The 57,671-nt window shown below is 69.3% G+C and carries 45 protein-coding genes (2 of these 45 only partly in view); 33 read left to right on the top strand and 12 right to left on the bottom strand.

Features of this window, described 5'->3' with window-relative positions; all coding sequences use genetic code 11:
- A protein-coding gene (locus QF035_RS02700; protein ID WP_307517879.1) for a winged helix-turn-helix transcriptional regulator crosses the window boundary here: on the bottom strand, positions 1–55 show its 5' portion. Its footprint begins 365 nt before the window's first position; only the first 55 of its 420 coding nucleotides appear in the window; the start codon lies at positions 53–55; its stop codon lies off the left edge, out of view.
- A gap of 360 nt (positions 56–415) precedes the next feature.
- Here QF035_RS02700 and QF035_RS02695 point away from each other — a divergent pair, with 360 nt between their 5' ends.
- From QF035_RS02695 to QF035_RS02685, 3 genes are all read left to right on the top strand, one after another.
- On the top strand, positions 416–1,939 hold the full coding sequence (locus QF035_RS02695; protein WP_307517878.1) for an ABC transporter substrate-binding protein: 1,524 nt from the start codon (positions 416–418) through the stop codon (positions 1,937–1,939).
- 5 nt (positions 1,940–1,944) lie between these two features.
- Positions 1,945–3,798, top strand: coding sequence for an ABC transporter permease subunit (locus QF035_RS02690; protein WP_307517877.1), 1,854 nt, complete (start codon positions 1,945–1,947; stop codon positions 3,796–3,798).
- Positions 3,799–3,868: 70 nt separating this feature from the next.
- Entirely contained in the window at positions 3,869–4,336 is a 468-nt protein-coding gene (locus QF035_RS02685; protein ID WP_307517876.1) for a hypothetical protein, read from the top strand.
- Between the two features lie 229 nt (positions 4,337–4,565).
- On the opposite strand, the gene QF035_RS02680 is transcribed toward QF035_RS02685, so the two are convergent.
- Positions 4,566–5,309 (bottom strand): IclR family transcriptional regulator, encoded by a 744-nt coding sequence (locus tag QF035_RS02680; protein WP_307530855.1) that lies wholly within the window; start codon positions 5,307–5,309, stop codon positions 4,566–4,568.
- Between the two features lie 342 nt (positions 5,310–5,651).
- Positions 5,652–6,398, bottom strand: a complete 747-nt coding sequence (locus QF035_RS02675; RefSeq protein WP_143642252.1) for an IclR family transcriptional regulator — start codon at positions 6,396–6,398, stop codon at positions 5,652–5,654.
- Positions 6,399–6,685: 287 nt separating this feature from the next.
- Here QF035_RS02675 and solA point away from each other — a divergent pair, with 287 nt between their 5' ends.
- The 12 genes from solA (at position 6,686) to QF035_RS02615 (ending at position 19,808) form a co-directional block, all read left to right on the top strand.
- On the top strand, positions 6,686–7,825 hold the full coding sequence (solA, locus tag QF035_RS02670; protein WP_307517874.1) for an N-methyl-L-tryptophan oxidase: 1,140 nt from the start codon (positions 6,686–6,688) through the stop codon (positions 7,823–7,825).
- 2 nt (positions 7,826–7,827) lie between these two features.
- Positions 7,828–8,889 carry a succinylglutamate desuccinylase/aspartoacylase family protein gene (locus QF035_RS02665; RefSeq protein ID WP_307517873.1) on the top strand — a complete coding sequence of 354 codons (1,062 nt, stop codon included), beginning with the start codon at positions 7,828–7,830 and terminating at the stop codon, positions 8,887–8,889.
- A 69-nt stretch (positions 8,890–8,958) separates the two neighbouring features.
- Positions 8,959–10,065 carry an ABC transporter substrate-binding protein gene (locus QF035_RS02660; protein ID WP_307517871.1) on the top strand — a complete coding sequence of 369 codons (1,107 nt, stop codon included), beginning with the start codon at positions 8,959–8,961 and terminating at the stop codon, positions 10,063–10,065.
- Positions 10,058–11,203 carry an ABC transporter ATP-binding protein gene (locus QF035_RS02655; RefSeq protein ID WP_307517870.1) on the top strand — a complete coding sequence of 382 codons (1,146 nt, stop codon included), beginning with the start codon at positions 10,058–10,060 and terminating at the stop codon, positions 11,201–11,203. Before QF035_RS02660 ends, QF035_RS02655 begins: the two co-directional genes overlap by 8 nt.
- Position 11,204: 1 nt before the next feature.
- Entirely contained in the window at positions 11,205–12,137 is a 933-nt protein-coding gene (locus QF035_RS02650; RefSeq protein ID WP_307517869.1) for an ABC transporter permease, read from the top strand.
- On the top strand, positions 12,134–12,997 hold the full coding sequence (locus QF035_RS02645; RefSeq protein WP_307517866.1) for an ABC transporter permease: 864 nt from the start codon (positions 12,134–12,136) through the stop codon (positions 12,995–12,997). The genes QF035_RS02650 and QF035_RS02645 overlap by 4 nt, the downstream gene beginning before the upstream one ends.
- Positions 12,994–14,385, top strand: coding sequence for an aminotransferase class III-fold pyridoxal phosphate-dependent enzyme (locus QF035_RS02640; RefSeq protein WP_307517864.1), 1,392 nt, complete (start codon positions 12,994–12,996; stop codon positions 14,383–14,385). Before QF035_RS02645 ends, QF035_RS02640 begins: the two co-directional genes overlap by 4 nt.
- A 24-nt stretch (positions 14,386–14,409) precedes the next feature.
- Positions 14,410–15,363, top strand: coding sequence for a succinylglutamate desuccinylase/aspartoacylase family protein (locus QF035_RS02635; protein ID WP_143642238.1), 954 nt, complete (start codon positions 14,410–14,412; stop codon positions 15,361–15,363).
- On the top strand, positions 15,360–16,820 hold the full coding sequence (locus QF035_RS02630; protein WP_307517862.1) for an aldehyde dehydrogenase family protein: 1,461 nt from the start codon (positions 15,360–15,362) through the stop codon (positions 16,818–16,820). The genes QF035_RS02635 and QF035_RS02630 overlap by 4 nt, the downstream gene beginning before the upstream one ends.
- Positions 16,817–17,755 carry an aldo/keto reductase gene (locus QF035_RS02625; protein WP_307517859.1) on the top strand — a complete coding sequence of 313 codons (939 nt, stop codon included), beginning with the start codon at positions 16,817–16,819 and terminating at the stop codon, positions 17,753–17,755. The genes QF035_RS02630 and QF035_RS02625 overlap by 4 nt, the downstream gene beginning before the upstream one ends.
- 56 nt (positions 17,756–17,811) lie before the next feature.
- Positions 17,812–18,477, top strand: coding sequence for a haloacid dehalogenase type II (locus QF035_RS02620; RefSeq protein WP_307517857.1), 666 nt, complete (start codon positions 17,812–17,814; stop codon positions 18,475–18,477).
- A gap of 47 nt (positions 18,478–18,524) precedes the next feature.
- Positions 18,525–19,808 carry an NAD(P)/FAD-dependent oxidoreductase gene (locus tag QF035_RS02615; RefSeq protein ID WP_307517855.1) on the top strand — a complete coding sequence of 428 codons (1,284 nt, stop codon included), beginning with the start codon at positions 18,525–18,527 and terminating at the stop codon, positions 19,806–19,808.
- A gap of 487 nt (positions 19,809–20,295) precedes the next feature.
- Here the strand turns inward: QF035_RS02615 and QF035_RS02610 are convergent, their stop codons facing one another.
- On the bottom strand, positions 20,296–21,693 hold the full coding sequence (locus tag QF035_RS02610; RefSeq protein WP_307517853.1) for a glycoside hydrolase family 125 protein: 1,398 nt from the start codon (positions 21,691–21,693) through the stop codon (positions 20,296–20,298).
- A 275-nt stretch (positions 21,694–21,968) separates the two neighbouring features.
- Here QF035_RS02610 and QF035_RS02605 point away from each other — a divergent pair, with 275 nt between their 5' ends.
- From QF035_RS02605 to QF035_RS02590, 4 genes are all read left to right on the top strand, one after another.
- Positions 21,969–22,850 carry a carbohydrate ABC transporter permease gene (locus QF035_RS02605; RefSeq protein WP_307517852.1) on the top strand — a complete coding sequence of 294 codons (882 nt, stop codon included), beginning with the start codon at positions 21,969–21,971 and terminating at the stop codon, positions 22,848–22,850.
- Complete coding sequence (locus QF035_RS02600; protein WP_307517850.1) at positions 22,834–23,745, top strand: carbohydrate ABC transporter permease; 912 nt, start codon at positions 22,834–22,836, stop codon at positions 23,743–23,745. The genes QF035_RS02605 and QF035_RS02600 overlap by 17 nt, the downstream gene beginning before the upstream one ends.
- Before the next feature lie 55 nt (positions 23,746–23,800).
- The gene (locus QF035_RS02595) at positions 23,801–25,096 is read left to right on the top strand and encodes an ABC transporter substrate-binding protein (protein ID WP_307517848.1); all 1,296 of its coding nucleotides are present in this window, start codon (positions 23,801–23,803) and stop codon (positions 25,094–25,096) included.
- Between the two features lie 92 nt (positions 25,097–25,188).
- Positions 25,189–26,220 (top strand): LacI family DNA-binding transcriptional regulator, encoded by a 1,032-nt coding sequence (locus tag QF035_RS02590; RefSeq protein WP_307517846.1) that lies wholly within the window; start codon positions 25,189–25,191, stop codon positions 26,218–26,220.
- Here the strand turns inward: QF035_RS02590 and QF035_RS02585 are convergent, their stop codons facing one another.
- Positions 26,221–27,390, bottom strand: coding sequence for a glycoside hydrolase family 76 protein (locus QF035_RS02585; RefSeq protein WP_307517844.1), 1,170 nt, complete (start codon positions 27,388–27,390; stop codon positions 26,221–26,223).
- Between the two features lie 26 nt (positions 27,391–27,416).
- On the opposite strand from QF035_RS02585, the gene QF035_RS02580 reads away from it, so the two are divergent.
- On the top strand, positions 27,417–27,767 hold the full coding sequence (locus QF035_RS02580) for a PaaI family thioesterase (RefSeq protein WP_307517842.1): 351 nt from the start codon (positions 27,417–27,419) through the stop codon (positions 27,765–27,767).
- A gap of 21 nt (positions 27,768–27,788) precedes the next feature.
- On the opposite strand, the gene icmF is transcribed toward QF035_RS02580, so the two are convergent.
- Positions 27,789–31,019, bottom strand: coding sequence for a fused isobutyryl-CoA mutase/GTPase IcmF (gene icmF, locus QF035_RS02575; protein ID WP_307517841.1), 3,231 nt, complete (start codon positions 31,017–31,019; stop codon positions 27,789–27,791).
- A gap of 278 nt (positions 31,020–31,297) precedes the next feature.
- On the opposite strand from icmF, the gene QF035_RS02570 reads away from it, so the two are divergent.
- The 4 genes from QF035_RS02570 (at position 31,298) to QF035_RS02555 (ending at position 34,797) form a co-directional block, all read left to right on the top strand.
- Positions 31,298–32,140, top strand: a complete 843-nt coding sequence (locus QF035_RS02570) for a methyltransferase domain-containing protein (RefSeq protein WP_307517840.1) — start codon at positions 31,298–31,300, stop codon at positions 32,138–32,140.
- Positions 32,141–32,181: 41 nt separating this feature from the next.
- Positions 32,182–32,649 carry a ribonuclease E activity regulator RraA gene (rraA, locus tag QF035_RS02565; RefSeq protein ID WP_307517839.1) on the top strand — a complete coding sequence of 156 codons (468 nt, stop codon included), beginning with the start codon at positions 32,182–32,184 and terminating at the stop codon, positions 32,647–32,649.
- A 48-nt stretch (positions 32,650–32,697) separates the two neighbouring features.
- Entirely contained in the window at positions 32,698–33,456 is a 759-nt protein-coding gene (locus QF035_RS02560; RefSeq protein ID WP_307517838.1) for an IclR family transcriptional regulator, read from the top strand.
- A gap of 99 nt (positions 33,457–33,555) precedes the next feature.
- Positions 33,556–34,797 (top strand): PP2C family protein-serine/threonine phosphatase, encoded by a 1,242-nt coding sequence (locus QF035_RS02555; RefSeq protein ID WP_373466598.1) that lies wholly within the window; start codon positions 33,556–33,558, stop codon positions 34,795–34,797.
- Here the strand turns inward: QF035_RS02555 and QF035_RS02550 are convergent.
- Both QF035_RS02550 and QF035_RS02545 read right to left on the bottom strand, forming a co-directional pair.
- On the bottom strand, positions 34,769–36,268 hold the full coding sequence (locus QF035_RS02550; protein WP_307517837.1) for a family 43 glycosylhydrolase: 1,500 nt from the start codon (positions 36,266–36,268) through the stop codon (positions 34,769–34,771). The genes QF035_RS02555 and QF035_RS02550 overlap by 29 nt on opposite strands.
- 13 nt (positions 36,269–36,281) lie before the next feature.
- A complete protein-coding gene (locus tag QF035_RS02545; RefSeq protein WP_307517836.1) occupies positions 36,282–39,590 on the bottom strand; it encodes a discoidin domain-containing protein in 3,309 nt (1,102 codons plus the stop codon).
- Between the two features lie 315 nt (positions 39,591–39,905).
- Here QF035_RS02545 and QF035_RS02540 point away from each other — a divergent pair, with 315 nt between their 5' ends.
- Entirely contained in the window at positions 39,906–40,922 is a 1,017-nt protein-coding gene (locus QF035_RS02540) for a LacI family DNA-binding transcriptional regulator (protein ID WP_307517835.1), read from the top strand.
- 19 nt (positions 40,923–40,941) lie between these two features.
- Here the strand turns inward: QF035_RS02540 and QF035_RS02535 are convergent, their stop codons facing one another.
- The 3 genes from QF035_RS02535 to QF035_RS02525 form a co-directional block, all read right to left on the bottom strand.
- Complete coding sequence (locus QF035_RS02535) at positions 40,942–42,693, bottom strand: RICIN domain-containing protein (protein WP_307530851.1); 1,752 nt, start codon at positions 42,691–42,693, stop codon at positions 40,942–40,944.
- 102 nt (positions 42,694–42,795) lie between these two features.
- Complete coding sequence (locus QF035_RS02530; protein WP_307517834.1) at positions 42,796–42,957, bottom strand: hypothetical protein; 162 nt, start codon at positions 42,955–42,957, stop codon at positions 42,796–42,798.
- 60 nt (positions 42,958–43,017) lie between these two features.
- A complete protein-coding gene (locus QF035_RS02525) occupies positions 43,018–44,094 on the bottom strand; it encodes a LacI family DNA-binding transcriptional regulator (protein WP_307517833.1) in 1,077 nt (358 codons plus the stop codon).
- Positions 44,095–44,339: 245 nt separating this feature from the next.
- On the opposite strand from QF035_RS02525, the gene QF035_RS02520 reads away from it, so the two are divergent.
- The 3 genes from QF035_RS02520 (at position 44,340) to QF035_RS02510 (ending at position 46,308) form a co-directional block, all read left to right on the top strand.
- The gene (locus QF035_RS02520; protein WP_307517832.1) at positions 44,340–45,137 is read left to right on the top strand and encodes an SGNH/GDSL hydrolase family protein; all 798 of its coding nucleotides are present in this window, start codon (positions 44,340–44,342) and stop codon (positions 45,135–45,137) included.
- A gap of 121 nt (positions 45,138–45,258) precedes the next feature.
- Entirely contained in the window at positions 45,259–45,840 is a 582-nt protein-coding gene (locus QF035_RS02515; RefSeq protein ID WP_307517831.1) for a PadR family transcriptional regulator, read from the top strand.
- Positions 45,841–45,924: 84 nt separating this feature from the next.
- Complete coding sequence (locus QF035_RS02510; protein WP_307517829.1) at positions 45,925–46,308, top strand: VOC family protein; 384 nt, start codon at positions 45,925–45,927, stop codon at positions 46,306–46,308.
- Between the two features lie 27 nt (positions 46,309–46,335).
- On the opposite strand, the gene QF035_RS02505 is transcribed toward QF035_RS02510, so the two are convergent.
- Positions 46,336–50,415, bottom strand: a complete 4,080-nt coding sequence (locus QF035_RS02505) for a discoidin domain-containing protein (RefSeq protein ID WP_307517828.1) — start codon at positions 50,413–50,415, stop codon at positions 46,336–46,338.
- A 382-nt stretch (positions 50,416–50,797) separates the two neighbouring features.
- Between QF035_RS02505 and QF035_RS02500 the strand changes: the two genes are divergently transcribed.
- The 5 genes from QF035_RS02500 to QF035_RS02480 all read left to right on the top strand — a co-directional run.
- Positions 50,798–52,963, top strand: a complete 2,166-nt coding sequence (locus QF035_RS02500) for a glycoside hydrolase family 27 protein (protein ID WP_307517827.1) — start codon at positions 50,798–50,800, stop codon at positions 52,961–52,963.
- A 113-nt stretch (positions 52,964–53,076) separates the two neighbouring features.
- Positions 53,077–54,366, top strand: a complete 1,290-nt coding sequence (locus QF035_RS02495) for an ABC transporter substrate-binding protein (protein ID WP_307517825.1) — start codon at positions 53,077–53,079, stop codon at positions 54,364–54,366.
- 1 nt (position 54,367) lies between these two features.
- A complete protein-coding gene (locus QF035_RS02490) occupies positions 54,368–55,303 on the top strand; it encodes a carbohydrate ABC transporter permease (protein ID WP_307517823.1) in 936 nt (311 codons plus the stop codon).
- The gene (locus QF035_RS02485; protein ID WP_307517821.1) at positions 55,303–56,151 is read left to right on the top strand and encodes a carbohydrate ABC transporter permease; all 849 of its coding nucleotides are present in this window, start codon (positions 55,303–55,305) and stop codon (positions 56,149–56,151) included. The genes QF035_RS02490 and QF035_RS02485 overlap by 1 nt, the downstream gene beginning before the upstream one ends.
- Positions 56,148–57,671 carry the 5' portion of an alpha-galactosidase gene (locus tag QF035_RS02480; protein ID WP_307517820.1) on the top strand. 540 nt of this gene lie beyond the right edge of the window, so 1,524 of the gene's 2,064 nt are visible here — the first part of the coding sequence; its start codon is at positions 56,148–56,150; its stop codon lies beyond the right edge, outside the window. The genes QF035_RS02485 and QF035_RS02480 overlap by 4 nt, the downstream gene beginning before the upstream one ends.

The raw sequence follows: 57,671 nt of genomic DNA, 5'->3' as shown, positions 1-57,671 counted from the left end.
TGCTCGCGCACGGCCCGACCGAAGCCGCCATCCCGATGCCCGCACTGTCCTGCATAGTGCCCGTTCCTCTCCGTCGCGGACACCGATGTGCCTTTTGTGTCGCCTTCGACGCTGGCACATCGTGGCGTTACGAACAAACAGTAGGAATTGGAGGAGATCATCAGGCCGTCAGCACATGCATCACGACGCTGGGGAGGGCGGTCCTTGGGTGCTGACGGGCCAAATCGCTGGACAGGGCCCTGGAGGGCTCGCCGGGCCGGTGACGTGCGGCTACTCAGGGAAACGATCTCAATGGTTGAGACTTCATCCACCCGGATGAGAGTTTGGTAAGGCTTGCCTTATATGATGGTGCGGCCCTCGCTGCCGCCCCTGCGTGCCGAGGAATGCCCACCTCTTCCGCACGACAGGACCCTCCATGCGAACCACCTCCCGCGGCCTCTTCGCGGCCCTCGCTCTCACCCCGCTGCTGGCCGGCTGCTTCGTGTCCGGCGAAGGCGGCTCGGACACGGGCGGCGAAGCGGGATCGGGCGGTCGGCTGAGGGTGGCCCTCGCAGTGCCACCGGTGCGGGCACTGTCCCCGTACAGCAACGACGCCACCGTGCTCAGCAAGCTCGCCGTGACCGAAGGCCTCACGGCGCTGAGCCAGGACGGGGCCGCCACGCCCGCCCTGGCGAAGTCCTGGACCCCGAGGAATCCCACCACCTGGACCTTCGAGCTACGCAAGGCCACGTTCCAGGACGGCACCGACGTCACCGCCGAGTCCGTTGTCAACGCGCTCGAACACGCCGGCAAGGCCGGACCCAAGCCTCGCGTCCTCAGCGACGTGACCCTGACGGCAACGGCGGAGGACACCGACACCGTCACGATCAGTACGAAGACGGCCGACCCAGTGCTCCCCCTGCGGCTCGCCAGCCCCGCGCTCGGCATCCTCGCCCCGAAGGCGTACGCGAAGAACGGCACCGTCAGCCCGGTCGGCACCGGCACCGGTCCCTTCGAGATCACAAAGCTCACCGGGAAGACCAAGGTCACGCTCGACCGCTACGACGACCACTGGGGCGGCAAGGCCAAGGCGACCGGCATCGACGTCACCTGGATCGCCGACGGCACCGCCCGCGCCAACGCTCTGCGCGGCAAGGACGTCGACATCGCCGAGTGGATACCCACCGCCCAGGCGAAGCTGCTGGCCAAGGACACCCGCCACGACGTGCCCTCAGTGCGGACCGACAGCCTGGTCCTCAACACCCGCGGCGGCCTCTTCACCGACCCGGCGCTGCGCGCGGCCGCCCGCGAGGCCGTGGACGGTTCCGCCCTCGTCGACTCGGTCTTCGGCGGATACGCCGACCCCGCTCAGGGTCTGTTCGGGCCCGCCGTCCCCTGGTCCGCCGACAACCGTGTCGCGGTGACCGGCCGCGCCGAGGCCGCGACCACCGCACAGGTCACGTCGAAGACCAAGGGCAGGAGCCTGCGCCTGGCCACCTACACCAACCGCGCCGAACTCCCCGAAGCCGCGACCGTACTGCAGCAGCAGTTGGAGAAGGCCGGGTTCACGGTGAAGCAGGACGTACGCGAGTACACGCAGATGGAGGCCGATCTCCTCGCGGGCAGGTACGACGCGCTCGTCTTCTCCCGCGTGACGCTGCTCGACACCGGCGACGCGGTCGCCTATCTGGCGAGCGACTACACCAGTGACGGCGTCTACAACATCGCGGGACTCAAGGACCCCGAGGTCGACCAGGCCATCAAGTCCGCCGCCGAGGAGGCAGACACGGCCCAGCGGCAGAAGAAGGTCATGCGGGCCGAGGCGGAGATCCTGCGTACCGACGCCGTCGTGCCGCTGGTCCACGAGAAGGTCGTGCAGGGGATCAGCACGGGGGTCGAGGGCGTCCTCCTCGACCCCCGCGAGCGCTCCCTGGTCGACGTCGACACGCGTGTGAAGTAGCGGCGGTGAGCGTCACATCGGGCGGTGCGGACACCCGCCCGGTCCGGTGGCGCGCGGGGGCCTCCCGCGTCGCCGCCGGTACCGCGCTGCTGACGGCCGTGGCCCTGCTGCCCTGGCTGTCCGGGACCGACCCCGCGCTGACCGTCCTGCGGGCCCGCTCCGCCGACCAGGACCCGACCCCCGGGCAACTGGCTGCCATTCGTGAGCAACTGAGCCTCGACGAAGGACCGTTCACACATCTGGTGCACTGGCTGGGCGGACTGCCGCGCGGGGAGGCGGGCACGTCCTGGGTGTCGGGCGAACCGGTCCTGCCCCAGGTCACGTCCGCCTTCGCGGTCTCCTTCACGCTGATGCTCGGCGCACTCGTGGTTACGATCGCGGTGGCCGCGCTCGTCTGCGCCCGTACCCTGCATCTCGGATCCCGGCGACGGCTGCGACAGGCACGGGCAGGCACCGGGGCCGCGGTCCTCGCCGCTCTGCCGAAGTTCCTGCTCGCCTCACTGCTCGCCACCGTGTGCGGCGTGTGGCTGGGCTGGTTCCCCTCCAGCGGCTGGGAGGGGCCACAGGCCATGGTGCTGCCCGCGCTCGCCCTCGGCATACCGTCCGGGGCGATGATCGGCGGTCTGCTCGACCAGTCACTGCCCGCGGCCTTCAACGAGCCCTGGGCGCGGACCTGGCACGCCTTCGGCTTCTCGACCGGCCACATCGCCAGACACGCGCTGCGCCGCACACTGGCCGGTGTGCTCCCGCAGCTCCTGCCGACCGTCGTGGCCCTGGTCGGCGGTGCGGTCGCGGTGGAGAAGATCTTCAACATTCCGGGACTCGGCCGGCTCGCCCTGGACTCCGCGGTGGCCCAGGATCTCCCGCCGTTGCAGACCGCGACCCTGGTCCTCGTCCTCCTCGGCATCGCCGCCGGCCTGCTCATCCAGGCCCTGCGTCACGCACTCCTCGGCCCCGCCCTGCGGGACGGCGCCCTGCCTGCCCTGCACCCGCCGGCCCTCCCGCGACAGCGCGTCACACTCTGGGTGGCCGGGTTCTGTGCCGTCGCCCTGCTCGCTCTGGTCGTGAGCGGGTTGCTGCGTGACCCCCTCCACGTGGACACGGCGGCCCGACTGCTGCCTCCCTCGACCGCGCACCCCCTGGGCACCGACGCGCTCGGTCGCGATCTGCTGGCCCGACTGGGGCACGGGGCGGTGCGTACGGCGGGCGTGGCCCTCGCGGTGTCGGCGGCCAGCACCCTCATCGGGCTGCTGCTCGGCATGGCCGCACAGGTGGGCGCGGGCCTGACCGAAGTGGCGGCGACGCTGCCGGCCGTCCTCGCCGGACTCCTGACGACCGCCGTGACCGGGCCGTCGGTCTGGGGCGCCGCGTGCGCCGTGTGCCTGGTCGGATGGACCCCGTACGCCGCCCAGACCGCCGCACTGCTCGAACAGGAACGCGCGAGCGGTCACATGCTCGCCTCGATCTCGTTCGGCGCCGGCCGGCGCTACCTGCTGCGCCACCACCTGCTGCCCGCGGTCCTGCCCGCGGTCCTGCGCAACGCCCTGCTCCGGCTGCCCACCGCGGTCCTCGTACTGGCCTCCCTCGGCTTTCTCGGTCTGGGCGAGCAGCCGCCCACTCCAGAATGGGGCCGTCTCCTGTCGGAGAACCAGCCGTACGTGGAACTGGCCCCCTGGACCGTACTCGGCCCGGCTTGCGCCCTCGTCCTCCTCTCAGTCCTGGCCGTGTCCGGCACGGCGTTGGGACGACGCGGAACCCGACGCCACACCCCCGGGCGCGGAACCGAACGACGCCGGCTCCCCGCCGTCCGGTCTCGACCCGGTTCGCCACCTGGCCGCCCTCGGGCACCCGGGAAGTAGCCGTGGCTGTAGAGCGTCAGCGTCCCGTTCCAGCGGGCGGGCACTCGCCCGAGGGCACCTGTCCTTCCTGATGCACCCCGACCAGGCCATACAGTTCATCGCGGTACGCGACGTCGGCCGCAATTTCGCCGCGGTCTTCGGCTCATCCGATCGCTACGCCGACCGCACCATGGAGATCGCCGGTGACGCTCTCACCGGCAAGGCCGTGGCCGAGCATCCGACCCAGGCCGCCGGCCGGGCGATCAGCTGCAGCCGTCTGCCGACGACCGTGCTGGCACGGGACGGGGTCCTGAGCAAGTTGGAAGCACTCGTAGACGACGGCAGGCTGGCGGGAAACGCGTACCTCGACGCGTCGCGCGCGGAGTTTCGGCACCGGCAGACCCCTGCACCTCTACATCCCGGCCTAACAAACCACCGCTGGTTCGGGCCCTCGAAGGGGTGCCGCAGCAAGCCGCGGCAGTCGGAGCGTAACCACACGCAACAACTCGGTTCGGTTCCAAGCTCCGCAACCACCGAGGGGCGGTGGTCGGACCTCTGACTTGTTGAATCGGATCCAGACGCACGGTCTGCAGCCGTAGCGTCCAGGGTGCCGGTCAGCATGGGCTCGCGTGACCTCATGCCGCCCCAACTCGGGCTGGCTCATGGTGAGTTTGCCGCCGTTGGCCGGCACCCGCGCGGTGTGGTTCGACAGGGGGAACAGCCATGCCGGGCCCGGAGGCCAGCGGCCCTCTTGCAGGGCCGCGGAAAACATCACGGCGGAGCCGCCCTCAGCGCAGGTGGCGGGCGGTGATCTCCGTTGCTGTCTCGGTCACCAGCCGCCCCAGCTCGTCGAGCCGGCCGGGTTCGAAGCGGGAGTCGGGCAGCGAGATGGCCACGGCGGCCAGCGGGACGCCGTCACCGTCCAGGACGGGTGCCGCGATGGCGCAGATCCCCTGGAGGTACTGGTTGTGGTTGACGGCGTAGCCACGCTCCCTGACCCGCTGGAGCTCCGTGCGCAGCTCCTGGGGGTCGGTGATGGTCTCGTCGCCGTACCCCTCGAACGTGCCCGTGGCGAACTCGTCGACCTCGGGATTCGGGAGCTGGGCAAGGATCGCGTGCCCGGTGGCCGTGGCGTGCAGCGGTGAGGTGTCGCCGATCGGGTGGAAGGTCCGAACGGTGTGGTCGCAGTCGACGCGGTCGACGACGACCATGCTGTGCAGTGCGTCGGGTACCGAGAGATGGATGGTCTCGTTGACCGTGTCCCGGAGTCGGATCATGGGTTCGCGGGCGGCGGCGAACAGGCTGGAGCCCTGGAGAGCGGCGGGTCGTACGGCGAGGACGCGGGCGCCGATCTCCCAGCGTGTGGTGTCCCTGCGGTTGGCCCTGAGCCAACCCGCCTCGTTGAGGGTGACCAGGGTGCGCTGCACGGTCGACTTGGGCAGGCCGAAGAGCTTCGTCAACTCCCCGACGGTGACCGGCTGATGCCGGGCGACCGCCTCCAGGATGCGCAGTGACCTGGTGACGCTCTTCATTTCCATCCGGGGCCCCCGTCAGTCGCGTGGCTTCGTCGTGCTCACCGTGTGACTCCCTCCCCGGAGCCGCGGGCATAATTCATGCCGGATTCTAGCATGGCGTTCCACGATATGGCATGGCGTCGATGGTCGGCCGGAGCCGCCATGACCTTCGCGGCCATGGACGGCGGGGGCGGCCTCGCCCCGCCCCGCCGTGCCGGGTGGCCTCCCTGGGCCTGCGCATCCCCTGGTCGGGCCCAGGGCGATGGCTGCCCTGGCATGCGGCGAGGGCCGGCCCGCACGCTCCGACGCGCGCAAGCCGGCCCTCGCCGGTCCGGGGCCCTTTTGGGCCGCCGCCTTCCGTCAGCCGCCCAGTAGGCGTCCGCTGATCTCCTTCGCCGTGCCGGCGACGTGGCCGCCCCACTCGGACTCCCGGTCCGCGTCGTACCGGGAGTCGGGCATCGAGACCGCCACGGCGGCCAGCGGTGTCCCGCTTTCGTCGAGCACGGGTGCGGCGAGGGCGCAGACGCCCGGCCGGTACTGATTCCGGTTGACCGCGTAGCCGTGGGTGCGGATCCGGTCGAGCTCGGCGCGCAGTTCGTCGGGGTCGGCGGGGGTCGTGTCGCTGAAGCGCTCCAGGCCCTGAGCGACGAGTTCCTCGACGTCCCGATTCGGGAGCTGGGCGAGGATCGCGCGCCCCACGGCGGTGGCGTGCAGCGGTGAGGTGTCGCCGATGGTGTGGAAGGTCCGTACGGGGTGGTCGCAGTCGAGGCGGTCGACGACGACCATGCTGTGCAGTGCGTCGGGTACCGAGAGATGGATGGTCTCGTTGACCGTGTCCCGGAGTCGGATCATGGGTTCGCGGGCGGCGGCGAACAGGCTGGAGCCCTGGAGGGCCGCGGGTCGCACGGCCAGCACCCGGGCGCCGATCTCCCAGCGCGTGGTGTCCCTGCGGTTCGCGCGCAGCCAGCCCGACTCGGCCAGGGTGACCAGGGTGCGCTGCACGGTCGACTTGGGCAGGCCGAAGAGCTTCGTCAACTCCCCGACGGTGACCGGCTGATGCTGGGCGACCGCCTCCAGGATGCGCAGCGATCTGGTCACGCTCTTCATTTCCATCCGATTTCCCCCCGTTAATCCTCGGAACTTCTGATGGACACCCTCTTGACTCCCCTCCGAGCCGCTGTCATTCTCGTGCCAGATTCTAGCACAGCGTTCCACAATGTGGCACGGCCCAGCGGATGGATCCCGAAGAAGTGGCCGGCACCGCGAGACACGGCGGCTGTGAGCCGAGGGCCCGAAGAAGGAAAGGGGCCCGGCCCCCGTCCAAACCGACTCGAATCGATCAGCCTCATGTCGGGCGCTCAGCATGCGCCCCGGCGATACGAAAGGAAAGTCCTGTGTCAGCTGCCAGGAAGCGCGTCGCCGTCGTCGGCGTCGGAACGATGGGCAGCCAGGCCGCCTGGCGGCTGGCGGCCCGGGGTGCCGAGGTCGTCGGGTACGACCGGTTCGCCCCCGGCCACGACCGCAGTGCCGCCGGCGGTGAGACCCGGATCTTCCGCAGCGCGCACTTCGAGGACTCCCGCTACGTCCCGCTGCTCAAGCACGCGGACGCGCTGTGGGGGCAGCTGCAGCAGGAGACCGGCCGTGAGCTGCGACGGCTGACCGGGTGTCTGCTGATGGGGCCGATCTGGCACCACCAGATGGCCACCGTCCTGGAGTCCATCGCGGAGCACGATCTCGACCACGAGGTGCTGGATGCCGAGCTTCTGGCGAAACGATTCCCCCAGTACCGCATAGAGGAAGGCGACGCGGCCGTGCTCGACCGCCGCGCCGGTTTCATCCGCCCGGAGCTGACCATCCAGACCGCCGCCCGCCGCGCCGAGCAGCTGGGCGCGGTGATCCACCGCTACAGCACGGTCCGCGAGATCGTCCCCGTCGCGGGCGGCGTCGAGATCCGCACCGACTCCGGCAGCGAACGCTTCGAAACGGCCGTCGTCACCCCCGGACCGTGGGTCAACGACCTGCTGCCCGACCTGCCGTGGGAGGTGGACGTCCGCCGCCTCGTCAGCGCCTGGTACGTGCCCACCACGCCCGAGGCCTGGTTCGGTGAGGAGCGCCCGGCGTTCATCCGGACCGCGCCCACCCACTGCTACGGCCTGCCCTCCCCGGACGGCATCTCGGTCAAGCTCGGCCTGTCCCGCGCCCTGCACCAGCCGGCGGGCGACCCGAACCAGCTGGACCGGACGGTGCGGCCGGAAGAGCTGGAGATCTTCTCCGAGTTGATCGGGCGTCACGTGCCGGACCTGCACCCGGACCCGACCCGGCTCTCCGTCTACATGGAGGGCTACACCGAGAGCAGCCGCCCCCTGGTCGGCCCCCTGCCCGGCGCCGAGAACGTGATCCTGCTCGCCGGCTTCTCCGGCCACGGCTTCAAGCTCTCGCCCGCCTTCGGCGACATCGCCGCCGACCTGGCGCTGGACGGCTCCTCGCCCCGGCCCATCGACTTCATCTCCACCGTCGGCCGTACGGAGGCATGACCATGAACGACACCACCCTGTCCGTGAGCTCCCTTGAGGCCCAGCCCGGCACCAAGGCCCGCGGCACTCTCCAGGCCGACCTCGGCACCCTCACCGCGGACATTCCGCTGACGCTGGTCAACGGTTCCCGCCCCGGCCCGCGGGTCGTCATCACCGCGGGCGTGCACGGCGGCGAGTTCACGCCCATCGACGCCGTCGTACGACTGGCTGACGCACTGGACCCCCGCGAGGTGCACGGGCAGGTGATCATCTGCCCCGTCGCCAACCCGCCCGCCGTGTACCAGGGCCGGCTCAACATCTCCCCGGTCGACGGCGTGAACCTCAACCGCGTCTTCCCCGGCGACCTGGCCGGCGGCCCCACCGAGCGGTTGGCCGCCTGGCTCTTCGCCCATCTCGTCGACGGCGCCGACGTCTACATCGACCTGCACTGCGGCGGCATCGACCAGGTTCTGAGCGACTTCGTCGGCTACCGCCTCACCGGTGACCCGGACCTCGACAAGGCCACGGCCGAACTGGCAGGCTCCTTCGGCATCGAGGACGTCATCCTCGGACTGAAGGCCGACGGCGGCAACAGCCACGCGGCCGCCGCCCGCCGGGGCATCTCGGCGGTCCTGGTCGAGGTGGGCTCACTCGGGCAGCGGGACGAACCCACGGCCCTCCGCCGCGTCGACGGCCTCCTCACGGCACTGCGCCACCTGGGCGTCCTCGACCAGAACGGCTCCGCCCCGGCCCCGATCCGCGAGTGGGTCTGGTCTGCCGGCGTCACCGCCGAGGCCACCGGCCTGTGGTACCCGGAGTTCTCCTTCGACGCCGACGTCATCGGCGAAGTAGCCGAGGGTGACCTCCTGGGCCGCATCGTCGACCCGGCCGACGGCACGGAGCACACGGTCCACGCGCCGGCCGGTGGACGCGTCTTCTACGGCATGCACGGTCTCACCGTCGCCCCCGGCGCCGAACTCGCCGCCCTCGCCGTGCCGTGGGACCCCGCCACGGCTCCGAGCCCCGACACCCTCCGTACTCCCGGCGCGGGCCACGGATCCGACGAGGCGGCCCCCCGCCCGTAGCGCCCCCGCCCGCAGCGCCCCACACCCCCTGCCCCCCCTTCCCAGCAGCACCACCCCAGGAGGCACACCATGAGAGACGCCCGGATAGACCGTCGGCTGTTCCTGCGCGGAGTCGGTGGAGTCACGGCGGGTCTCGCCGCCGCGTCCGCCCTGAGTGCCTGTGGCACCGGAAGCAGCCGCAGCACGACCGCCGGCAGCGGCAAGAGCTCCAAGACGCTCGTCGTGCGCAACAGCGGTGGCACGTACGGCGAGGCCAACCAGAAGGCGGTCTACGACGCGTTCACCAAGGAGACCGGCATCCAGATCAAGGTGGTGAACATCGCGTACGCGCAGCTGCTCGCCCAGATCAAGCAGGGCCGCCCGCAGTTCGATGTGATCGACACCTCGATGGCCGACGTGGTGCGCTTCAAGGACGAGGACGCGACCGAGGCGCTCGACTACGACCGGCTGAAGAGCACCAGGAATGCGGGCATCGCCGAGTCCCTGATGATGTCCCACGGCGTCGGCAAGAACTACTGGGCCAGCGTCATGGCGTACCGCACCGACGCGTTCGACGGCAAGAAGCCTGAAAGTTGGGCGGACTTCTGGGACACCAAGGCGTTCAAGGGGAGCCGCGCCCTCCAGGCCCGCGACGCCGATCTGCCCGAACTGGAGTTCGCCCTCCTGGCCGACGGCGTGCCCCTGGACAAGCTGTACCCCCTTGATGTGGAGCGCGCCTTCAAGTCCCTCGACAACATCAGGGGTTCCGTCCGCAAGTACTGGGACACCGGTGCCCTGCCCGGCGTCCTGCTGGGCCGCGAGGAGGTTGTCGCCACGAGCGTGTGGCACGGCCGTCTCGACGCCCTGATCAAGGGCGGCTCGCCGCTCGCCTACCAGTGGAACGGCGCCCGCCGGCAGAGCAACGGCTTCTGCATCCCCAAGGGGGCCGCGAACCTCGATGCCGCCTACCAGCTCGTCGACTTCGCACTGCGGCCCGACATCCAGGCCGCCTACGCCGAGGTCTATCCGATGGCCCCGGTGGTGCCCGCCGCCTACAAGAAGCTCTCCTCGGCCGCCACCGACAACCTGGCCAGCTCGCCCGAGCACCTGAAGTCCGGGTTCGACCTGGACGTCGAGTGGTGGATCAAGAACGAGGCGGCCGTGTCCAAGCGCTGGCAGGAGTGGGTCAATGCCTGAGCTGAACCTGAAGTCCCAGCACGCTTCGTCCCCGGCGGTCTCCCCGCCGCCGGGGACCGGTACCGGAAAACCCCTCTCCGTCACGGACCTGCGCAAGACGTACAGCGGCCTGACCGCTGTCGACACGGTCTCGATGGAGATCGCGGGCGGCGAGTTCGTCACCTTCCTGGGGTCCTCCGGCTCCGGCAAGACCACCACCCTGATGATGATCGCCGGGTTCTGCGAGCCCGACTCCGGCAGCATCGTCGTCGGCGGCCGTGACGTGACCCGCCTCGCCCCGCAGAAACGCGGCCTCGGCTTCGTCTTCCAGCAGTACCTGCTCTTCCCGCACATGACGGTCTGGGAGAACGTCGCCTTCCCGCTCCAACTGCGCGGTGTGCCCAAGGCGGAGCTGCGCCGCCGGGTCGGCGAGACCCTGGAGATCGCCGGACTCTCGGCCATGGCCCGCCGCCGGCCCCGCGAGCTGTCCGGCGGCCAGCAACAGCGTGTCGCGCTCTGCCGGGCGCTGGTCTACCGGCCGCCGGTCATCCTCATGGACGAGCCGCTCGGCGCGCTCGACAAGAAGCTGCGCGACCAGCTACAGACCGAGATCAAGCGCATCCAGCAGGAACTCGGCCTGACCGTCATCTACGTGACGCACGACCAGGAGGAGGCCTTGGTCCTGTCCGACCGTATCGCGGTGATGCGGGACGGACTGATCGACCAGTTCGACACCCCGCGCGAGCTCTTCGAGCGCCCGCGCACCCCGTTCGTCGCCGACTTCCTCGGCGCGGCCAACTTCCTCCCCGGCACCGTCCAGCAGCAGACGTCCGAGCAGACCCTCGTACGGCTGGACACGGGAGGCCTGCTCAACGCCCGCTCGCAGGGGGGAGCGGAGGGAGCCCAGATACGGGCCGCGGTGCAGCCGGGCCGGCTCCGGCTGTGTACGCCGGGCGACGGGTTCTGTACCGGGACCGTCGAGACGGTCACCTATGTGGGAACCCTCGTCCGCGTCACCGTCCGCCCGGCGGGCGACGCCGCCACCGGCCTCGTACGGCTGGAACTCCCGGCCGGACAGGCCCCGGTCATCGGCGAACAGGTCAGCCTGACCGCCGATCCCGACGACGTCAGCGTGTTCGCGGTGGAAGGAGGTGGGTGACATGGCCGGATCCGTTCTCGCCCCCGCGCCTCCTGCCCCGGGTCCCAAGGCCCCCGCGGCCTCCCAGGGACGGCTGCGCCGCGCGCTGTCCGAGCGCCGCACCCGCTTCGGGCTGCTCAACGCCGCCCCCGTGGTCGTCTATCTGCTGGTGCTGTTCGTCTACCCGATCTTCAGCACCCTGCTCCTCAGCCTCAAGAGCGAGGACGGTGGCTGGACGCTGCACTGGTACGCGAACGCCCTCCAGGGCTCCAACCTGAAGGTCCTCCTCACCACTCTGCGGATCTCCGCCGAGACCTCGCTGCTCAGCCTGGTCATCGGCTTCATGCTGGCTGCCGCCGTCTCCCGGCTCAAGCCGATGTGGGCAGGCCTGGTGATGATCATCGTCATCGTGCCGCACTTCATCAGCGCCCTGGTGCGCACCTACGGCTGGATCATCCTGCTCGGTGAACACGGCGTCATCAACAACGCTCTGACGGACCTGGACGTCCCGGGTGCTCCGTTCCAGATGCTCTACAACGAACTCGGCGTGGTCATCGGCACCACCTCGGTGATGCTGCCGTACACCGTGCTGCTGCTGTACGCGGTCATGAAGGGCATCGACCGCCGGCTGCCGGCCGCCGCAGCCAGCATGGGCGCGGGACGGCTGACGATCTTCCGCCGGGTCTACCTGCCGATGGTCGCTCCCGGCCTGATCAACGCGGGCATCCTGTGTTTCATCCTCTGCCTCGGCTACTACCTCACTCCTGCCCTGATGGGTGGCCCGAAGCAGACCATGGTCGCCTCGCTCATCAGCGAGCAGGTGATGAAACAGAGCCAGTGGAACGGCGCCGCCGCGCTCGGCATCATCCTGCTGCTCCTCACCTTCGCGGGTCTGCTCCTGCTGCGGCTGATCAAGGTCGTCGGCGAGGCAGCGAAGAACAGGGGTACGTCATGATCGCGCTGCGTTCCACACTGACGGGGCGGATCGTCCTGACGGTCCTGTCCACGCTGGTACTGCTCTTCCTCGCCCTGCCGATCGTCCTCATCGTCGTGACCTCCTTCGGCAGCGACGCGTTCGGGTCCTTCCCGCCGGACTCCTGGACGCTCGGCTGGTACGAGCAGCTGTTCGCCGACGGCAGCAAGTGGCCGGCCGCGCTCTCCCTGAGTGCCCTGGTCGCTTCGCTGACCACCGTGTTCTCGCTCGTCCTGGGCATGACCGCGGCGACCGCCCTGGTGCGCAGCAAGCTGCCGCTGCGCTCGGCCGTCTACGGCCTGGTCCTGGCGCCCCTGGTGATCCCGCAGGTCGTCATCGCCCTTGGCCTGTTTCTTCTCTTCGAGCCGGCCTCGATGCTCGGCAGTCCGATCGCCCTCGCGCTGGGCCACACCGTGCTGGCCTCGCCGATCGCCGTGATGATCCTCATGGCCACGTTGCAGGGCATCGACGAACGGCTGGAGGACGCGGCGGCCAGCATGGGCGCCGGTCGTCTCACCGTCGCCCGGCGCATCACGCTCCCGTTGGCCATGCCCGGGATGATCGCCGCCGCGATCTTCTCCTTCATCACCAGCTTCGACGAGTTCTTCATCTCCATGTTCCTGTCCTCGGTGGACACCACGACCCTGCCCGTCCAGATGTTCAACGTCCTCCAGTTCGATGTCGACCCGTCGGTGACGGCCGTCAGCGCGCTGCTCATCGCGGTCGCCGTCGTGGCGCTGGTCCTGGTCGCGGCGGTGCGCCGACTGGGCGTCGGCAAACAGGACGGTCTGCTGCCGACGGAGCCGGGGACGGGTCTGTCCGCGGGGAGCGAGGCGTCATGATCACCAGCACCCGCGCTTCGGCCGGTGAACTGTCCGCCACTGCGGCCCGGCACCTGCTGCTCCACATGACCCCCAACGGTTCGCTGGGCCCGGAGGGCGAGGACCTCTTCGTCGTCCGGTGCGGGGAGGGCCCGTACGTCGAGGACGTCGACGGCAGGCGCTACATCGACGGCCTGTCCGGGCTGTACTGCTGCCAGCTCGGCTACTCCTACGGCCCCGAGTTCGCCGAGGCGGCGGAGAAGCAACTGCGCGAGCTGTGCTACAGCCCGCTGTGGACCGGCTCCGCGCACCCGACGGCGATCGAACTCGCCGAGCGGCTGTCCCGGATCGCCCCCGTCGACATCGAGCACACCTTCTTCTGCGGCGGCGGCGCCGAAGCAGTGGAGACCGCCTGGAAGATCGCCCGCCGCCACCACGCCCTGAACGGCGAACCCGGCCGCACCAAGGCGATCGCCCGGCGGGGCGCCTACCACGGCCTGACCATCGGGGCCCTGTCCCTCACCGACGACCCCGGCCTGACGGACCCGTACGGACCGCCGGCGATCGACACCCGGTTCGTGTCGAACACCAGCCGCTTCGGTCTGGCACCGGAGTTCGCCGACGACACCGCCTTCACCGCGCACCTGCTGGCCGAGCTGGAGGCCGAGATCCTGGCCGAGGGCCCGGAGACGATCGCCATGCTCATCGCCGAGCCGGTGCAGAACCGGGGCGGCTGCATCACCCCGCCCCAGGGGTACTGGCAGGGGTTGCGGGCGCTGGCCGACCGGTACGGCTTCCTGCTCGTCGCCGACGAGGTGATCACCGCCTTCGGCCGGGTCGGGGAGTGGTTCGGCGGTGACCTCTACGGCGCCCGCCCGGACATGGTCACCGTCGCCAAGGGCATCACCGCCGGATACGCCCCGATGGGCGCCACCCTGGTGAGCACCCAGGTCGCCGAGGTCATCAACCGGCCCGGCGCGGTCCTCAACCACGGCTACACCTTCGCCGGGCACCCGCTGAGCGCGGCCATCGCCCTGCGCAACCTGGAGATCATGGAGCGGGACCGGATCCTGGACAACGTCCGCGGTCTCCAGGACAACCTGGCGAACCGCATGGCGGCCCTCACGGACCTGAGAATCGTCGGCGATGTCCGCGGCGCCGGGTTCTTCTACTCCTGCGAACTCGTCGGCGACCTCGACGGCGGCGGCTTCAGCGACCGCGCCCGGGCCGATCTGGTCGTCGGCCTGATCCCGCGCCGACTGCGTGAAGCCGGCCTGCTGGCCCGCGTCTACAACCGCTCCGCGCCGCTGGTCCAGATCGCGCCCCCGCTGATCAGCGACCGCGCTCTCCTCGACCGTATCGCCGCGATCGTCGCCGGCACCCTCGCCGAGGCATCCGCCCGCCTTTGATCCACGTTTTTGGAAAGGAACCCCATGTACTCCATCGGTTCGCTGACCGTCGCCCCCGGCGAGCGCGCCCAGGGCCTCATCCCGGTCGGCACCAGCACCTACGGCGTGGAGCTCGGCATCCCGCTCATCGTCGTCAACGGCGCGCAGGACGGCCCGGTCCTGTGTGTGGACGCGGGCGTCCACGGCGACGAGTACGACGGCCAGGAGGCCGTCCGGCGTGTGCTCGCCGAGATCGACCCGGCCACCCTGCGCGGCACCGTCGTCGGCATCCCCTGCATGAACACCCCCGCCTTCGAGGCGGCCGCCCGCGCCAGCGGCATCGACCACCTCAACCTCAACCGCATCTTCCCCGGCGACGCGGAGGGCTCGTACTCGCAGCGGCTGGCCGCCACGTTCGTCGAGCAGGTCGTGCCGGCCGTAGACGCCGTCGTCGACCTGCACACCGGCGGCGCCTACGGCGAGATCGCCCCGCTGGTCATCCTCCAGGGCGGCTACGAGGACCTGGCAACCGACCTGGCACTGGCGGCCGGTCACGAGCTGGTCTGGAAGGGCGGCAAGTGGGGCGGCACGGTCCGCCACCCCGCTCTCGCGGCGGGCAAGCCCGCCATCACCATCGAGGTCGGCGGCGGCACCTACCGCGAGGCCAACGTCGAGACGCACATGAACTCGATCCGCAACGTACTGCGCAGCCTCGGCATGACCGACGGCGAGGCGGAGCTGCGGGACACCTACACCACCGTCTCCGGCACCTTCGCCCGCTCCGCCGCCGGCGGCTTCTTCGTCGCCCGCGCCGAGCCGGGGGAGAACTGCAAGGAAGGCGACCTGATCGCCACCATCACCGACCACTACGGCAACACGCTGGAAGAGGTCACCGCCCCGCAGGACGGCATCGTGCTCTGGGTCCGCCGGATCCGCACCGTCCGCCCCGGCGACGAGGTCGTCATCTTCGGCGAGGTGCTGGGGGAGATCCGGCCATGACCGGCGAACCGCAGCTGACAGAACTGCTCATCGACGGCAAGCAGGTCCCCGCCGCCGACGGACGCTCCTTCACCGTCCTCGACCCGTCGAACGGCACGGCCGTCGCCCAGGTGGCCCTGGCCGGCGAGGCGGACGTGAACCAGGCGGTGGCCGCCGCCCGCGCGGCGCTCACCTCTCCCGAATGGGCCGCGATGCGCGCCGCCGACCGGGGCCGCATCCTCTACCGGATCGCGGAGGCCATCCGCTACCAGGGCGAACGGCTGGCCCGCCTGGAGAGCCAGGACGTCGGCAAGCCACTGCGCCAGGCAAAGGCCGACGTCGAAGCCGCCGCCCGGTACTTCGAGTTCTACGCGGGTGTCGCCGACAAGCTCGGCGGCACCACGATCCCCCTCGGGCCCGGCCTCATCGACTACACCGTCCGAGAGCCGATCGGCGTCTCCGGCCAGATCATCCCCTTCAACTACCCCCTGCAGAACACCGCGAGGGGCTCCGCCCCCGCGCTGGCGGCGGGCTGCACCGTGGTGCTCAAGCCCTCCCCGGAGGCGCCCCTCACCCCGCTGGAGATCGGCAGGATCGCCCTGGAGTGCGGCCTTCCGCCGGGCGTCCTGAACGTCGTCCCCGGTGACGGCGAGACCGGCGCGGCGCTCGCCGGGCACCCGGACATCAACCAGGTCACCTTCACCGGCTCGGTGCCCACCGGCATAAAGGTCGCCCAGGCTGCCGCCGCCAACGTGGTCCCCTCCGTCACGGAACTGGGCGGCAAGTCCCCGGTCGTCGTCTTCGCCGACGCCGACTTCGACCTGGCCCTCGGAGCAGTCGCCGCCTCGGCCTTCGGCAACGCCGGCCAGACCTGCTCGGCCGGCACCCGGCTGCTGCTCCAGCGCGGCGCCGAGGAGTTCCTCGACAAGCTCGTCGCCCACGCCGCCGCACTGCGCGTCGGCCCGGGTCTCACCGACCCGGACGTCGGCCCGCTGGTCGCCGCCCGGCAGCGCGACCGGGTGCTGGGCTACCTGGACCTGGCCCGGGAGGAGGGCGCCGTGGCACGGGCCGGTGGCCGTGCCCCGTCCGAACCGGCCCTGGCCGACGGCTACTACGTCGAACCGACCGTGCTCACCGGCCTGACCAACGACGCCCGGTGCGCCCGCGAGGAGATCTTCGGCCCCGTCATCACCGTCATCGAGTTCGACGACGCCGACGAGGCCCTGGACATCGCCAACGACAGCCCGTACGGCCTCGCGTCCTACGTCTGGACCCGTGACATCGACAAGGCGATGCGGCTCGCCGAGGGCATCCGGGCCGGCCAGGTCTACGTCAACGCCACCGGCGTCGGCACCGGCGTGGAACTGCCCTTCGGCGGCTACAAGCACAGCGGCTGGGGCCGGGAGAAGGGCCTCGCGGCACTCGACAGCTACACGCAGACCAAGAACGTCTGCATCGGCTTCGGGAGCCGGTCATGAGATACCGCGTGCTCGGTGAACGCGGCCCTGCCGTCTCCGTGGTGGGCGTCGGCGGCAACAACTTCGGCTCCCGACTCGACGAGGACGGAACGAAGGCCGTCGTCCACGCGGCTCTCGACGCGGGGATCACCCTCTTCGACATCGCCGACGTGTACGGCGGGTTCGGGGAGAGCGGCACCGGGCGCGGTGACGGCGAACGGCTCCTCGGCACCGCCCTCAAGGGGCGCCGCGACGAAGTCGTGCTGGCCACCAAGTTCGGCATGGAGATGGGCAGGGACGCGGACCTGTACGGACCGCGCGGGGCACGTGCCTACCTCCGGTACGCCGTCGAGACGTCGCTGCGGCGGCTCGGCACCGACCGCATCGACCTGTACCAGTACCACGAGCCGGACGGCGTCACTCCGCTGGAGGAGACGGTGGCCGCGCTCCGGGAACTGGTCGACGAGGGCAAGATCCGGTACATCGGCTGCTCCAACCTCCCGCCTGAGGACCTCACGGACGCCTTCGTGTCGGTCCAGGCCCGCTACCACCTGCTCGACCGCGCTGTGGAGAAGGACGTCGTCCCCGCCTGCGTCAGCCACGGTGTGGGCCTCCTGCCGTACTACCCGCTGGCCAACGGCCTGCTCAGCGGAAAGTACCGGCGCGGAGAGGAGCCCCCGCCCGGCAGCCGGCTGTCCTGGCGGCAGGGCTGGCTCACCGACGCGGCCCTCGACAAGGTCGAGGCGCTCACCGCGTACGGCGCCGAACGAGGACTCACCCTCCTTCAGGTCGCCGTGGGCGCACTGGCCGCGCTCCCCGCTGTCGGCTCCGTCATCTGCGGCGCCATGACCCCCGAACAGGTCACCGCCAACGCGGCGGCGGCCGACTGGACCCCCGACCCGGCCGATCTGGCCGCACTCGACGCGATCGTCACCCCCGGTGAACGCGTCGTCTGAAGCCCCCACCCCACCCCCTGGAAAATCCGGAATCCCGCGAGACTGAGGCGAACACCATGCGAGAGATCGTCACCTTCGACGCCTATGCGACCCTGATCAACTTCGAGCTCGCCCCCACGACCCTGAAGGTCCTCGAAGACCGGCTGGACCTGGACAACCTGGACGTCGACGAGTTCCTCGACGACTTCCGCGTCATGCGGTTCCAGGCCGTCCTGGAGGCCTACCGTCCGTACCACGAGATCCTGCACTCCAGCCTCCGCAACGCCATGCGTCTGCACGGCCTGGAGTACCGCGACTCCGACGGGGACGCCCTCGTCGAGGCCGTCCCCACCTTCGGCCCCTTCCCGGAGGTTCCGGACGCGCTGCGCGCCCTGAAGACCAAGTACGAGATCGCCATCATCTCCAACACCGACGACAACCTGATCGCGCGCAACGTGGAGAACATCGGCGTCGAGTTCGACTACGTCATCACCGCCCAGCAGGCCGGCGCCTACAAGCCGGACCGCCAGACCTTCGAGTACGCCTTCAAGACCATGGGCGTCGAGCCGTCCCAGGTCATCCACACCGCGCAGGGCTGGGAGTACGACCACATCCCGACCCGCGACCTCGGCCTGAAGCGCCGGGTGTGGATCAACCGCTACGGCCGCCCCGGCAGCGCCGACTACCAGCCGTACGACGAGCTGCGGGACCTGTCGGGCCTGCCGAAGCTGCTCGGCTGCTGACCGAAGCACAACGGCGAAACAGACCGAGAACACAGAGGACGCACGCCATGAAGCAGATCCCCTACTGGCTGGACACAGCCCCCGCCTTCCCCGACCGTTCCGGAAAGGACCTGCCCGACGAGGCGGACGTGGTGGTGATCGGCGGCGGTCTCACCGGCCTGTCCACCGCCTATCACGCCGCCCGCAAGGGCGCCCGGGTCGTCCTGGTCGAGAAGGACAAGGTGGGCTCGGGCGCCTCCGGGCGCAACGGCAGCATGTGCACCCAGGGCATCACCATCAGCCCCGCCGACGCGCGCAAGCGCTACGGGCAGGAGCGGGCCCGTGAGCTGTACGACGCCTTCCGCGAGGCGGTCGACGTCGTCGAGGAACTCACCCACACCGAGAACATCGACTGCGACTTCAACCGCTCCGGGCGCCTCGGCGCGGTCTGCAAGCCCGGGCACTTCGAGGGCCTGCGGGCCAAGCAGCGCGATCTGGCCGAGAACTTCGGCCACGAGACGGTGGTCCTGAGCAAGAGCGAACTGCGGGCCGAGCTCGGCACGGACTACTACCACGGTGCCCTGCTCGACCCGCTCAGCGCGGGCCTGCACGTGGGCAAATTCGTCGGCGGCCTGGCAGACGCCGCCGAGCGCGCCGGCGCCGAGATCCACGAGCGCAACGCCGCCACCGGCCTCACCCGCCTGTCCGGAGGAGGCTTCCTGGTGGAGACAATGAACGGCACCATCCGTGCCAAGCAGGTCATGGCGGCGACGGACGCCTACACCGACAAGTCGATGCCGTGGTTCCGCAAACGGCTGATCAACGTCGGCAGCTTCATCATCGTCACCGAGCCGCTGGGGGAGGCACGCGCCAAGGAACTCATCCCGAACGGCCGCCTGCTGGTCGCCCACAAGAACGTCGGCCACTACGTCCGCCTCACCCCGGACAACCGCCTCGCCTTCGGCGGCCGGGCCCGCTTCGCCCCCTCCAACCCGGCCTCCGACATCAAGAGTGGAGATATCCTCAAGCGGGAGATGACCGAGATCTTCCCGCAGCTCGCCACGGTGCGGATCGACTACGTGTGGGGCGGCATGGTCGGCTTCTCCTGGGACCGCATCCCGCACGCCGGTGAAGTCGACGGCCTGTACTACTCCATGGGTTACTGCGGCCACGGCGTCCAGATGGCCACGTACATGGGGCGGACGGTCGCCGAGATGATGGACGGCAAGCCCGAGGCCAACCCGCTGCGCGGATTCGGCTTCCCGAAAGTCCCCGTCCCCTTCTACAACGGCACGCCCTGGTTCCTGCCTTTCGGCGGCGCCTACTACAAGGCGAAGGACAGGCTGCTCTGAGCCGATTCCGACGGCGTTGAAGCCGCGGGGACTGCCCAAGCAGCGGCCCTGGCCCGTCCCCGCGGCCTTCCGGGCGGCGCGACCCCGACTCGTGCTCCAGCACCCGCCCCGACATCCCAGCCTTGATCCGCGCGTCTTCGGGCGCGTTGTGCCTCCAGTGCAGCACGATCCGCGACAGACCCGCCGCGCCTGCGCGGGCGCATACCCGCATACCGCCGGCCGTCCGCTCGGTGGTGACCTGGGTGCTGCGCACCGTCCGGACACCTTCGGTGCCCGAAACCGCCGTGTGTGGCCGGGTGGAGTCGGTCATGACGTGGACTGTGTCGGGCAGGCGCAGCACGGCAGGCTCCTCGGGGTGCGGGACGGTGACGGTTCAGGCGCGGCGAAGGCGCAGCGTACGGATCCGGAATGGCCGAGTCGCAGCGTCGCCGTCCTGGCGCCGCCGGACCGGCCGAGCTGTCCTCCCGACGGCCACGGCTGACTCAGGTCAGGCGGGCCTGCCGCTCGCGCTCGGAGTAGCCGGCAGAGCCCGCGGATGCACGGGAAACAGTTGCCGTACGCCTCCCGCGCACAGATCGAGGGCGAGTTCGGAGAACATGGCGTTGGCCCAGCCGAACCAGTACCGGGTGAACCGGCCGGGGTCGTCGACATGGAAGCTCTCGTGCATCAGGCCGGTACCGGCGGTCGTGGCGGCCAGCGTCCGCAGGGCCTGTGCCGCGGCGTTCTCGTCGCCGGTCAGGCCGGCCGTGGCGATGGCCAGGGGCCAGACGTGACCGCCCGGCGTGTGCGTACTGCCGACGCCGGACGCGTACCTGCCGCCGAAGAACGAAGGGTTCGCCTCGGAGAGCACAAGACGCCGGGTGGCTTGATAGAGAGGGTCCTCCGGTGCGCACCAGCCGCTCAGGGGAAGGCCCAGCAGGCTCGGGAGGTTGGCGTCGTCGCCGAGCAGTACTGGGCCGAGGCCGTTCACCTCGTAGGCGAGTACGGATGCGCCGCCTGCCTCGACCACCGCGTGCGCGAGGATTCCGGCGTCGATCTCGTCGGCCAACCTCCGGGACTCGCGGGCGAGTTCGACGTCGCGGAGAGCGGACGAGGCCAGTTCGGCCAGCCCGTGCAGGCTCGCCGACGCCAGTGCGTTGGCCGGGACGAGGTAGCCGTGCCGGCAGGGATCGTCGCTCGGCCGGAAGCCCGACCACGTCATACCGGTCCGCCGGACGCCGGCTCCGCGGCCGCCCTGGGGAAGGCTGTCACTGGCGAAGGGGCCGGACGGCCGGACGAACCAGTAGGGCGAGTGCGTGTGGGACTGCTCCGCCCGCCACAACCGTACGATCGTCCAGGCGGCGCGGTGAAAGGCGTCGTCGAGGTGGTCCTCGCGGCCCGTTGCCCGCCGGATCGCGTACGCCAACTGCAACGGCGCGCAGAGGGAGTCGAGTTCGTACTTGCGCTCCCAGACCCATGCCCCGGGCGTGGGCCGGTCGGCGGGCTCGCCGTGCGTTCCGGTGGGTCCGTCGTTGAAGGCGTTGGCGTACGGGTCCAGCAGGACGCAGCGGATCTGGCGGCGCGAGACACCGACCAGGACGTCGCCGACCTCGGGATCCTCGGCCACGGCGAGGTAGGGGCGGACCTGGGCCGTGCTGTCCCGCAGCCACATCGCCGGAATGTCTCCGGTCCTCACGAAGACTTCCGGCACTCCCGGGACTTCCGGGGCATCCGACGGCGGGGTGCCCCAACTCATCGATGTGGTCCAGGTGTTGGTCAGGCAACTCTCGACGATGTCCGCTGCCGGGCTGCCCCGCAGTTCGGTGGACAGCCGTCGGCCGAGTGTCCTCAGCGACTCCGGAACCGCCCACGCGGTTCCGGCTGTTGGCTTGGGAAACGTTACCATCGCGCCTCTTGACTCCCTCTGGGGCGTGCGCCACCGTGTGATCAACAGGGAATGGAAACGTTACCTTGAAGGAGCTGGAGACCACCAGACGGCCGGGTCCGCCCGGTCCGAGTCATCGCCAACTCCTCGGAGTCAGAAGGTGAGCGCGTGTGACAGCCACTCCGCACCAAGAGACGCGAACCACCGCACCGCCTGTGGACCGGCCGCCCGACCGGGGGAGCCCGGGGCGCTTCGGACGACCTTGGCGACGGCGACGCAAGCGGTCCTCGGACACCGTGGCCGCGTACGTGTTCCTGGCGCCGGCGGTCATCGGCTTCACGGCGTTCGTCCTCTACCCGCTGTTCCGGTCCGCCTACTTCGCGCTGACCAGCTACAACGGCCTGTCGGACCCGGAGTTCATCGGCCTCGACAACTTCCGCAGGATGTTCACCACCGACCCGTCCTTCTGGCCGTCGGTGCGCGCCACGCTGCTGCTGGTCGTCCTGTACGTGCCGCTGTCGCTGGCCATCGGGCTGGCCCTGGCGGTGTTCTGCAACCAGCGGATGCGGGGTGTCAGCCTGCTGCGGACCCTGTGCTATCTGCCGGTCGTGCTGCCCGTGGTGGCCACGATCACGCTCTGGAAGTTCGTGTTCAACCCCCAAGTCGGCCTGGCAAACCAGGTGTTGGACTGGCTCCACCTGCCCACCAGTGAGTGGCTGTCGGGTGAGAACTCCGCGATGCCCTCGATCGTGATCGTCATGCTGTGGAGCGTCGGCGCCACGATGATCATCTTCCTCGCCGCGCTCCAGGCGGTCCCCACCGAACTGTACGAAGCGGCCAGGCTCGACGGTGCCGGCCCCCGCACGGTGTTCTTCCGGATCACCCTGCCGCTGATCAGCCCGATCATGGTGCTGCAGGTGGTCCTGCAGATGGTGACGGCGCTTCAGGCGTTCAACCAGCCGAAGATCCTTTCGCCGGACGGCCTGGGCGGTCCCGGGTTCAGCACCAGGACGCTGATGCTGTCGATCTACGGCAACGGCTTCCCCAAACTCGGTCAGGTTTCCCAGTTCGGCTACGCCTCCGCCCAGGTGTGGGTGCTCTTCCTCGTCATCGTCGTCGTGATCGCCGCCACCGCCCGCTTCTCGTCGATTTGGACCTACAGTGACCACGTCTCCTGACGTCACGAGGGCGCCGACGACGGCGCCGACGACAGCCCCGCCGGCGAAGCCGCGCGGCAGGGCCGTACGCACGGCGTCCTGGTACGCCGTCGCGCTGCTGATCAGCTCGGTGATGATCCTGCCCATCCTGTGGATGCTCACGGTTGCGCTGAAGGGCCCCTCGGCGGTCTTCGAGGTCCCGCCGAGACTGCTGCCCCACGAGTTCCACTTCAAGAACTTCATCGACGGGCCGAAGGTCATCCACTTCCCGCGGCTGCTGCTGAACTCCGTCGTCATCACCGGTCTGTCGGTGATCGGCGGCGTGATGACCTCGATGATGGCCGGCTACGCCCTGGCCCGGCTGCGCTTCCCCGGCCGGAAGGTGTGGTTCTACGTCTTCGTCGGCAGCATGCTGCTGCCCCCGGTGGTCGGCATCATCCCGCTGTTCCAGCTGTTCAAGGACATCGGGTGGTACGACACCTGGCTGCCGCTGATCGTCCCGGCCTTCCTGGGCGGCAATCCGCTCTTCATCTTCCTCGCCCGCCAGTACTTCCTGTCGATCCCTCATTCCATCGACGAGGCGGCCAAGGTCGACGGCGCGGGACACGTCCGGATCTTCGTAAGCGTCATGCTCCCGATCACCAAGCCTGCCTGGATAACGATGTCAATCCTGGCCTTCCAGATGTCCTGGAACGACTACCTGAACCCGCTCATCTATCTGTACTCGTCGGAGAAGTGGCCGCTGAGCGTCGGCATGGCCTCTTTCGCCTCCCAGTTCGCAGGCCAGACCCCGGACTGGAACCTCTACATGGCCACCAACCTGCTCTACATGCTCCCGCCACTGGCCGTGTTCTTCGTCGCCCAGCGCTACTTCATCCAGGGCCTGAGCGCTCTGGGCACCGTCAACCAGCGCTGATCCACATCCCGACCCACCAACGAGCCGTGTACCAGCCAGGTATCAGGAGGCCATGATGAAACGATTGATCCGTCTCGCCGGAGCGTTGCTGACGGCGGGGGGACTGCTCGCGACGGCGGCCTGCGGCGGCTCGTCCGGAGAGCAGTCGGACGGCAAGGCGACGGTCACCCTCATGACCTGGGAGTCCGCTGCCACCAACAAGGCCATCGACCAGGCGCTGACCGGCTTTCACGACCCGAACATCACGGTCAAGCGCATCGACACCCCCAACGGCAACTACAGCGACAAACTCGCGGCCCTGACCCAGGCCAAGAAACTGCCCGACCTGTTCTGGTGCGGCAACGACACCGAGCAGCAGTACACCAACCAGGGCCTGCTCACCGACTGGTCCTCCCGGCTCTCCGGCTCCAGCGACTTCGGCGCGAGCAGCTTCGTCTCGTCCACCATGAAGAACTGGAAGACCGCCGACGGCAAGATCGGCGGTGTTCCCTCGCTGCTGAACACCTACGGCATCTGGTATGACATCGACGCCTTCAAGACCGCCGGCATCACCGTGCCCGCCACCGGGTGGACCTGGGACCAGATGTTCGACGCCGCCGCCGAACTGCACGCGAAGGGCGCCAAGTACGGCCTGGTCGCCGACGCGTTGACCTCCACGGACGGCCCCTTCTCTCTCAGCACGTACGCGCTGTCCGCGGGGGGCGCGCCGTTCGCCGACTCGGTCCACCAGCCCACGAAGACGACCATCGACGCGACGTACACCGAAGGCGTCCGCAAGGTCGTGGCGGGGATCAAGAGCGGGGCCATCGCACCGCCCGGCTACGACATCAGCAACCAGCAGGCGCTGTTCGCCTCCGGGCAGATCCCGATGCTGTGGAGCGGCCAGTGGCTTGCCGCCGGCTTCCTCACCGACAAGCCGAAGATCAAGTACGGGTTCGCGCCCCTTCCCCAGGTGACCAGGCCGGCCACCCTGTACGACGCCGTGGGCATCTGCACCCCGTCGTACACCCAGAACGCGGACGCCACCTTCAAGGTCCTCAAGTACCTCGACTCCACCGTGTGGACCAAGGTGCTGCCCGACTCCCCGGTCGCGGCCCCGGCCTACCTCTCGGCCCAGAAGTCCTACTTCGGCGCCCTCGACAAGTCCGGCCAGACGACGGTCGCGTCCACGGTCAAGGAGGGACTGAACACGCAGACCACCATCGGCGTGCGCTTCACCACCCAGTGGGCCAGCCAGTCGAACGACCTGATCACCGCGTACTGGCCGGACATCCTCAACGGCAAGAAGCCGCTCTCCGACCTCCAGACGATGACCGACAAGATCAACGATGTGATCAAGAGCAACGGTTAGCGCCGCGGACCGAGCGGCGGGCCGGGACCAGAAACGTATCCTGAGGGCGGTCCCGGCCCCGGTACGCGATGGAAGGTTGGTCTTCAACTCACGTGAGCAGTCGTCCCCCGCGCCACCAGAACGCCAGGCCCACGATGCGCGATGTCGCGGAGCGTGCCGGAGTCGCCGTCGTCACCGTCTCCCGCGTCGTCAACGGCATCGGAACGGTCCGCGAGGAGACGGCCGAGCGGGTGAACGCGGCTATCAGCGCCATCGGTTACCAGCGCAACGAGATCGCGCGCTCGCTGCGTCCCGGACAGAACTCGATGACCATCGGGCTGCTGCTCGGCGACCTGACCAACCCGTTCTACGCGTCCCTGGCCAAGGCCGCCGTCGAAGTGGCCAACAGGGCCGGCTACGCGGTCCTCCTCAGCACGGCCGACGAGGACCCGGAGGTCGAACGCCGCGCCGTGGGCGAGCTCATCGGACGACGCGTCGCCGGGCTCATCATCGTCCCCGACCAGGGCGACCACGCGTTCCTCAACGAGATCAACGGCCATGACCACGTGCCCATCGTCTTCGTGGACCGGCCGGCCACCGGCGCCGAGGCCGACGTCGTGCTCGTCGACAACGAGGACGGCGGACACAAGGCCACCCAGCACCTCATCGACCAGGGTCACCGCCGGATCGCCATTCTCGTCGCCCCCTCCTACTACAGCACCGGCCGACGGCTGCGCGGCTACCGCAAGGCCCTCCGCCGCAGTGGCATCAGCCCCGACAACGACCTGGTCGTCACCCTGAGCCGCGGCACCGCCGAGGAGGCCGAGTCCGCCACCCACACCCTGCTCACCTCCGACCGTCCACCCACCGCGGTCTTCTCCACCACGGGATTCCTCACCGAGGGCGTCCTACGCGCTTGCCGGCAGCTCCAGACCACCGTCGCGGTCGTCGGCTTCGACGACTTCAAACTGGCCGACATGCTCCCTACTCCGGTCACCGTGGTCACCTCCGACACCGAGGAACTCGGCCGCCATGCCGCCCACCTTCTGCTGGACCGCATCAACGGCGACGACGCCCCCTCCCGCCGTGTCGTCCTCCCGGTCCAGCTGATCGCGCGCGGCACGGGAGAGATCGGGCACCCGTAGTCAGTAGAGCGTCCGCCACTTGGCGCGGGGCCACGCGAGCACGGCATAGATCTGCGCGAATGCCGCCTGCTGGATCGCTTCCGTACCGCCGGCCGCGTTGAAGTGCACGAGGCCGGTGGCGGGGTCGCGCATCGTGGACCACACCTGGTCGGCGTAGTCGGCCATCGCCTGGTGGTACTTGTCCTTCTTGGTCGCCGACTCCAGGAGCAGCAGGTTCTTGAAGAAGATCGAGTTGAAGAACACGGGCTGCGCGAACAGCCGCCCCTGCGTGACGTAGTAGTCGTACGCGGCCTCGGCGATCCGCTCGGCCCGGCGCAGATAGGCGCGGTCGCGGGTGACCTCGTAGAGGAGAACGTTGACGCCGACCGGCACGCCCTGGTTGTAGGACCAGACGGTCTTCTCGACGGTGCCCTTGAGGTCGAGGTGGTCCCAGTACAGGCCGTCGGGGCGCTGCAGATGCGTGTTCGTCCAGTCGTAGAAGCGTCTCGCCCAGTTCAGATAGTCGGCCTCGCCGGTGATCTGGTGCAGGCGCAGGGCGAGTTGGGCACCCGGCATGTTCGAGACGGTGTTGCGGTCGTGGCTCCAGTCGGCCTGGGTCCAGAAGACGCCGCCGGGTGCGGCGTGGCTCGTATCGGTGTCCCAGCCGGACCTGACCAGGGCGAAGATCTCCTTCGCGCGTGCCAGAGCGGCGGTGTCCCCGGTCTGCAGATGGCGCTGGACCTTCGCCAGGCCGACCCATTCGTTGTCGTCGTAGAACATGTCGCCGCCCGTGCCGTACGGGGCGACGGGGTAGGAGTCGTATCCGGGAAGCCCGGTCGTGCCTCCGCCGGCGTTCCAGAAGTGCTCCTGCGCTTTCGACCGTCGGGCCAGTTCCGGCTCGTACGTCGCGTCCACGGCCGTGAGGTCGAGTGCGGCGATGTGCACCTGGGAGAAGGGCCATTCGTACGAGTAGGGCTTGTCGTCGGCGGCCGACGGATACTGCTCGCGGACCAGCCCGGAACCGTCCTTCGTGCCGAAGTGTCTCTCGATCGCGGAGTACGCGGCGATGGCACGCGACAGCGCCCGGGCCGGACCCGAGCGTTCCGCTGCGGCTGCCGGTGCGGTGGCCATCGCTGTCATCGCGGCCAGGCCGGAACCGACCATCACTCGCCGAGAGGGAAAGTTGGGCATGGGGAGCGCCTCCAAAGGCTGCGGCTATGGAAACGTTGTCATTGACCCATTGGATCGTCAACGCTTCTGGCAGCACGAGTAGTTCATCCCTGCGACAGTCTGGTCCGGACGAGCTGATGGGGTGGGCGTGTGCCGCCGCCGGGACGCCGGGGATGACCATCTCCCTTCAGATGCGATACCACCGTCCCGTTCCTCTGCGGACACCCCTGCGCGTGCACGCCCAGGTCACCGGAGCCGAGAACCGCAAGATCTCAGTGGCCGGCTCCATCGCCACCGAAGAGGACCCCTCCACACTCCTGGTGGCGGCGGGCGGCATCTTCGTGTCACCGGACCCCGCCCGCGCCCGTGCTCTGTTCCCGAGCCTGCGCGGCACTTGACGGTTGCTGACGGGTGCCGGATCAGACGTTGCGGCGGTACTGGCCCCCCACCTCGAAGAAGGCGTCGGTGATCTGCTGGAGCGAGCAGACCCGGGCGGTCTCCATGAGGACGGCAAAGACGTTGTCACCGCTCACGGCGGCGTCCTTGAGGGCGGCCAGGGCCGCGTGGGCCGGGTCGCGGTGGCGGGACTGGTAGTCGCGCACACGCTCCAGCTGGGACTGCTTCTCGTCCTCCGTGGCTCGGGCCAGCTCGATGACGACGGGTTCGGCGGTGTCCGCGTGCGGGTTGCGGAAGGTGTTGACGCCGATGAGGGGAAGGGTGCCGTCGTGCTTGCGCTGCTCGTAGAGCATCGACTCGTCCTGGATGCGGCCGCGCTGATAGCCGGTCTCCATGGCGCCGAGCACGCCACCCCGCTCGCTGATCCGCTCGAACTCCTGGAGGACGGACTCTTCGACCAGATCGGTGAGTTCGTCGATGATGAACGAGCCCTGGAGGGGGTTCTCGTTCATGGCCAGACCCCATTCCCTGTTGATGATCAACTGGATGGCCAGGGCCCGGCGGACGGAGTCCTCGGTGGGGGTGGTCACGGCCTCGTCGTAGGCGTTGGTGTGCAGGCTGTTGCAGTTGTCGTAGATGGCGATGAGCGCCTGCAGAGTGGTGCGGATGTCGTTGAAGTCCATCTCCTGGGCGTGCAGGGAGCGTCCTGAGGTCTGGACGTGGTACTTCAGCTTCTGGCTGCGCTCGTTGGCCCCGTACTTCTCCTTCATCGCGACGGCCCAGATCCGGCGGGCGACCCGGCCCAGGACCGAGTACTCCGGGTCCATGCCGTTGGAGAAGAAGAACGACAGGTTGGGGGCGAAATCGTCGATGTTCATGCCCCGCGCGAGGTAGGCCTCCACGTAGGTGAAGCCGTTGGCGAGGGTGAAGGCGAGCTGGCTGATGGGGTTCGCCCCGGCCTCGGCGATGTGGTAGCCGGAGATGGACACCGAGTAGAAGTTGCGGACCTTGTTGGCGATGAACCACTCCTGGATGTCGGCCATCATCCGCAGGGAGAACTCGGTGGAGAACAGGCAGGTGTTCTGTCCCTGGTCCTCCTTGAGGATGTCGGCCTGCACCGTGCCGCGCACGTTCGCCAGTGCGTGGGCACTCAGTTCGGTCGTCTCCTCGGGGGAGGGGTCACGGCCCTCGGCGGTACGGAACCTTTCGACCTGCTGGTCGATGGCGGTGTTCAGGAAGAACGCGAGCACGGTGGGGGCCGGGCCGTTGATCGTCATCGACACCGAGGTCGTCGGCGCGATCAGGTCGAAGCCGTCGTAGAGCGTCTTCATGTCGTCCAGGGTCGCGACCGACACGCCGGACGTGCCGACCTTGCCGTAGATGTCGGGACGCTCGTCAGGGTCACGGCCGTAGAGCGTGACCGAGTCGAAGGCGGTGGACAGCCGGGTGGCGGGCTGGCCCTCGGACAGCAGCTTGAAGCGTCGGTTGGTGCGGAACGGATCTCCCTCGCCGGCGAACATCCGCGCCGGGTCCTCACCGTCGCGCTTGAAGGGGAACACCCCGGCGGCGAACGGGAAGTGGCCGGGCAGGTTCTCGCGGCGCCAGAACCGCACCAGCTCCCCGTGATCGGTGAACCGGGGCAGTGAGACGCGCGGGATCTTGTTGCCCGAAAGCGACTCACGCGTCAGCTGGGTGCGGATCTCCTTGTCCCGCGCTTTCACGACCAACTCGTCGCCGGAGTACGAGGCCACGACGGCGGGCCAATTCGCGATCTGCTCCCTGACGTCCTGCGGGAGCTGCTTGCGGGCGCCGTCGAGCAGCGACTGGACGTTCCCCGCTTCGGAGCCGGCCGCGAGCAGCTCACCCTCGACCGCTTCCAGGCGCTGAACCCGCCGGGCGGCCTCGGCCAGCAGCTCGGTGGCGGCGTGGTACCCGCGGACCGAGTCGGTGATCTCGGCGAGGTAGCGCACCCGGTCCGCGGGAACGACCTGCCGGATGCCGGAGGAGTGGCGCACGTCGACCGGCGCCAGCGTGCCCTCGGACAACGGCAACCCGTGCTCGGCCAGCGCCGCCTTCACGTACTGGTAGAGCGCGGTGACACCGTCGTCGTTGAACGTGGCCGCCGAGGTGCCGATGACCGGCATGTCCTGGGGCCCCTTCCCGAACGCCTCGCGGTTACGGACCAGTTGGCGTCCCACGTCGCGCAGCGCGTCCTTGGCACCGCGCCGCTCGAACTTGTTGATCGCCACGACGTCGGCGAAGTCGAGCATGTCGATCTTCTCGAGCTGCGAGGCGGCGCCGAACTCCGGCGTCATCACGTACATCGAGGTGTCCACGAACGGCACGATCGCCGCGTCGCCCTGGCCGATGCCCGGCGTCTCGACGATCACCAGGTCGAAACCGGCGGCCTTGACCACGTCGATCACCTCGGAAAGGTGCTCGGGCAGCTCGTGGCTGCCCCGGGTGGCGAGGCTCCGGAAGAAGATCCGGTTCCCGTCGAGGGAGTTCATCCGGATCCGGTCACCGAGCAGCGCACCACCGCCACGACGGCGGGTCGGGTCGACCGCGATCACCGCGATCCGCAGCTTGTCCTGCTGGTCGAGACGGAACCGGCGCACCAACTCGTCGGTGAGCGACGACTTGCCCGAACCGCCGGTGCCGGTGATGCCGACCACCGGCGTGCTGCGTACGGCCCCGGCGGCACGCAACTGCTCCACGAGATCCGCGGGCAGCTTGCCGAGTTCCGCACCCGTGATCGCGCGGGCGATCGCGAACCGGTCGCCCGCGAGGACGGCGGCCACGTCGGCGGGCTTGCCGTCCCAGAGGTCGAAGTCGCAGTCCTTCACCACCGTGTTGACCATCCCGGCGAGGCCCATGCGCTGGCCGTCCTCCGGGGAGAAGATGGTCACCCCGCTGTTGCGCAGCCGGGTGATCTCCTCGGGCACGATGACGCCGCCCCCGCCGCCCACCACGCGCACGTGCTCGGCTCCCTGCCGGCGCAGCGAGTCGACCAGGTACTCGAAGTACTCCACGTGCCCGCCCTGGTAGGACGAGACCGCCACACCGTGTGCGTCCTCCTCGAGGGCCGCGTCCACGACCTCCTGCACCGACCGGTTGTGCCCGAGATGGATCACCTCGGCCCCTTGGGACTGGAAGATCCGCCGCATGATGTTGATCGACGCGTCATGCCCGTCGAACAGCGCCGACGCGGTGACCAGACGGATGGGGTGCACGGGGCGGTGCAGGTCGCTCATGGGGGCCTTCCCAGACAGGTCAGGGGAACGCTGACTGATTAAATAGTAGGACGTCCTAGTAAATTACAGGAGGCGAGGGCGGTGTGAGCAGAAGCACAGGGCGCGCGCGAGTCGTCTCGGCGTCTTGAGAGCCCCTCTTGAGAGCCCCCTGCCGGAGCCCGCGCAGGCTACAGGCCCGCCGACCACCGACCGCCGACCGGCACGGTGATCACGTCGGCCGATCCGTCCAGCCCGATGGGGGACGCCACGGCTGTCCCGCTCAGCGCTAGTTTTCACCCATGAGCCGCCGCGACGTGCCACACGCCTTCACCGCGGTCGACAGCCAAGCCCGGCCGGCCGAGCTCGTCGAGGTCCTGAAGCGGCTGACCGCCGAGCCGTTCTACGGGGCCTACAAACAGCGGTTGCGAGAACTCCTGCATGCTCGTCCCGGCGGCCGATTCCTCGACGTGGGCGCCGGAGCGGGGGACGGTGCGCTGGCTCTGAGCGCCGAATCGGGAGCACGGGTCGTCGGAGCGGACACTTCCCTGACGATGGCCACCACGATGAAGGGGGCGGGCCTCGGACACGTAGTCGTGGCGGACGGGCACCGTCTCCCGTTCCGGGACCCGTGCTTCGACGGCGCCTGGGCGGATCGCGTGCTCCAGCACGTGGAGGATCCGGCGCGGGTCGTCGACGAGATGTCCCGCGTGGTCCGCCCAGGCGGCCGGATCGTACTGGCCGACCCCGACTACGCCACCCAGGTCCTCGACATCGAGGACCAGCACCTCGCAGCCCAGGTGCTGCGCTTCCGCGCCGAGGCCAACCTGCGCAACGGCACGCTGGCGCATCGACATGCCGGCATGCTCGCCGCCCGCGCCCTGGAAGACATCGCGGTGGAAGCCCACACCCTCGTCGTCCGCGACCCGACGGCGGTCGACAACGTGATGGGACTCCGAAGCTGGGCCCACACCGCTGCCGCCCGCGGACACCTCGACGCTGCCGACGCCGACCGGTTCGTCGCCCAGTTCGATCAAGCGGTCCGCACCGGACGCTTCACCTACGCCGTCACGTTCTTCCTGACTTCAGGGACGTTGCCGATCTCAGGGGGCTCTCGCAGTACACGCGGTACTGCCAGGGAATGATGGGGCTGTCGTCCGCGCCCGGTTTGCACGAGAGGAATCCTATGAAGCCCACAGCCGACCTCTACGACGAGCACGGGGACGACCTCCAGTCGTGCACCACCCAGTTCCGGCTCTTCGGTGCCCGGACATCGTTCGAGGGTGCCGTCACGACCGTGCGATGCCACGAGGACAACGTGATCCTCAAGGCCACCCTCGGTGAGCCCGGCGCGGGGCGGGTGCTCGTAGTCGACGGCGGCGGTTCGCTGGGCGCCGCTCTGATGGGCGATCTCATCGCGGACCTGGGCGCGTCCAGCGGCTGGGAGGGTGTCGTCATCAATGGCGCCGTCCGCGATGTCGAGGCACTGTCGAAGATCAACATTGGTGTGAAGGCCCTCGGATCCAACCCCCGGAAGAGCCGTAAGGAGGGTGTCGGGGACAGGGACGTCGAGGTTTCCTTCGGCGGAGTGACGTTCAAGCCCGGCTGCCACCTCTACAGCGACACCGACGGGATCCTTGTCACTCGCGCATAGGGCGCTGCTCGCCTTGCTCCCGTCGCCCGTCCGGCGCACGCTGGTGTCATGGGCGAGCACGACGGCCCCACCCTCATCACGTCCGTCCAGCGGGCCTTCCGCCTCCTGGAGGCCGTCAGCGCGCACCAGAACGGGGCACCGGCGAAGCAGCTGGCACGCGAGACGGGCCTGCCCCTGGCCACCGCTTACCACCTGCTGCGGACGCTGGTCCACGACGGATACCTGCGGAAACTGGACGACGGCGGCTTCGTCCTGGGCGACAAGCTGCAGGTGATGCAGAGCACGGGGCGTGGTCAGGCGCTGCTCAGCCGTGTCCGCCCCACGCTCGCCGCGCTGCGCGACGAGCTCACGACCGCCGCCTACCTCACCTTCTACGAGGAGGGCGAGATCCGGGTCGCCGAGATCGTCGACGGCCCCCGGGCGCCCCGCGTCGACCTCTGGGTGGGCTTCGAGGACGCGGGCCACGCCACCGCGCTGGGCAAGGCCGTGCTCAGGGAGCTGGATGAGGAGAACCGCAAGGACTACCTCTCCAGGCACCACCTCGCCGACCTCACACCGCGGACGATCACCAGCAGGCCGGAACTGCTCAGGCGTCTGGACACCTCACCCGTGGCCCCAGCGGTCACGGACCTGGAGGAGTACGCCCTGGGCACGGTCTGCGTCGCTGTGCCCGTCTACAGCGGGGACACGCTCGGCTCGCTCGGTGTCTCGATGCCGGTGGACCGGCTTTCCCGGCTGCAGGACATCCGGGAGCGGCTGATTCCGACCGCGAACCGCGTGACCAGGAGCCTGTCGCTCACTATCTGAAAATCCGCTTCTTGTGACGTCCGCGCCAACACCGTTTCCTGGATGAAACCGACATTCCAGGAATGTGCGCCGTGCACAGGTGAGGACAGCGGACGAAGTATGAGTCAGGCCCGTGATCATGGCGGAAACCACTGGTCCATACGGACACTCAGGAACCGGGTCACCGATCCCGGGGCTTCGGCACGCGGCCGGGCCACCGCGCGGCTTGCCGTCGGGATGCCCGTACTGCACGCACTGCCCGTGCTCATCGTCTCCGTCGTCGTGCTCGCGGACTTCGCCGGCGGAGCCGGGATGGTCTGGCTGCCCCTTCTCGCGGCCGGGCCCGCGCTGGCCGCCACCACGAACGGGCCGCGCGGTGTCGTGTGCGTCGGTGTCCTCGCCGCGGTCCTCGGCGCGACGCTCGGCACCCGGGACGGCGTTCCGGGCGGCCAGCTTGCAGCCGTACTGTCCGCCCTGGCCGCCGTCACCGTGGCGAGTGGCCTGGCCAGCGCGCTGCGCGGGCGCCGTGACCGGGTGCTCGCCGCCGTCCGCTCGGTCGCGGAGACCGCCCAGCACGCGCTCCTCAAGCCCGTACCGGCGACCGTCGGCCCGTTCCAGGTGGCCGTCCGCTACAGCGCCGCGGCGGCCGAGGCCCGTATCGGCGGGGATCTCTACGCACTGATACCGACCCCGTACGGAGTGCGGCTGATCGTCGGCGATGTGCGGGGCAAGGGGCTGCCGGCCGTGGGTACCGCTGCTCTGGTGCTCGGTGTCTTCCGTGAGGCCGCCTACGACGAGCCCGACCTCTTGGCCGTCATAGACAGGATCGAGCGGAGCCTGGCGCGCAACCTCGGTTGCGACGACTTCGTCACCGCCGTGGTCGCCGGTTACTCACAGGCAGGGCAGCTGGAGGTCGTGAACTGCGGACACGCGCCTCCGCTGCTGATACGCGCGTCCGGAGGCGTCGAGGCGGTGGAGCCCACGCATCCGGCCCCGCCCCTCGGCCTGCGCGCCCTCACGAAGCACACCCCCGCCCTGGAGATCCTGCCGTTCACGGACGGGGATCAGCTGCTGCTCTACACCGACGGCGTCACCGAGGCCCGCGACCGCGGCCGTGAGTTCTACCAGCTCGCCGATGGGCTGGCACGCCACGTGTCCGACGAGCCGGCCCGCACCCTCACCGCGCTGCATGACGAACTGCTGGCCCATGTCGGCGGTCGGCTGCACGACGACGCGGCGCTGCTCCTGATCCGCAAACCGACGGTCCGGGAAGTGGTCGTTCCCGAACCGACGGTCTGCGGAGCGAGTGGAGCCACCGGTTCCGAAGCGGCCGTTACTCTCCCGACGGCGCCGTCAGTGTGACGCCGAGGGCCACCGGTGTGCCGAAGTTCGGCGTGTCGTCGGCGTTCCAGGTGAACTTCTGCGCCCGGGTGGACCGGTTCATGTCGCAGCCACCGCCCGCGGAGTTGTTCGCGTGGTAGACGATCCAGTCCTCGGTCCCGTCGGGCGACTTGAAGAAGCCGTTGTGGCCGGGGCCGTACACACCGTTGGCGTTGGACCGCTGGAAGACCGGGTTCGGTGACTTGACCCAGGAGGAGGAGTTGAGCGGGTCACCTCCGTTGTACGTGAGCATCCCCAGCTTGTAGTCGGGCGTGGAGCAGTGACTGGCGGAGTAGACGATGTACGTCTTGCCGCCCCGCTGGAGGACCTCGGCGCCCTCGTTGACCGCGCCGCCCACCGTCTCCCAGCTGTAGGTGGGAGTGGACAGCACCCGGCGCGTGCCGCTCGCGGTCCACGGGTTCGACAGCGGCCGGATGAACATCGGCTGCGAGCCGTTGTAGAACGTGCCGAGGAGATAGAGCTGACCGTTCAACTGCAGGATGCCCGGGTCCAGTTCCCAGGTGTTGTCCTGGGTCGGGTCGAGGAGGTCGGCCTTGAAGCTGTAGGGGCCCATCGGGTCCAGGCCCGCGCTCTCCAGGACGTGGATCCGCTGGGTGCCCAGGTCGTACGGTTCCCGCCCGGCCGTGTAGTAGAAGTACCACCGCTTCCCGTTGGGACCGTCGAGCAGATGGAACTCCGGGGCCCACATCGTGCCGGCGCCATTGGGTCTGGTGAGGTTGAAGATCACTTGGTCGGTGGCCGTGGCGAGGCCCGCCAGGGTGCCGGCCTTGCGCATGGTGACCGTCGAGTTCCAGGTGGTTGTGGCGAGGTAGTAGTACCCGTCGTGGTACGTGAGCCAGGGGTCGGGTCCGCGCTGCGAGAGCGGATTGGTGAACGTGCCCGGGCTCGTGCCGCCGCCGGTGAAGCCGGGCAGACGCCACACCCTGCCGTTCCCCGTACCGCACGGCAGCTGCACCAGGCCCGTGTTCGAGGCCGACGAACCGCCGCTCGGCACGACGCACTTGCCGGAGCCGACGGAGACGAGGTTGAACGTCCTGTCGGTTCCGCCGACGGTCACGGGCACGAGCCGCCACTGCTGGTTCGTTCCGTTGTGGCAGGTCCACTGGATGATCGTGGCGTTGTCCGCGGTGGACGCGCCGTACACGTCGACACACTGGCCGGAGGCATGCGTACTGATCGTGTAGGTGTCGGCCGTCCCCGCGACCGGGGTGAAGCCGAAGGACTGGCCGGCACCGGAGGCACATGTGCCGGCGCGGAGCTGTGTTCCGTTGGTCGTCGAACTGCCTGGTACATCAAGACAGTTGGCGCCGTTCTGGTTCACCCCCGTCGAGGTGAACGTGACGGCGGCGGCCGCGTGCGGCGGTGCCACCAGGAAGGCGACCACCATGGCGAGCACGGCGGTGAGCACGGACAGGCATCTGGAACGCGTCACTTGGGCACACCCTTCATCGCTTGGCGGTCGAGGCGGGGCCGTACACCTTCGCCTCCAAAAGCCCCACGGAGTTGGTGCCGTTCCCGGTCAGCAGCACCCGTAGCCGCGTAGTGCTCGTGGCGGTGAAGGTGACGGTGTTGTACTGGTTCTTGGCCAGCGGATAGCCGCCCGCACCGGGCACGTCGACGTAGGCGCTGCCGTTCCAGTACTGCAGCTTCCATGAGGCGGGCATGTCGATGCCCTGGTCGTCGTCGAAGAAGTACACCTCGGCCCTGTCGAGGGTCTTCGCGGACGGCCAGGTCAGCTCAGCCCACTGCTGGCCGGTCTCCGGCCAGGTCCCCCAGCGCGGATTCACGGTGTCGTTGGACGACGGCGGATCGATCCCGTCGTTGACCGCGGTGACGGACTCCCAGGATGAGGTGTACGACGCCGAAGTCGCTGCGGATGTGGCCTGGTTGGCCGGTGGTTGTACACCGCCCCTGTTGAACACCTTGACCTCGGTGAGGCCCGTCTTCGCCCCGGACGCGTTGGTGGCCAGGACCCGAATGCGCTGGGCGCTGATCGCCGGGAACTGCACCACGTTGTAGTTGGCCCGCGGCGCGGCCGGACTCTTCGCCTGCCCGGGTGCGCTCACCCATGAACTGCCGTTGTAGTACTGGATGGTGTACGCGGACGGAGCCCGGTAGGTGGTACTGGCCGGGCGGCTGTCCTTGAAGTACAGGCGCACCTCGTTGAGCGTGCGGGCGGCGCCGAGGTTCAGCTCGTACCAGTCCTGGCTGTTGGGGGAGCCGCCCGCACCCCAGAAGGGTTCGTTGGTGGGGTAGCCGTCGACCGCGCCGGAAGCGACGCTGCCGGACCCCGTGTGGGAGGCGGACACGGTCGCCCCGGAGGCGAGATTGGTGAGGTCGGCGGTCAGGTCGACGCCGGCCTTGGCGAGCATGTCGACCATCTGCGGGCTGTCCTGGACGACCTGGTTCGGGGCCTTCAGCCCGGCCACGGACGTGTGGTGGGTGACCGTGCCGCTCGTGGTGACGTCACCGGTGGCCGGGTCCCAGGTGAAGGGCACGAGCGAGCTGACGGTGGCGGCCCTGCTGCCGTTGACGTAGATCGAGTACCCTTCGGGCACGCCGGGGTAGCGCACCACGCCGTCGGCCGGGTCGTCCCAGACGATGGACAGGTCGGCGCCCCGGTAGCGGAGGTTGTTGACGGTGAAGTGGCTCCAGCCGATGTCGATGGGGGAGAGCTCGACCTTGGCGTCGTTGCGGGGCCGCAGACCGGCGACGTCCTCGATCACGGTCCAGTTGCTGCTGCCCAGGATGTTGTGGTGGATCCAGGAGCGGTAGTTGATCGAGCTGCCGTTCCAGTCGGCCCAGAACTCGTTGGCGTCCGGCCACTGGGTGTTGCCGCCGACGTACTGCGCCCAGGTGTTCCAGTACAGGAGCTTCTTGTAGTCGGTCGCGCTCATCCAGGAGTTGGAGTAGTTGCGCAGCACCGACGAGTACAGCCGGAACTGGACGGTCGAGTTGATGGTGGAGAAGTTGTTCGAGCCCGGGTTGCCCGCGTCGGCGGCGGCCTTCTTGTCGACCTGGTTGGCCGTGTAGAACGGGAAGACCGGATACTGGGCCGGGTCGTCGTACAACCGCAGGGCCTGCTTGTACGCCGCTGTGTTGGGGACGGCTCCGACCGAGAACGGGTAGTAGTTGTTGATCTCCTTCCAGGGCACCCATTCGTTGGTCGACTTCACCCGGTGCTCGAACAGCTGCCGGCCCGGGTTCCAGAGCACGTTGACGATGGCGTCCTTGATCTGCGTCGCGAGGGTGCGCATCTCGGTGGCCTTGGCCGTGTTGCCGGTCGCCTCGTAGGCCTGCGCGGCGGCGAGCGCGCCGCTGTACTGGTAGGCGGACTCGGCGCGGTCCATGTTGCCGGGCTTCCAGTGGAAGGAGACCGCGTCGGCGTCGTTGCCCGTCAGGGCACCCCAGTCGTACTCGATGAGCTTGTTGTTGTCGTGGTCGTAGTGCGCGAGCTGTCCCTTGACGTCACCTTCGGCGTAGCGGGCCAGGTTGGCGGCGATGCCCGGCTGGCCGCCGTGGATCTGGTAGCTCTTCCAGGCCGCCTCGGCGATGTACTGGGTGTAGCTGTTGGACCAGTTCTCCGGGTCGCCCGGGTTGTCGAGGAACCGGGCCCCCTTGGAGGTCTGGCCGACGCTCAGCCAGTCCCCGTACGCGTAGGCCGGGTTGCGCAGATACTTCAGGTCGTCGATGTGCATGGGCTGGGTCAGCGCGATCGCGTTGTTGTAGCCGAGGACGCCTTCGGTGGAGGTCGGGAACTGGAAGGTCTGCCCGGGGATGTCGGCGTCGAGGCTGTTGAAGCGCATCAGCCACCAGCGGTAGTAGATGTTCTTCTTGATCGCGCCCTCGGGCACGTCGATATAGGGCACGTTCCGCGCCCACCACAGGTTGTAGGCCCTGACGTGGGTGGCGAACGCGGGGGCGCTGGAGTAACCGGCGTAGGCGTTGTACTCGGTGAGCGACTGGGGGATCTCGTCGGTGACGAAGCCCATGACCACCTTGGTGGTGACGGTGGCCCCGGCCGCGATCGTCACGGACCGGTTGAGGCCGCCGCCGGACACGGCGAAACCGTCGCCGGTCAGCCGCGGGCGGATCGTGGTGAGGTTGTTGTAGGCGTTGACCTGCCCGGTCAGCTCGCTGCCGCTGCCCGTGGTGGCGTACGGGGAAGTGGCCCGTAACTGCAGGGTGGTGGCGCTGCTGCCGTTGTTCTTGATCGACAGGTTGGTCACGGCGACGTTGTTGTCGGTGATGAACTTGGTCTGGTCGACCGTGACCGAACCGCTGGTGTGCACGCTCTTCCAGTGGCTGGGCACCTGCCGGCGCTGGGCGACCTGCTCCGTGAAGGTGCCCGGGCTGATCGCGACGCTGTAGGCGTTCTGGTCGTTGATGCTCTCCCAGTAGGCGACATGGCCGCCGAAGCCGAGCACCGCGGGGTCGTGGGTCTTCATGAACACCGCGCGCCCACGGCTCATCAGCCAAGAGCCCGCCGGGTCGTTGCCCGAGCGGGCCAGGAGGCGGTCCATCCAGAAGTCGGTCCCAGAACTCTCCGCGTCGTAGATGCTCCGCATCATGTCGCCCGGCGTGTAGCCAACGGGCGCGGCCGGGATCGCGGGTCCGCCGAAGGTGGGGAAGCCGATGGTCTGCGCGGCGTGGGCCGGGGTCCCGGCGACGACGGAACAGACGCTGAGCATCAGTGCGACGAGGAGGCATCTCGTGCGCCGACGTCGTACCAGGAGGGCGTGCGGTCTTCTCATCGGAGGCTCCCTGTCCGGTTGACAGCAGGCGGTTGCTCGCGATGGTGCGTTTGAGCCGCGCGACCGCCGGGGCCGTGGGCTATGGCGTGTCCCTGACACGCGCAATGCGCGGGTGAGGCGCCGCACATGAGGCTGACCTAAAAGGTTTTCGCAACGTAGAGGCGGGCTGACGCACTGTCAATAGCCGAGAGTGAGTCGCATCTCTTAGCCATATCCCTTACATGGCAAGGGCTTACCGGTCTAGGTTCGGACCGGGCGAGGGCAGACGGCGTCTGAAGTGATGGTTTCCTCTAGGCGGAAAAGGTTTTCGTGACGATGGGTTCTACGCGGCGACGCGCAACCACGATCACCGATGTGGCCACACACGCGGGCGTGTCGATCGCGACCGCGTCCAAGGCTCTCAACGGCCGGAGCCAGGTCCGCGCCGAGACCTTGCAGCGTGTTCTCCGGGCGGCGGAGGAACTGGGATACCAGCCGAACGCGCTCGCCCAGAGCCTGATCTCCGGCCAGACCCGCACCGTGGGGCTGCTCACCAGCGACAGCGTCGGACGTTTCGGCATCCCCGTACTGCTCGGCGCGGAGGACGCCTTCGGCACGGGGGAGATGGCGGTCCTGCTCTGTGACGCCCGCGGAGACGCCATCCGCGAACGGCACTACCTTCGCACCCTGCTGGCCCGTCGAGTCGACGGGATCATCGTGGTCGGCGAGAGCACGGATCCACGGCCGTCCATCAACCTCGATCTGCCCGTACCCGTCGTCTATGCCTACGCGCCCTCCGACGATCCGCAGGACGTCTCGTTCGTGCCCGACGACGTGGGCGGGGCCCGCATCGCCGTCCAGCACCTGCTGACCGTCGGCAGGCGGCGCATCGCCCACATCACCGGGCCCACCCACTACCAGGCCGCCCAGGACAGGGCGGCCGGCACCGCCGAGACCCTGGAAGAAGCGGGACTCGCACTCTCCGGTGGCCAGGTTCTCTTCGGCCCCTGGTCGCGGCGATGGGGCCGGCAGGCGGCCGAGATCGTACTCACCGCCGACCCGGAGATCGACGCCGTGTTCTGCGGAAGCGACCAGATCGCCGCGGGGTTCGTCGAGGCGGTCCGCGAACGGGGCCGCCGCGTTCCCGACGACATCGCGGTCGTCGGATACGACAACTGGGAGGTCCTGTCCGCCGAGACCAGGCCACCGCTGACGACCATCGACATGAACCTGGAGGTGCTGGGCCGCACCGCCGCCCAGCACCTGTTCGCCGCCATGGGCGGCCGGGCCGCCTCGGGAGTCCACCGCATGCCCTGCAGCCTGACGATCCGGGAGTCGACCGTGGTGGAGTAGGGCCGCAGGACACTCGCGCCTACTGGACGAGTTCCCACTCCTGCGAGCCGTCCGCGACCGCGTTCTGCAAGGTGAGCGCCGCTCCGTCCGACGCACCCGTCAGGTACAGGTTCTGGTTCTTGGCCGACTGCAGTCTGTAGAACCCGTCCTCGGTCCTGACGAGGTTCCAACTGCCGGTGGGGCTGTTGTCGACCCACTGGCCGATCCGTTGGCCGACAGTCGCGTTGCCGGTCCAGATCGCCGCCGCGCGACCGCCCGACTTGTTGAGCAGCGTGACGCCGCCTTGGGGCTCGGTCACCAGGTGCCAGTACTGGGTGTCCGGGTTCGCCGCCGAGCCGGGCTCCTCCAGCGCGACGTCGGGAACATCCCCGTTGCCGATGTTCGCGTCGTTGGTCCTGTTCCCGGTGCCGATCACCTGGTCGGTCCTGCGGTTCACCAACTGGTAGTAGGCGCCGACCGATTGGCCCAGGTCGACCTCGGCGAACGCGAGCGTCGAGGTGCCCTGATTGTTGAGGATCGAGATGCGGCCTGTGCCCTCGACGTACTGCAGGTTGCGGCTGTAACCCGCAGGCGACGTCGTCTGGTACTCCTTCCACGTGCCGTCGCTGCGGCCGCTCTCGTTGACCCAGACGTTGCCGCTGCCCGCGGCGTTGTAGACCAGGCGCCCACCAGGAAGCCTGACGACGACCGGACTGCCGCCTCTCGCGAGAGGACGGGAGCCGGCGGCGACCGGCAGAGAGGCGACGTCCGCGCCGGTGGCGGAACCCCGGTAGAACTCCAGCGGGCTATCAGCGGTCACGTACCTGGTGTTGGCTCCGCCACCCCAGTACTCGAACGGGAGCATCCACTTGCCGTCCGTCGTCCGGACGACGTTCGTCATGCCGGGCCGCCCGCCTCCGATTTCCGTCTTGCCGCCGCCCATGTCCTGGGTCGGTCCCGCGAGGTCGACGACGGGGGCGCTCCACTGCGTGCTGCGGCCGTCCCAGGTCTTGTGCACGAGGATCTGGCCGTGCGAATCCGGGGCGGTGTCGTTCGCGGGGTCCGGTGTCGGGACGCCGGTGGCCGGGTCGAAGCCGATGTAGTCGTTCTCGTCGGAGTAGTAGCAGACGAGCTTGCCCTTGTAGACCATCAGGTACGGCTCCCAGAGGGGATCCACCTGCTTGTGCGCGTTCGCGCTCGCGATGTTCTGGCCGACCGCGCCCGCACTGCCGCCCTGCCAGCCGCCGGTCGCGATGACGTTGAGAACCTTCCACGTCTTGCCGTCGTCACTGCTGGAGTAGAGGGCGATTGCCATGTTCTTGCGGTCCCCGTCGTTGGACGGGGTCCAATTCGGGTCGGCCGCCTTGTGCTCCTTGTAGTAGTAATCGTCCCCCGACACGACACTCGCGAGGAGCAGCGTGCCCTGCTTCAGGTTCCCGACGTCCTGGGGGAGCGTGTAGAGGTACGGGTTCGTCCAGTTGCTCGTGTATTTCGCATACTTGGGGTCGTTGGAGAGGTACGCGGGAGCCTTGACCTCCGACAGCGGCTGCCAGCTCGTTCCGTGGTCGTCGCTCTTGTACACGGGGAGGGTCTGCTTGTCGGCGCTGCCCGTCTCCGGCACCACAGTGGACTTCTCGAACGACGCGACCAGGTGCCCGCCCGGCAGCTGCGCCGACTTCGGGTAGACCGCGCAGTTGCCCCGCCCCTTGAGGCACGGCTCGTTTCCGAGCTGGTAGAGGATCCCGCCCGTCGGGTTGTACGCCTGCGCGGTGCCCATGGGTATCGCCAGCATCGCGGATGCCACGACGAAGGTTCCGAGCGCTTTCCCTGCTCTGCTTCTTTGCACAGCTCCTCCTTGGGGGACGGTCACGGTCGTGCCAGTAGGGGGGGTGGTTCAGGAGACGAACACGCGGATGTGCCGGGCGCCGAGGTCAAGGCTGTGCCGCGGGGAGGCACACGCTGTGGCCGGTGCCGTCCAGACGGCCAGGGCCCGGGCGAGTTCGAGTCCGGGGACGACAAGGTCCGGATGGAGGCGGGGACCCTCTTCGGCCGCCAAGCCCGTCCGTTGGCCGAGGTGTCAACGGACAGTGGGTGAACCCCCTTGGGGAGCGGGGAGTTACCGCGTCGGCCGCGCCCCGGGGTCTTCCGTGGCCGGCGCAGGCGCGGTCGAGGCGCGGACGATGAGGTCGACCGGTGGGTCGCTCGCGGGCAGTGGGTCCGCCTGCGGATTCTCGATGGAGTGCACGAGACGCTTGAGGCCCTCCTGCGCCACGGCGTCGAAGGGCTGACGCACTGTGGTCAGCGGGGGAGTCACATAGCCGGCGACGGGGATGTCGTCGAAGCCGACCACGCTGACGTCCTCCGGCACGCGTCGGCCGGCCTCGGTCAGCGCGCGAATCAGACCGATGGCCATGTCGTCGTTCGCGGCGAAGACCGCGGTCACCTCCGGGTGGGAGGCCAGCTCGCGGCCCGCCGCGTACCCCGACGCGGCCGACCAGTCGCCCTGGACGACCGGCGGGACGTCCCTGCCCTGCTCGGTGAGCGCGGCACGCCATCCGGCGAGGCGGTCCCGGGCGGCGTACCACCGCTGCGGTCCGGCCAGGTGATGCACGGTCATGTGGCCCAGGTCCAGCAGGTGTTCGGTGGCTGCCCGGGCCATCCGGTCGGCGCCGCCGCCCGCGGCCAGCACCGTGGAGGCGGTGAAGGGCGAGGGTGCGCCGATGACCAGCACCGGCACGTCGAGCCGGGCGGAGATGTCCCCTCCGTCGCCCTCCTCGTCGATCGGCTCCGAGATGACGATTCCGTCCACGCCCTGGTCGAGGAGCGAATCCACCGCACCGGCGATGCCCGCAGGGTCGCCTTCCATCGTGTTGACCACGCGGAGCGCGTATCCCGTGTTGCGGACGACCCGCTCGACGCCCATGAGCAGCGTGGCCGGCCCGTACAGGGCGGTGCCCAGCGTCACCACACCGATGGACCGGGTCCGCCCCGAAGCGAGTGCCCTGGCCGCGTTGTTGAGCCGGTACCCGAGTTCCTCGGCGGCGGCCAGGACGCGTCGGCGCACGTCGTCGGACACGTACTGCTCGTCGTTGAAGACCCGCGACACCGTCTTCTGCGACACCCCGGCCAGCCGGGCCACATCCACACTGCGCGGCGCGGTGGAGCCCCCGCCCCGCCCTGTACCTCGCGTCATGGAGCCTCCCCGACGGCCGACGAACCGGATCCCAAGGATGCCAGACCCCCGATCTTCTGACTGCGCAGTCATGTCTACGCAGTCATGAGGTTGGCGTCAAGAGTTCCGGCTCGCATCCGGAGCCTTGGCCCGTACGGGCATGTGCACTTCCTGGGATAGTCAACTATCTTAATAGCCGACTAATTAGTCATCCGCTCTCGCTCCGTCGGTAGCGGGAGGCCTGGGCTGGGAGAAGGCGGGCGACCATGGCGAGAAGCGGCTACGCGCGGTACGTCGCCCTGGGGGACAGTCAGACCGAGGGCCTCGGTGACGACGACGGCACCGGGAACCCGAGAGGGTGGGCGGACCGGCTCGCCGAGCAGATCGCGCGGACCGACCCCGGCCTCCTGTACGCCAACCTCGCCGTCCGTGGGCGCCTCGCGGGTGAGGTGCGCTCGCAGCAGCTGGAGCCCGCACTGGCACTGCGCCCGGATCTGGCGACGGTCGTCGCCGGTGTCAACGACGTGCTGCGTCCCCGCTTCGACGCGGACGAGGTGGCCGAGCACCTGGAGGCGATGTTCGCCGCGCTCACCGGGAGCGGTGCCCGCGTCGCGACGCTGACCTTCCCCGACTTCGCGCGGATCGTCCCGGCCGCCAGACCCATCGCCCCCCGGGTCACCGCTCTGAACAGCCGCATTCGCGAGGCGGCCCGACGCCACGGTGTCGTGGTGGCCGACGCGGCGCCTCACCCGGTGGTCACCGACCTCCGGCTGTGGAGCCCCGACCGGCTGCACGCGAGCCCGCGCGGACATGCCCTGATCGCCGCCGCGGTCGCCGAGGCACTCGCCGTACCGGGAAGCGACGACAGCTGGATCCGGCCTCTGTCTGACGACGGGCCCAGGAATTCGAGGCTGCGGGTCGTCGGGACCGAACTGCGCTGGGCGGGCTCCTTCCTCGGACCCTGGCTCGCCCGCCGCGTGCGCGACCGCTCGTCCGGGGACGGCCGGGAGGCCAAGCGGCCCACCCTGCTTCCGGTGGCCCAGGCCATCGAAGACCCCTCCTGAACAACGCCTTCCGGCAAGGACGAGTGCAGGGACGAGTGCAAGGGCAGGTGCCGCAAGCCGCCCGCGAGGCCCCGTTCATAGTCGTCGCATTGAGTAATCAACAGGCTGTTAGGTTGGATTCATGGCTCTTCGCAATGCGGTGATGGCGGCGCTTCTGGAGGGTGAGGCGTCGGGGTACGACCTTGCCAAGGGGTTCGAGGCGTCGGTCGCCAACTTCTGGATGGCCACACCGCAGCAGATCTACCGCGAGCTGGAGCGTATGGAAGGCGAGGGCCTCGTCGCCGCCCGCGTCGTGCAGCAGGAGCGCCGTCCGAACAAGCGGCTGTTTTCGCTCACCGAGGAGGGCCTTGCCGCCGTACGGGCCTACACCGCCGAACCGCCCGCCAAACCGACGGCGATCCGGGACGAGTTGCTGGTCAAGGTCCAGTGCGTGGATGTCGGCGACATGGAGGCCGTACGAACCGCTGTCGCCCAGCGCATGGAGCTGGCCACGACCAAGATCGCGCGCTACGAGCGGGTACGGGAATGGCTGTTGGCCGGACGTACCGAGGACGAGTACTTCACCACCGCCGAACGCATCGGGCCCTATCTCACCTGTCTGCGGGGCCTGTCCCTCGAACGGGACAACCTGACCTGGGGCGAGGTGGCTCTCAAGCGACTCGCACAGCGCGCGGAGGCGCTCGCTTCCCCGGCACGCGACTGAGTACGTACGTCCCTGCCGCGATCTCGTGATTGCCCGTGCCGCGGCCGACGACCGACTCTCGGACGTCTATGTACACTCCCCGGCATGGCATGCCGCATCAGTGAACTGGTTCTCGACTGCGCAGACCCCGACCGGCTCGCCGCGTTCTGGTGCGAGGTCCTCGGTTACGTCGAACTCGACCGGGAGGACGACGGAAGCATCGAGATCGGGCCGCCCGATGTCGGCTTCGGCGGCCCGCAGCCCACCCTCGTCCTGAGCCCCAGCAGCGACCCGCGGAGAGGGAAGCTCCCACTGCACATCGACGTCAACGCCACCGACCGCGACCAGGACGCCGAGTTGGAGCGGCTGCTCGCTCTCGGCGCCAGGCCCGCCGACGTCGGCCAGACCGGCGCCGAGAACTGGCACACCCTGGCCGACCCGGAAGGCAACGAGTTCTGCCTCCTGCACACCCGGCTCAAGCCCCTCTGACCTGGCCGGGGTGCGTCGGACAGGAACCTACGAGCGCGCTGTCGCAGAGCGGCTGTTGTACGCCTCCACCTTCAGGAGCGGGCGGTGCGAGGGCAGAGCCCGGGCGGGCCAGGACAGGGTGACGGTCTGTGACTCGCCGGGCAGCAGCCACAGGTAGTTGTCGCTGTAGAGCGTCGGCAGGACGCGATGGCCGGTCTTGTCGTTCAGCAGGGACAGCCGGACCATGGCGGCGACGGACCGACCGTGGTTGCGGATGGTGGCGGTCAGTTCGTGACGGGCCCCGGACCGGGACAGACGCGTCACCGTTCCGGACACCCTGGTCTGCGGCGCCTTGGTCAACGCACGCATGGCGGCCGCGGTGCGATGGCGCCAGTAGGTGTTGTTGGACAGCGCGCGGCCGTCGCTGCTCTCCAGGGTCAGACGCAGCAGGTGGAGGTCGGGCAGGTCGTCGGTCCAGGCGCTGGTGAACGCCTTCGCGGTGGCGGCCGGCGCAACGTCCAGCCGTGTGCTCCTGGTCTTGCCGAGCTGTCGGCCCGACAGGTCGAACAACCGCGCCGAGACGGTGGCGTTCTTGAGGTCCTTGCGCGTGTGGTTGACGGCCAGGACCTGCCCCTTCGGGTCGGTCTGGACGTGCAGCGGTTCGCAGGCCGTCCGGGCCCCGTAGTAGGTGCCGTTGACGTCGAAGTCGTAGTCGTAGGTCTGCCAGACCGTGCTGTGCCACGCGGGGTGGGACATCCACAGCATCAGCCCGCTGGCGTTGTCCCACAGGTTCGCGTTCCACGCCTCGAACATGGCGCGCGTGTTCTCGTAGTTGACGAACTGGGCCTTGCGGGCGAAGTCGTCCAGGTCCTCGGTCTCCCCGAGGCGGGCTTCGACGGCTGCCTTGTAGGTGTGCGGTGCCTGGTTCCCGCGCTCACTCCAGTCGTGGTAGTACCACGCGCCGCGGATCGGCCACTCGGGCTCGTCGCCCGTCATGTTCCGGATGCTGGCCGCGGTGGAGACGACCGGCATACCGATCTCGGTGTGGAAGCCGAAGTCCTTGCTGCCGTACGTGGACGGATCGAAGTACTTCTCCGGTTCGACCCAGCCGTAGGGGCCGCCGCCGGTGATGATGCCGCCGGCCGAGTTGTTCTGGTAGAGGATGCCGGGGGCCTGCTGTTCGACGGCCTGGCGCATTCCCTTGTCGATGGCGGCAGGCGGGTTGCCCTCGTTGGCTCCGCACCAGATCACCACGCTGGGGTGGATGCGGTAGCGCAGGACGGTGTCCCGCGCGATCGAGTTGAAGGCGTCGTGGTCCGGCGGGTCCATGGCCCACGCGTTGGGGAAGTCGTTCCACACCAGGATCCCGTGCTCGTCGCAGGCGGCGAAGAACTCCTCCCGGTCGCAGGTGCCGACCCAGTTGCGGATCATGGTGAAGTTCATGTCGCGGTGCATCCGCACGGCCGCGTCCATCCGCTCCGGCGGCATCCGGCGCAGCAGTTCGTCCCAGCCCCAGTTGCCGCCGCGGGCAAGGACTCGCACGCCGTTCACGCTGATCTTCAGCGGGTCGGGCGTGTTGGACACGGACTTCACATCGGTCCAGGTGTCCCCGTCGTCGGACACCTGGATCACATAGGTCTTCGGGTAGGCCGGCTCCCACACGATCGCCACCCGGTCGAACCTCTTCGCGGCGCCCAGGTCGACCTGGATCCACTGCTGGTCCTCGTACTGGGACGACCAGCGGGTTCCCGTGTCGCCGTCGGTGGCATGCGCGGCCGGGTGGTCGGACTCCTCGGTCGAGGCGGTCGCCTTCTGACGCAGGGCGAGGTCGGTCCCGGGCTTGGCACTGTCGATGACGCCGAGGGACCAAAGGGAGTTGCCCCAACTCGTGTTGCGCACCCCGCAGGCGATACGGACGTACCGGGCGGTGCGCGCAGCGAAGCCCTCGACCTGCAGGCTGGCGTTGCCGTTGTTGAAGGGCAGCGGCACCGCGCTGTTGTCCACCGACGCCACATCGGTCCAGTCGGCGTCGTTCGAGGAGACCTGCACCACGTAGGTTTTCGCGTACGCCTGCTCCCAGGTCAGATCGACCCTGTCGAACGACTGCGAGGACCCGAGGTCGACCCGGATCCACTGGTCGTCCTCGTAGGACGAGGACCAGCGGGTCGCGGGGTCGCCGTCCGTCGCGTTGGCCGGACCGTGGTCGTCCCCGTCCTTGCTCGACGCGTCGGCGGATGCGTGCAGGGCGAGGTCGACGGAGGGGCGTGCGCTGTCGGACACGGCCAGCGTCCACAGCGAGTTGCCCCAAACGGAGGCCCTGGTCAGGCACTTGATGCGTACGTAGCGGGCCTGCTGCCGGTCGAAGGTGACGGACTGGGTGTAGGCGTCCTCGGAGGCGGTGAACGGCAGCGGCACCTCGTACTCGTAGCCGAACTGACGGATGCCGAACCGGGTGGTGCGGCGGTCGCTCTCGGCGCCGTCGTCCGACGCGACCAGGGTGAGATCGTGCAGCACGGGGTCACCGAGCCCGTTGGGCCACCACAGTTTCGGGTTGCGCAGCCGCAGTTGCCCGAAGGCGTCGGGGGTGAACGTGACGTCGATGCTCTCGCCCGCGGGCACGGTGACCACCTTGGACACCCGTACGCCGTCGAAGGCAGCGGAGACCGTCGCCTTGTGGTCGGCGGTGTCGGCGTTGCGGACCGGAACGACGATGGTCAGCTCGGCGACCGACACGTCGGGCAGCTTCGGCAGCAGGGTGTCGACACGAGGATCGCCGATCACGACATGGCCGGTGGATCTCAGCCGGACGTGGTTCCAGATACCGGCGGCCCGGTCACGTACCGCGGGCATCCAGTCCCAGCCCGAAGAGGCCAGGTAGGTGGGCGAGTTGAGGTTCATCTGGTTGGCACCCGCGTCCACCCAGGCCTCGCCGGCGGGGCCCTTGTCGCCGGGGCTGCCGGGCACCGGCATCGGCGTGATCTTCACCGCGAGCGCGTTGGCGTCGCCGGTCGAGAGCAGCTTGGTCACATCGTGGGACGAGCGGGCGAAGGGAAACGTCAGGTCGCCCACCTGCTTGCCGTTGAGCCAGATGTCGGCCTTGTGGTTGATGCCGTCGAACTCCAGCCAGATCCGCCGCCCGGCCCCGGTGCGCAGACCGCGCGGCAGCTCGAAGTCCCGCTTGTACCACCACGCGTGCCGCGACAGGGCCTCGGGCACATGGAGGTTGTTCAGTCCGGCGACGGGGTCGGGCAGCTTGCCCTGGTCCACCAGTGACGCCAGGACCGTGCCGGGAACGGTGGCAGGCAGCCAACCGCTGGTGTCGACAGTCGTCTTCGACAGCTCCTTGCCGTCGGCGTCGGCCCAGTCGTCGAGGGTCAGCCGCCAGCCGGACTCCACCGGGACCGTGCCGTCGTCTGCCACCACCAGCTTGGGTGCGGGCCCGGAGTGCTTGCCCCAGTCCGTCCAGCCGGTGGCCGACGGCCGGTGCCCCTTGGGGCTGCCGTAGACCTCGAAGCCGTTCAGACCGAGCGGATTGGGGTTGGAGCGCTTGCGCGAGGTCATCCGCACCCAGCGCGCGATGACCGGGCGCGGGAGCTGGATGTTCACCACTCCGCCGGTGCCGGCCGTCGTGCGGTACACGCTGGTCCAGGACTCGCGGTCGGTCGACGTCTCGACCACGTACTCGACCGAGTAGCTCGACTGGATCTCCTTGCCCGTGGTGCCGCTGGCCGGATTTCCGGTGATCGGGGGAGTGAACACCGGGTCACTCGCGTCGCCTTCGAACGTGAGGCGGATCCATGTGACGTCGCAGGCGGCCTGCAGATCGATCGAGATCCACTGCGGGTCACCCGCCGCGGCCCGCCAGCCGCTGCCCCGCACTCCCGGTGAGGCGAGCCGGTCGACCACGAACGAGCCCGGGGTGGGCGCGTAGGCCGTCGAAGAGACCGTGACGGGGCGGTAGAGCGCCAGCTCACGAGGCGAGAAGGGCGCGGCCGGCGCGTCGATGCCCGCCGCGGCGGCGGTCGGCGCGGGCAACAGGGAACCAAGTCCGAACCCCGCCAGCAGGGTGGAACCCGTGGTGACGAGGGAGCGTCGCGACAGGCGTGGCGAGCTCGACTGATCTGTCATGAGCGTGATGTCCCATCAAAAGACAGCGGTGCGGGCCGGGTAGGACACGGCACGTGATGCCAACGGATGACAACGTTGCCAAAGGCTGTGACGCGAGAGGGTTTCTGTCAACCCCTGATGCGTAGTTCGTCTCTTGAGGGCCCGTCGGCCGACGTCGTGGCTCTGCGCCTCGGGCGGCTCTCCTGGGCGCCTGAGCAGGGCGAACCGGCTGCCCGGGCGCCGGTGCGCGTGGAGCATCACCCGGCCTCTTTCTATTAAATTAGGAATTAATATTGACAGGGTTTCGGCCACGCGCCACAGTCTTCGCCGTGACGTCGGTGGCCCCCTGTCGCAGCGCGGCCCGCGTCACGTCCTCGTGCTTCCCAACCCTCGGGAGAGGCAAGTGACTTCACACCCGCAGGTCCGCACACCCGCGGCGTCCAGACTGACGCGCCGTGCCACGGCGGTCGCGATCGCAACCGTGCTGGCGGTGACCGCCGCCCCGGTGGCTACGGCGCAGACCGGCCCCGATCGGGGCGCCGCCGACCAGGGCGCGCCCGAGTACTACGACAGTGGTCTCGCGCCCCAGCCCTACATGGGCTGGAACACCTACTACGGGCTCGGCGCACCCACCGAACAGGCGGTGCGTTCCGTCGCGGACAAGCTGGTCAGCAGTGGTCTGCGCGACAGCGGCTACGACATCGTGTGGCTGGACGGAGGCTGGCAGGCCGACAACCCACGGGACGCGAAGGGGCGGTTGGCCGCCCATCCGGACCGCTTTCCCTCCGGCATCCCGGCGTTGGTCTCCTACTTGCACAAACGCGGCCTGAAGGCGGGCATCTACACCGACGCCGGCGCCTACGACGGCGGCAAGACCTGCGGTCTCGGCAGCAGGGGCCACTACGAGGAGGATGCCCGGCAGTTCGCAGGCTGGAAGATCGACGCGGTCAAGGTCGACTTCCTGTGCGGCATCGGCGCCAAGCTCGATCCGGGCCCGGCGTTCAAGGAGTTCAGCGACGCGGTGGCCAAGTCCGGCCGCAAGATGCTGCTCAACCTCTGCAACCCGCTCACCGACGACTGGGGCCTGCCGCACACACCCGAGCAGGACGCGCACAACTCGTACGTCTACGCCCCTACGATCGCCGACTCCTGGCGCACCGGAACGGACATCGCCTGGGGCACCCCGAGCCCCGGACAGTGGCCCAACGTGCTGCGCAACATGGACGCGAACGCCTGGCACCCCGAGGCGCAGGGGCCCGGCCACTACAACGACCCGGACTACCTCATCCCCATGCGGCGCATGAGCGACGGATCCCTGGAACTGACGCAGGAGGAGTCCATCACGCAGCTCGTGATGTGGGCCGAGATGGGCTCGCCGCTGGTCATCGGGTCCGATCCGCGCACCCTGTCGGACTCGATGATCGAGACGCTGCGCAACCCGGAGATCATCGCCGTCGACCAGGACCCCCTCGCCATTCAGGGCGTACGGGTGGCCAGTGACTCCGTCGGCGACGTCTACAGCAAGGTCCTCACAGGTGACGGCAGGCGCGCGGTCGTGCTGCTCAACCGCTCCGACAGGCCGGTCGAGCGCACGGTGAAGTTCTCCGACGTCGGGCTCGGCGGCGGAGTGAAGGTGCGTGACCTGCGGGCCAGGGCGGACCGGGGTACCCACACCGGCTCGTACACGGTCGAGGTCCCCGCACACGGGACCGCGTTCCTGAAGCTGACCGGCGCCGACGCCCTGCCCGGCACCAGCCTGGGTCAGAAGGCCACGGCGAGCCCGGCTGTGGTGCGCGACGGCGACACACTCACGACGTTCCTGCGCGGACCGAACGGCTCCCTCGTCCAGCACACGGCCACCGCCGACGGCAACGGCAGGGTCCGGCCGCGGGATCTCGGCGGTCCCACGAAGGGCAGGATCCTCGGCCAGCCCGCCGCGTACGCCTCGGCCGGCGGCCGGATCGACGTCTTCGTGCGCGGCACCGACTCGCGGGTGTACCGGCGGGTCTTCGCCGACGGCCGCTGGGGCACCTGGCAGAACCTGGGCGGCCGGGTGACCGACGCGCCCTCGGTGGCGTTCACCGGCCCCGGGCACTGGACGCTGTTCGCCACCGGCTCCGACGGACAGGTCGTGCAGCGCGGCCCGTCGCCCGGCTGGTCCTCGCTCGGCGCACCCGGTGGCCGGGCGGTGTACGGGCGGCCGTCCGCCGCCGTCGACGCACAGGGGCGGGTCCACGTGGCCGTGCGCTCCGCGGCGGACGACGTGTGGACGCGGTCCAGGGAGGCGTCGGGGGAGTGGTCGCCGTGGACGTCGCTCGGCGGGACCGTCGGCGGCAGCCCGACACTCGTCGCCGTGGGAGACGCCGTGGTGCTGTACGCGCGGGCCTCCGACTACACGCTCTGGCAGCAGCGGTACGAGAACGGCGGCTGGCAGGGCTGGACCAAGCGGCAGGAGTTCCCCAGTGCGGCCTTCGAGGGCGCGCTCGGAGCGGTGGCCGGGCCGGGCGGCACGGTCGATGCGGTGTTCCGCGGAGTCGACGGCTACGTGCACCGGACCCAGTTCAAATAAATTAGTAATTATTCTTGACGTGGCGTGAGTGCCACGCGAATCTGTATCCGCGCGAGCGGGACCCGGCCGTCAGGAGGGCCGCCCCGCCCGCGCGGATTCACAGGGAGCCATCCATGACGAACCATCAGACCAGCCGACGCCGGTTCCTCGCAGGACTCGGTGCCGCCGGGACGGCGGCGCTGCTCAGCGGCTGTGTCACCTCCACCTCCTCCGGCAAGAGCTCCTCCAAGGGCGCGGTCACCCTCCAGTCCAACGTGTCCGCACCGCAGGCCAAGGCCGCGATGCAGGACCTCGTCGCCGCGTACGCCAAGCAGGGGTCGGGGCGAGCCAGCCTCAACACGGTCGCCTCGGAGACCTTCCGCACCCAGCTGCCGACCTACCTCACCTCCGCCAACCCGCCGGACGTGTACACCTGGTACCCCGGCTCGGTGGCGGACGCCTACGCGAAGAAGGACCTGCTGCTGGACCTCGGTGAGGTCTGGAGCTCCTCGCCCGACCTCAAGAGCTACTCCAAGGCCCTGAACTCCCTGTGCACATCGAGCTCGGGCAAGAAGGTCTTCGTCCCCGCCACGTATTACTGGTGGGGCATGTTCTACCGGAAGTCCAACTTCGCCAAGTGGGGCGTGAGCGAGCCGAAGAGCTGGGACGACTTCCTCGACCTGTGCGACAAGCTCAAGAGCAAGGGCGTCGACCCGATCGGCCTCGGCGCGGGCGGCAACACCGCCTGGGTGGCCTCGGCCTGGTTCGACTACCTCGACATCCGGATCAACGGCGCCCAGTACCACCGCGAACTCCTCGCCGGAAAGCACCGGTTCGACGACCCCGAGGTGCGCAAGCTCTTCGACCGCTGGCAGGAGGTGCTGCCCTACTTCGACCCGAACGGCGACGCCGTCCCCTTCCAGGACGCCACGACCGCCCTGCTCAACGGCCGCACCGGCATGATGCTCATCGGCACCTTCTTCGCCGATGCCGCCCCCAAGGACGCGCTCGACGACATCGACTTCTTCCGCTTCCCCGTCATCGACCCGAAGATCCCGCTCGCCGAAGAGGCCCCGGTCGACGGCTACTTCGCCAGCGCCCGCACCGGCCGCCGCGAGCAGGTCGTCGACCTGATGAGCTACCTCGCCACCGCCGAGTCCCAGGAGATCTACATCAAGGGCTCGTCGGGCACCGTCCTGCCGTGCAACCCGAAGGCCAAGGACGCCGGCACCACCCTGGTGAAGAAGGGCCGCGCACACGTCGAGGGGGCTGCCGAGATCACCCAGTTCTTCAACCGGGACTCCAGCGACGCCCTCCAGCCCACCGCGGACACCGCACTGACCAGGTTCCTGGCCAAGCCGAAGGAGATCGGCAGCATCCTCACCGGCTGGCAGCGCGACGCCGAGAAGATCTGGAACGCCTGACATGGCAGTCCTGACCGCGCCCGACCGGAAGTCCCCGGCCCTGCCGTCGCCCCGCGGCAGGCGGACCGGGGGCCCCCGCCGTACGCCCCCGCTGGTGCTCGCGTTCGTCCTCGTCCCGCTCCTCGCCGAAGCGGTATGGGTGTTCTGGCCCGCCCTGCAGGGCTTCTACCTCGCCCTCACCCGCTGGGACGGGGTCTCCCCACCACAGTTCGTCGGCCTGGACAACTTCCGGGAGATGGCCCACGACGACGTCTTCCGCAGCGCGGCCGGCCACACCGTCCTGTGGCTCGTACTCTTCGGCGGCCTCTCCGCCCTGCTCGGCCTCGCCGCCGCGCTGCTGCTCCAGCAGGAGCGGCGCGGCGTCGGCTTCTACCGCGCGGCCCTGTTCCTGCCCGTCGTCTTCTCCCTGGTCGCCACCGCCCTCGTATGGCAGGCGATCTACCAGCCCGACGGCGTCCTGAACCAACTCCTGGAATCCGTCGGCCTCGGCAGCCTGCGCCACGCCTGGCTCGCCGACCAGGACACCGCCCTGTACGCGGTCATCGTGCCCGCGCTCTGGCGGCAGATCGGCTACGTCATGGTCCTCTACCTCGCCGGCCTCAAGGGCATCGACCCGGCCCTGTACGAGGCGGCCAAGGTCGACGGCGCAAGCGCCTGGCAACGCCTCCGCCACGTCACCCTGCCCCAACTGCGCAGCGTCAACGCGGTCGTTCTGTCCGTCATCGTCATCGACTCGCTGCGCTCCTTCGACGTCGTGTGGTCGCTGACCCGCGGCGGCCCCTACCACTCGTCCGAGCTGCTGAGCACCTACATGTACTCAACCGCCTTCCAATCCCTGCGACTTGGCTACGGCTCCGCACTCGCCGTTGTCATCTTCGTGCTGGCCTTCGGCGTCATCTGCTCCTATCTCGTCCGCGCGTTCCGGGAGGCCGACTGATGTCCGCCACGTCCACGGCCCTGCGCCGCAACCGGGCCGCGACCGCCGGATTCCACCTGGGCGCCGGGGCGTTGGCCCTCCTGTGGCTGCTGCCCATCGCCCTGGTCCTGGTGACCAGCCTGCGCTCCTTCGACGACATCGCCGCGAACGGCCTGGGCAGCTGGCCGCAGTCCTTCACCCTCGACAACTTCGGTCAGGCCTGGAACGACGGCGGCCAGCAGCGCGCCCTCATCAACAGCCTCCTGGTCACCGTGCCCTGCGTCCTGGTGACGCTCGCGCTCGCCGCCATGGCCGCCTTCTCGCTCAGCCGCTACGAAATGCCCTTCCGGCGTTCCCTGTTGCTGCTCATGCTCGGCGGCAACCTGCTCCCGCCGCAGATCCTGCTCATCCCGGTCTCCAAGCTCAGCGAGCAGATGGGCGTCTTCGACACGCTGCCCGCGCTGATCGGCGTACAGATCGGCTTCGGTGTCGGCTTCTACGTCTTCGTCCTGCACGGCTTCATGCGTTCCATACCGGCCGAAATCCAGCAGGCGGCGGTCGTCGACGGCGCAGGGCCCTGGCAGATCTTCTGGCGGATCATCCTTCCGCTCACCCGCCCGGCCCTGGCCGCCCTCAGCGCCCTGTCCTTCACCTGGATCTTCAACGACCTGCTCTGGGCGATCACCGTGCTGCGCAGCGACACCAAGATGCCGATCACCGCGGCCCTCATCGGACTTCAGGGACAGTACGTATCGATGTGGAACGTGATCGCCGCCGGCTCCGTCATCGCCGCCGCGCCCACCGTGATCGTGTTCCTGCGGTTCCAGCGGCACTTCGTGGCCGGCCTCAACCTGGGAGCGGTGAAGTGACGTCGTACCCGCGCTGGACGCTGCGCACCGAGCACACCAGCTACACCGTCCGCCTGTCCCCGGACGGACCCTGGGCCGAACTCGACGCCTGGGGCCCGCTCGGCGTCGAAGACGGCCCCTCCGCCCTCGACTGGTCCCGCCGCACCCACTTCGTCACCCCCGCCGACGCGGCGCCCGCCGAGTATCTGCCGTACGGACTGCGGCCGTTCACCGGATCCGAGCTGATCGCGGCACGACCGGACCGGGACCGGGGCGTGTGGTGGGACTTCGACGGCGCGGAGGAAGGGGAGGGAAGCCTGCGGCTCGCCTTCACCGACGACGTCCTGGGACTGCGCACGGTTCTCTGCTACGAGACGGTGCCGGGCACGGACGTGATCCTCCGCTGGACCGAACTGACCTCCACGGAAGAACTCCGCCTGGAGCGGCTCGACTCGGCCGCCGTGAACATCCCCGTCACGGGTACCGCCCGGCTGACATACCTCACCGGCCAGTGGTCCCAGGAGTTCCAGCACACCCAACTCGACCTGGCCAGAGGCACGTTCACCATGGGCAGCCTTCAGGGTGCACCCGGACACGCGTACGCTCCGTGGCTCGCCGTGCAGGACGGGGAGGCCGAGGCGGCCTATGGCATCGCCCTCGAATGGCCCGGCAACTGGCACATCACCGCGGAGGCCGAGCCGGGCGGCAGCGTGCGTGTCCGCGCCGGGCGGGTCCCGCACGAGGGAGTCGTACATCTGACCCCCGGCGACACCCTCACCACCCCACGCCTCGCCTGCGCCTTCAGCGCCGACGGCCTCGACGGACTCTCCCGCGTCTGGCACCGCTACGAACGCCACCTGACGGGCGAGCGAATGCACCTCCCCCGCAAGGTGCTCTACAACTCCTGGGAGGCCACGGGCTTCGACGTCGACGCGGCCGGCCAACTGGAGCTGGCCAAGCTGGCCGCCGACATCGGCGCCGAACTGTTCGTCGTCGACGACGGATGGTTCACCGGCCGCGGCGACGACACCGGGGGACTGGGCGACTGGTACCCGGACCCGGCGGCGTTCCCGCAGGGCTTCGGCCCGTTCGTCGAGGACATCCGGGCGCTCGGGCTGGACTTTGGCCTGTGGGTCGAGCCCGAGGCCGTCAGCCCGGCCAGCCGTCTGTACGCCGAACACCCCGAGTGGGTCTACCGGATCGAGGGCCGCCCAGCCCGTCTGGTCCGTAACCAGCTTCTGCTCGACCTGGGCCGTACAGACGTCCAGGACTTCGTGATCGGCACGCTCGACCGGCTGCTCGGCGCCTACGACATCAGCTACCTCAAGTGGGACATGAACCGCCCGCCCACCGAGCGCGGGCGCCCCGGTGCTGGACCTGTCGACCTGGACGCCCAGCACGTCGCCGGGTACCTGCGCGTCCTGGACCACCTGCGCGCCACCCACCCCGACGTCACGGTCGAGGGCTGCGCGGGCGGCGGCGCCCGAATCGAGCACGCGACCCTCGCACGCACCGACGTCGTCTGGCCCAGCGACAACACG

Origin of the sequence: Streptomyces umbrinus (genome assembly GCF_030817415.1) — a bacterium.
GTDB classification, from domain to species: domain Bacteria; phylum Actinomycetota; class Actinomycetes; order Streptomycetales; family Streptomycetaceae; genus Streptomyces; species Streptomyces umbrinus_A.
This window is presented reverse-complemented; position numbering and strand designations above follow the sequence as displayed.

Excerpts from the sequence above, each read along its gene's own strand:
- QF035_RS02695 (WP_307517878.1), top strand. The coding sequence starts at position 416 with ATGCGAACCACCTCCCGCGGCCTCTTCGCGGCCCTCGCTCTCACCCCG.
- QF035_RS02685 (WP_307517876.1), top strand. The coding sequence starts at position 3,869 with ATGCACCCCGACCAGGCCATACAGTTCATCGCGGTACGCGACGTCGGC.
- QF035_RS02680 (WP_307530855.1), bottom strand. The coding sequence starts at position 5,309 with ATGAAGAGCGTCACCAGGTCACTGCGCATCCTGGAGGCGGTCGCCCGG.
- QF035_RS02675 (WP_143642252.1), bottom strand. The coding sequence starts at position 6,398 with ATGAAGAGCGTGACCAGATCGCTGCGCATCCTGGAGGCGGTCGCCCAG.
- QF035_RS02665 (WP_307517873.1), top strand. The coding sequence starts at position 7,828 with ATGAACGACACCACCCTGTCCGTGAGCTCCCTTGAGGCCCAGCCCGGC.
- QF035_RS02660 (WP_307517871.1), top strand. The coding sequence starts at position 8,959 with ATGAGAGACGCCCGGATAGACCGTCGGCTGTTCCTGCGCGGAGTCGGT.
- QF035_RS02655 (WP_307517870.1), top strand. The coding sequence starts at position 10,058 with ATGCCTGAGCTGAACCTGAAGTCCCAGCACGCTTCGTCCCCGGCGGTC.
- QF035_RS02650 (WP_307517869.1), top strand. The coding sequence starts at position 11,205 with ATGGCCGGATCCGTTCTCGCCCCCGCGCCTCCTGCCCCGGGTCCCAAG.
- QF035_RS02645 (WP_307517866.1), top strand. The coding sequence starts at position 12,134 with ATGATCGCGCTGCGTTCCACACTGACGGGGCGGATCGTCCTGACGGTC.
- QF035_RS02640 (WP_307517864.1), top strand. The coding sequence starts at position 12,994 with ATGATCACCAGCACCCGCGCTTCGGCCGGTGAACTGTCCGCCACTGCG.
- QF035_RS02635 (WP_143642238.1), top strand. The coding sequence starts at position 14,410 with ATGTACTCCATCGGTTCGCTGACCGTCGCCCCCGGCGAGCGCGCCCAG.
- QF035_RS02630 (WP_307517862.1), top strand. The coding sequence starts at position 15,360 with ATGACCGGCGAACCGCAGCTGACAGAACTGCTCATCGACGGCAAGCAG.
- QF035_RS02625 (WP_307517859.1), top strand. The coding sequence starts at position 16,817 with ATGAGATACCGCGTGCTCGGTGAACGCGGCCCTGCCGTCTCCGTGGTG.
- QF035_RS02620 (WP_307517857.1), top strand. The coding sequence starts at position 17,812 with ATGCGAGAGATCGTCACCTTCGACGCCTATGCGACCCTGATCAACTTC.
- QF035_RS02615 (WP_307517855.1), top strand. The coding sequence starts at position 18,525 with ATGAAGCAGATCCCCTACTGGCTGGACACAGCCCCCGCCTTCCCCGAC.
- QF035_RS02610 (WP_307517853.1), bottom strand. The coding sequence starts at position 21,693 with ATGGTAACGTTTCCCAAGCCAACAGCCGGAACCGCGTGGGCGGTTCCG.
- QF035_RS02595 (WP_307517848.1), top strand. The coding sequence starts at position 23,801 with ATGAAACGATTGATCCGTCTCGCCGGAGCGTTGCTGACGGCGGGGGGA.
- QF035_RS02585 (WP_307517844.1), bottom strand. The coding sequence starts at position 27,390 with ATGCCCAACTTTCCCTCTCGGCGAGTGATGGTCGGTTCCGGCCTGGCC.
- QF035_RS02580 (WP_307517842.1), top strand. The coding sequence starts at position 27,417 with ATGGAAACGTTGTCATTGACCCATTGGATCGTCAACGCTTCTGGCAGC.
- icmF (WP_307517841.1), bottom strand. The coding sequence starts at position 31,019 with ATGAGCGACCTGCACCGCCCCGTGCACCCCATCCGTCTGGTCACCGCG.
- QF035_RS02570 (WP_307517840.1), top strand. The coding sequence starts at position 31,298 with ATGAGCCGCCGCGACGTGCCACACGCCTTCACCGCGGTCGACAGCCAA.
- rraA (WP_307517839.1), top strand. The coding sequence starts at position 32,182 with ATGAAGCCCACAGCCGACCTCTACGACGAGCACGGGGACGACCTCCAG.
- QF035_RS02560 (WP_307517838.1), top strand. The coding sequence starts at position 32,698 with ATGGGCGAGCACGACGGCCCCACCCTCATCACGTCCGTCCAGCGGGCC.
- QF035_RS02555 (WP_373466598.1), top strand. The coding sequence starts at position 33,556 with ATGAGTCAGGCCCGTGATCATGGCGGAAACCACTGGTCCATACGGACA.
- QF035_RS02545 (WP_307517836.1), bottom strand. The coding sequence starts at position 39,590 with ATGAGAAGACCGCACGCCCTCCTGGTACGACGTCGGCGCACGAGATGC.
- QF035_RS02540 (WP_307517835.1), top strand. The coding sequence starts at position 39,906 with ATGGGTTCTACGCGGCGACGCGCAACCACGATCACCGATGTGGCCACA.
- QF035_RS02535 (WP_307530851.1), bottom strand. The coding sequence starts at position 42,693 with ATGCTGGCGATACCCATGGGCACCGCGCAGGCGTACAACCCGACGGGC.
- QF035_RS02525 (WP_307517833.1), bottom strand. The coding sequence starts at position 44,094 with ATGACGCGAGGTACAGGGCGGGGCGGGGGCTCCACCGCGCCGCGCAGT.
- QF035_RS02520 (WP_307517832.1), top strand. The coding sequence starts at position 44,340 with ATGGCGAGAAGCGGCTACGCGCGGTACGTCGCCCTGGGGGACAGTCAG.
- QF035_RS02515 (WP_307517831.1), top strand. The coding sequence starts at position 45,259 with ATGGCTCTTCGCAATGCGGTGATGGCGGCGCTTCTGGAGGGTGAGGCG.
- QF035_RS02510 (WP_307517829.1), top strand. The coding sequence starts at position 45,925 with ATGGCATGCCGCATCAGTGAACTGGTTCTCGACTGCGCAGACCCCGAC.
- QF035_RS02505 (WP_307517828.1), bottom strand. The coding sequence starts at position 50,415 with ATGACAGATCAGTCGAGCTCGCCACGCCTGTCGCGACGCTCCCTCGTC.
- QF035_RS02495 (WP_307517825.1), top strand. The coding sequence starts at position 53,077 with ATGACGAACCATCAGACCAGCCGACGCCGGTTCCTCGCAGGACTCGGT.
- QF035_RS02490 (WP_307517823.1), top strand. The coding sequence starts at position 54,368 with ATGGCAGTCCTGACCGCGCCCGACCGGAAGTCCCCGGCCCTGCCGTCG.
- QF035_RS02485 (WP_307517821.1), top strand. The coding sequence starts at position 55,303 with ATGTCCGCCACGTCCACGGCCCTGCGCCGCAACCGGGCCGCGACCGCC.